Source organism: Mesorhizobium sp. M4B.F.Ca.ET.017.02.2.1, assembly GCF_003998955.1.
Taxonomy (GTDB): Bacteria; Pseudomonadota; Alphaproteobacteria; order Rhizobiales; family Rhizobiaceae; genus Mesorhizobium; species Mesorhizobium abyssinicae.
This window is the reverse complement of the sequence record NZ_RZOF01000013.1, coordinates 1-41,208: the sequence shown is the minus strand read 5'-3', so window position 1 is coordinate 41,208 and position 41,208 is coordinate 1. Positions and strand designations below refer to the sequence as shown.

Genomic DNA, 41,208 nt, shown 5'->3' with positions numbered 1-41,208 from the left:
GCAGATCTTGACGTATTCAGCCGGTTCCGGCTCGGCGACGACAACGGCGTCGGCGGCGCGCGCACCGGAAACTGCGATCAGGGCCGCAGCTGAGCCGAGAAGAAGGCTCTTGATGTTCATTTTCTGATCTCCAGACAAAAGTTAAACGGGTTTGATATCTTTGCTGAAGGGCAAGCGTTGCCGCCCCGTCCCCACTGTTGAAAATGACGCGCATCGCGCCGCCCTTTTCGTCCCCGACATGGCGCAAGCGGGAGCGCTATTCAACAGAGATCATGTTTGAAAAAGGGATTTTGGATTCTTCGAAAAGTATTGTTGCGCAAATACCACGAATATCTCAACGAATTTGGCACAAACGGAACAAACAGTACAAATGCAACGTTGAGATAGATTTGAACAACCTAGAGTAAACTTAAATATGACTATCTGATGAGAGGAATTTAGTCGATTAACGAACGAGGCATCAACAATTGGCCAACCGTTTGATTTGAAGGCCGAAAATCAGACTGAAGCGCCGCTGAGACTGTCTGCCGATGTAAACTCGCGTGCGGCCTGCACCACCTCGCGCACCATGTCGTGCTTGAGCATTTCAATGGGAGTGCGACCACCGAGATCGGGCGAAGGGCGGATCAGCCAGAACCAGGCCAGCCTTGGATTGGCAATTAGCGAAAGCACCTCGCTGATCCCTGGCGCCGGCCTGCCGTCGACGAACTGGGCGAGCGGGAAGACATGCTTGCGGCCACCCTTGCGCAAGGCAATGACCTCGTTTCGCCGTTGCCAGCGATGCAGGGTCGAGCGCGGTATGCGGAAATTCTCTTCCAGATAGGTCGACCCTGCGACCTCGCCGGCCCAATCCTCGATCAGCACCGATTGGAGATCGTTGGTTCGCTCGCGCGGGTCGGGGGAAGCGGGTTTCCGGCTGTCGCCTGGCGATGCCAAAGCAGCGATGTCATCCGAGGTATTCGCCATGTCGCGCTGTGCGGCCGTTACTGCATGGACCAACTCCGAGGCCAAGGCGCTCCATTCGCCCTTGAAAGAGCCAATCGCGAGCCGCTGTGCCTGCGGAAGGAAAGGCAGGCTTGCGGCAACATTGCCGGCGAAGGCGCTGGTTGAACCTAGGGTCTGTGCGTCAAGAACGACCCCATGCTGGATTAGTGCCTGTTGCACCGCCTCGGCCACGAGGCCCGCCAGGGCATCCTGCGATATCGCATCCGTCGGATTTTGAAATCTGGTCATGTATCTGTCTTGCAGGCCACGAGCGCTCCTCCCCAGCTGCGGCCGATTGAAATGGCTACAGCAGGAAGCGAAAATGGCAGCAACGACAAACACAGCGACCCGACAGGTTGCTGTCTTGCATTTCTTGCACCCCAACTGGACATCCCGAAATGTCAGTCACGGGACGCCTCAGTCTGCGTGTAGGTGTGCTCTATGACAGACGTGCGACAAATCGCGTTCTTCCTTCTCCCCTGTTGGAGAAGGTGGTTCGGCGCGCAGCGTCGAGACGGTTGAGGGGTGTTCCAGCTTGGCGCCAGCATACCCCTCACCCGGATTGCCAGCCGATTTGTGAAGGACAAATCGGGGCAATCCGACTTCTTCCACAAGGGGAGAGCTAAGAGGCCTAAAGCAACCCCGCCAGCTGGGCCGCGCTGCGCAAATTCTGCCGCGGCCGCGGCCCGATCTGCTGGATCACCAGCCCGGCCGCCAGCGAACCGAGGTTGCCGCAATCCTTCAGGCTGCGTCCAGCAGTGTAACCGTAGAGGAAGCCGGCGGCGTAGAGGTCGCCGGCGCCGGTGGTGTCGACCAGTTCGCGGATCGTCGTCGCCTCGATGGTGACGGTCTCGTCGCCGCGCACGATCACCGAGCCCTTCTCCGAGCGGGTGACGGCTGCGATCTTGCAATCCTTGCGGATCGCCGCCAGCGCGTCCTCGAAAGACGAGGTCTGGTAGAGCGATTTGATCTCGTGGCTGTTGGCGAAGACGATGTCGACGGTGCCCGAGCGCATCAGGTCCAGGAACTCGTCGCGGTAGCGGTCGACGCAGAACGAGTCCGACAGCGTCATCGACACTTCGCGTCCGGCTTCATGCGCCAGTTTCGCCGTCTGCCTGATCGCTTCCTTGGCGCGCGGCGGATCCCACAGATAGCCCTCGAAATAGGTAACCTTGGCGCCGGAGGCCTTGTCGGCCTCGACATCCTCGGGACCGAGCTCGACGCAGGCGCCGAGATAGGTGTTCATCGAGCGCTCGCCGTCCGGCGTGACGAAGATCATCGACCGCGCCGTCGGCGGCTGGCCCTGGAGTGGCTTGGTGTCGAAGGCGACGCCCTGGGCCTGGATGTCGTGGGTGTAGATTTCGCCGAGCGGGTCGTTCGAGACCTTGCCGAAGAAGGCGGCGCGGCCGCCGAAGCTGGCGATGCCGGCCGCCGTGTTGCCGGCGCTGCCGCCGGAAGCCTCGATCGCCGGGCCCATGCGGCTGTAGAGCAGCTCGGCGCGCCTGGTGTCGATCAGGTTCATCGCGCCCTTGATGATGCCGTTGGTCTCGAGGAAGGCGTCGTCGCACTGGGCGATGATATCGACAATGGCATTGCCGATGCAAAGCACGTCATAATCCGGCATCAATCTCTCCGCCTGGGAACCTGCCGGCTTTCTGCCATGCCGGCCGGGCGCGGGTCTAGCGAGTTGCCGTCCTTTTGCCTACCCCGAAAATCGGCATCGGGTTCCGCCATGCCGGCCAATGGCTGCGCTTATTCGCCGGCTGCTTCAGCCATCGCATCAAACTGGACCATATCGGCCGTGACGATGGCGGCTATGGTTGCATCGGGATCGAAACATTTCCGCCTGGCCGTCGGCTAGAAGCGATCCGATCGAAGTTTCTGAAAAGCGCGAACCGGCAATGCCCGCAAAGACCGACATGACCACCGAACTGGCTCTTCTTGGCGTGCTGGCCGTGCTGTGGGGCGCGTCCTATAGCTTCATCAAGGTCGGCGTCGAGACGATCCCGCCGGTCACCTTCATCGCCGCGCGCACCCTGATCGCCGGCGCCATCCTGCTCGCCATCATCCGCTGGCGCGGTCTCGCCATGCCGAGGGACGCCGCAACCTGGCGTCGCTTCGCCTTCCAGGCCTGCCTGAACAGCGTCGTACCCTTCACCCTGATCGCCGCCGCCGAGCGCTCCATCGATGCCGGCCTCGCCACCATCCTCAACGCCACATCGCCGATCTTCACTTTCCTTCTGACGGCGCTGATCACCCGCCACGAGCCGGTTACGCTGCGCAAGCTGGTCGGCGTCGGCGCCGGTATTGCCGGCATCTGCCTGATCGTCGGCACGGAGGCGCTCGGCGGCCTCGGCCATCAGCTATGGGCGCAGCTTGCCGTCATCGCCGCCACCGTCAGCTATGCGGGCGCCGCAATTTTCGGGCGCAACTTCAGGGGGCTCGACCCGATGCTGCCGGCCGCCGGCTCGATGATCTGCGGCGCCGCGATTTTGATCCCGCTGAGCCTTGTTTTCGACCGGCCGTGGACGCTCTCGCCATCGACGGCATCGATCCTTGCGCTGATTGGACTTTCGGTCTTCTCCACCGCGCTCGCCTTCTCGATCTTCTTCCGCCTCATCCACACGCTTGGCTCGGTCGGCACCACGTCGCAGGCCTATCTGCGCGTGCCGATCGGCGTCGGCATCGGCGCGCTCTTCCTGGGCGAGAGCCTCGGTCCGACGGCCTGGTTCGGCATGGGTTTCGTCGTCGTCGGCGTCGCGGCGATGACCATCCCCGCGCGGCAGAGGAAGCTTGCGCAATAGTTGCGCCGCTCGACAAGGGTGCCTATCTCGGAAGCGTCTTTGTCGATGAGAGGTTGGAGACGCCGTGATCCTCGACGCTGCCCGCGCCGCCGCCAGCCGGCTGTTCTCGCCCGAATTCCGCTCCGTCTTCCTTAAGACATTGGGGCTGACCCTGCTGGCGCTGGTGGCCTTTTGGTTCGGCATCGAGAGCCTGCTCGAATGGCTGGCTTGGCCGTGGCTGCAGGGGCCCGGCCTGCCGTCCTGGGCCGGATGGCTGGGCGCCATTGTCGCCGGCATCCTTCTGGCGATGGGGATGGCTCTTCTTGTCGCGCCGGTGACGGCCGTGATCGCCGGCCTGTTCCTCGACGACATCGCCGAAGTGGTCGAGCGTATCGACTATCCGGATGATCCGCCGGGCCGTCCCGTGCCAGCGCTGCACGCGCTGGTGCTGGCGATAAAATTCTTCGGCGTCGTTGTCCTCGGCAACATAGTCGCCCTGCTGCTGCTCCTGGTGCCGGGCATCAACATCGCCGCCTTCTTCATCGTCAACGGCTACTTGCTCGGGCGCGAGTTCTTCGAATTCGCCGCCATGCGCTTCCGCCCGGAGGCAGAGGCCAAGGCGCTGCGCAGGAAACATGCCGGCACGGTGTTCCTGGCCGGCCTGGTCATTGCCGCCTTCCTCGCCGTGCCGTTGCTCAATCTTTTGACCCCGCTCTTCGCCGCCGCCATGATGGTCAACCTGCACAAGGCGGTATCGGCACGGGAAAAGGCGTAACTCTATCCGGCCGTCAGTCGCCCGGCTTGCCAAACAGCGATTGCAATTTGCCGAACGGCATCGCGGAGCGGGTGAAGCCGAACGTGCCGTCCTGCTGGATCTCGCGCGCCGCCGTCTCCAGCATGCCGAAGGCGAAGTTGGTCAGCCACGGTCCGAGCGAGATGCGCTTGACGCCCGCCTGGGCAAGGTCGGCGGTGGTGAAGCCTGGCCGCGCCATGACGTTGACCGGCTTGTTCACCGACGAGCAGACGATCCGCACCGTCTCGACGTCGCTCAACCCTGGCGCATAGAGCACGTCGGCGCCGGCCTGCTCGAAGGCTTGCAGCCGCTTGATCGTATCGTCGATATCGGTCCGGCCCCACAGGAAATTCTCGGCCCGCGCGGTGAAGACGAAGTCATGCTTCAGCGCCCGCGCCGCCTCGACAGCGGCGGCGACGCGTTCGACCGCGTGCGAAAATTCATAGATGGGCTTTTCCGGATCGCCGGTGTGGTCCTCGATCGAGCAGCCGGCAAGCCCGGCCGCCTCAGCTGCGAAAATGGTCTCGGCGGCCTGTTCCGGGCTGTCGCCCTTGCCGCGCTCGAGGTCGGCCGAGACCGGCAGGCTGGTCGCCGCCGTCACTTCGCGGCAATGATGGATCATCTGGTCGAACGTCACCGCGCCGTCGGGCAGGCCGCGCGAGAAGGCAAAGCCGGCGCTCGTCGTCGCCAGCGCCTTGAAGCCGAAGGAGGCGAGAAGCTTCGTCGTGCCGATATCCCAGGGATTGGGCATGACGAAGGTCGAGGCGTGCAGGTCGCGAAAGATCTTGCCCTTGTCCATGGATGCTTCCCTCCAGACATCGAATTGCCGGGAAAGTCTATCGCGCCGATTTTCGCCGGGCAAACGAATGCGTTTGGCTCAGAAGCGTTTCTCGTTCTCTGCTGACAAACGCTCGAACGCCTTGGAGCCAGGCACGTAGCGCGACGCTTTCTTGCTCCAGCGGTAGGTCACGGAGATCTTGTGCGACGAGGCCTTGGGCTGCCCGCCCTCGCAGTCCTCCCCCGGCACGGTGGCGTCTGTGACCGTCGCCTTGATCGCCGCATAGCGCCGGCCGTCCGCGAGCGTCTTGAAGGCAAGATCCTGCGTCCGCTTGTAGCAGTAGTGTTCATCGAACGTATTGATGGTGTCGACCAGCTCGAAGCGGTCGTTGCGGACCATGAGCAGCAACGTGCTGACATAGCCCTGGTTCGAATTGAAATGCGTGCTGGTGATGACGACGGCGTCATCGCCGGCGCTGATCGAAAGCCTGGCCGGTTCGCGAAAAAACGTGCTCCGATCGGTGGCGACATTGACCGCATCGAGCAGTTTCGGCTTGCTGCCGAGGTCGTAGAGAGCCAGCACAGCGAAACCCTGGGCGCTGTCGGAGGCTTGCCCGAGGTCGAACAGCATCGTCAGCCGCTCCCCGCCGCCGGCTTTGATGTCGAGCACGGCGGCGCTCGACAGGTCGCCGGTCGAAGGTGGCGCCTCGTCATCGGCCTCGCCGCTGATGGGGCGGATCTTGATCGGCGAAGTGCCGGCGAGAACCGGAGCGACCATGTTGGCTAGGTCGAGATAGGTGATGCCGTTATGGCCAGGGACGGCGCTGCTCAGTTCCGGGAAGCTGGCGCTTTGTGCGCCTGCCGCTGCCCACAGCCAGGGCAAGAACAGGCAAGCGAGAATGAAGCGATACAAAATGGAAATCATATGTGCGGGTGCCCCTCGAAAGAGCGCACGCTAGCACGGAGTTTTGCAGCGCACAGCCGGGGGCAAGGTCGAACATAGGCTCAGGGGATCGGCACCAGCCCGGCCAGTTCGCGCATGTCGTCGAACAGGATGCCGCCGGCCTCTTCCAGGCCGTGCGGATCGGAATAGGGGTCCGCGTGATAGGAGAAGACGCGCATGCCGGCGGCGATGCCGGCCTCGGTGCCTGCGACACTGTCCTCGATGACGATGCAGTCGGCCGGCGCGAAGCCCATGGTCTTTGCCGCGTAGAGGAACAGGTCCGGAAACGGCTTGCCGCGCCCGACCATGGTCGAAGAGAACATGGCGTGCTCGAACAGCGGCAACAGCCCGGTCTGGCCGAGGGTGATGTGCATCTTCGACACCCGAGCCGAGGAGGCGACGCAATAGGCGATGCCGGCGGCCCGCACCTTCCCGACGAAGTCGCGCACATAAGGGATCGCCTCGACGCCATGCGCGAACAGGTCCGGCAGGCCGGCGTTCCAACGGTCGACGAAATCGACGCCGAGCCTGACCTCGGTCGCCGCTTCGATCTCTTTCTGCACCGAGGCCATGCTGCGGCCGGAGAAGTTCTTGCGGCAATATTCGAAGGTGGTGGCGAAGCCGGCGCCGCTCAGCCACTCGGCGAGGCGCCGGTTGGCAAGGTTCTCGGTGTCGACCAGGACCCCGTCGCAGTCGAAGATGACCAGCTTTGGAAAGGGCCCACGCATCAAGCGGTGCCGGTAGACCCGAAACCGCCGCCGCCGCGCGTCGTGCTCCCGGCCAGGGAACGTTCTTCCACCGCCACCTGAGTCACCGCGGCAAAGACGATCTGGGCGATGCGCATGCCGCGCGTCACCGCGAAGTCCTCGTCGCCGAGATTGACCAGCAGCACCTTCACCTCGCCGCGATAATCGCTGTCGATGGTGCCGGGTGAATTGAGAACGGTAAGGCCGTGTTTGAAAGCGAGGCCGGAGCGCGGCCGGACCTGGCCTTCCATGCCTTCGGGAATTTCCACGATCAGCCCGGTCGGCACCAGCGCGCGTTTACCGGGCAGGATCAGCAAAGGCCGGTCTTCCGGCACCGCGGCGCGCAAATCCATGCCGGCGGCGCCTGAGCTTTCATAGGCCGGCAGCGGCAGGCTTTCGCCATGCGGAAGCCGGACGAAACCGACGGAGGGGCCGATGACGGAGGAGGGATAGACAGCTGTGCGCATGAGCCCATTCCTATCGGCGCGAGTGCCGGAAAGGTCAACCCGGCCGCAACGCTATCAACGCCTTTCTTTCGAGGCGGTTCCTGCTCAGCGCAGCTCCACGGGTACGACGGTCGTCTCCTTGATCTCCTCCATGACGAAGGAGGCCGAGACATCCGACAGCGCCACCTTGGCGATCAGCCGCTGGTAGAGCCGGTCATAGGCCTTCACGTCGGCGACGCGGGCTCTCAGCACATAGTCGAGATCGCCCGACATGCGGTAGACGCCGGTGATCTCGGCAAAGCCGGTCACCGCCGCGCGGAATTTCTGCAGCCAGTCCGGATCGTGGTTGGAGGTGCGGACCAGGATGAACACGGAGAGGCCGAGGCCGAGCTTGTCGGCATCGACCAGCGCCACGCGCCCGGTGATGACGCCGTCCTCCTCCAGCCGCTTGACCCGCCGCCAGCAGGCGTTGCGCGACAGCGCCACCCGCTCCGACAGCTGATCGACCGACAACGTGCCGTCGCGCTGCAGCTCGGCCAGCAATCTTCGATCGATTTCATCGATTTCTATGTTCATCTTGGGATGATTGTCCCAAATTGCCGCTCATCGCAAGGACAATTTGGGATCGATGAACCTTTGATCCGTGGCACGATACCCAGCATCGGGGCTCATCCCGGCAGGAGGGATCACCATGACGACGTTTTCGAAGCTGTTCACCTCTCACCCGGCCAAGGTGGGCGAGACCTATTTCAGCCACATGGCCTTCGCCGCCTGGTTCTGCTCGCGCCTGTCGCTGGCCGCGGGCGCAGCGCTCGTTCACGCTTTCTTGCCATTTCTGTTCGAGACTACCGCCAGCCGAATCGTCCGCGAGCTCTATGAGCGGACGCACAACAGAGGCTCACACGCGGTCAAGGAGCCCAAGGCTCTGATGGACCGCGCCTAGCAACGGTGGAATGCGATGTGCCGGTGGGCGGCCTATTTTGGTGAAGCGGTCTTCCTCGAAGACATCATCACCGCGCCCTGCCATTCGCTGATCGCCCAGAGCCACTGCGCCCAGGAAGCCAAGTCGCCGACCAATGGCGACGGTTTCGGGCTTGCCTGGTATGGCGACCGGCCCGAGCCCGGCCTCTATCGCGACATCCTGCCGGCCTGGTCGGACCCCAATCTGAAGAGCCTGTGCCGGCAGATCAAGTCCGGCCTGTTCCTCGCCCATGTGCGCGCCTCGACCGGCGGCGCCACCAGCCGCATGAACTGCCATCCCTTCATCTCCGGCCGCTGGTCGTTCATGCACAACGGCCAGATCGGTGGTTTCGAGAAGATCCGTCGCGCGCTGGAGAATTCGCTCTGCGACGCCGTCTTCGACCAGCGCGAGGGCACCACAGATTCCGAGCTCTTTTTTCTCCTGATGATCGACGAGGGTCTGTCCGAAGACCCGCAAGGCGCGGTGTCGCGCGCCACCAGTCGCGTGCTGGAAGCCTCGCGTCGCGCTGGCCTCGAGCCGGCGCTGAAGCTGACGGCTGCTTTCTCCGACGGCCAGGCGCTCCATGCCGTGCGCTACGCCACCGATGATCATGCGCCGACGCTCTACACCTCCGTCTTCCGCAACGGCGCGGGCCGCTGCATCGTTTCCGAACCCTTCGACCGCGACGGCGGCGAGTGGCAGGCGATCCCGCCGTCGAGCTTCGTCACCATGACGGCGGACGGCATGGGCATTCGGCCTTTTGCACCTGCAGCGAACAAGCTGGCGCTGGTCGGCTAAACACGATCTCGATCCGTCGAGACCGGTGCGGTCCGGGCCGGAATCGCCCGGCGATCGCCGCCATCTTTCCGGCCTGCCTTGGGCAAAGGATCAGCAAAACATCAGCGCGACGTAAGGACGCCAAACCGTCCTCCTGTCATCTCTGGCGCCTCACCGGCGGCGAATGGTTTTCATTCGCGGCCCCGGTTGGATGGGCAAAAGAGGATGACGCGACAATGTGCAGATGGGCCGCCTATCTCGGCGAAGCGATATTCCTTGAAGAGATCGTCACCGCACCTTCCCACTCGCTGATCGTTCAGAGCCGCGACGCGCGGGAGGCGAAATCGCCGACCAATGCCGACGGCTTCGGTCTCGCCTGGTATGGCGGGCGGCCCGAGCCTGGGCTCTATCGCGATATTCTGCCGGCCTGGTCAGACCCCAATCTGAAAAGCCTGTGCCAGCAGATCAGATCCGGCCTTTTCCTGGCCCACGTCCGCGCCTCGACCGGTGGCGGCACCAGCCGCATGAACTGCCACCCGTTCATTTCCGGCCGCTGGTCGTTCATGCATAACGGCCAGATCCACAGCTTCGAAAGGATACGCCGCGGACTGGAGAACTCGCTTTCGGACGCCGTCTACGACCGGCGCTCGGGCAGCACCGATTCCGAGCTGTTCTTCCTGCTGATGATCGACGAGGGCCTGTCGCGTGATCCGCATGGCGCGGCAACGCGCGCCGCCAATCGCGTGCTCGACGCCTCGCGCCGCGCCGGTCTGGACCCGGCGCTGAAGCTCACCGCCGCCTTCTCGGACGGCAAGGCACTGCACGCCGTGCGCTACGCCACCGACGATCATGCGCCGACGCTTTACACCTCGGCCTTTGGAAGGGGCCGCTGCATCGTCTCGGAGCCCTTCGACCGCGAAGGCGGCGAGTGGCAGGCGATCCCGCCATCGAGCTTCGTCACCATCACACGCGATGGCATGGTCGTTCGGCCCTTTACTCCGGCTCTGGCGGAGTTGGCGCTCGCGAGCTGAACCATCTGGCCGCGCATACCAGCGCAATCCCGATCAAGCGAGGCCGATCCTCGGATGCTGAACTCGGCTTGAAGCCGCGCCACAGTCCGCCATCTTGATCAGCGGGCGCGGCCAGCAAGCCGGAGCATTCGTCATGGACATCGCCTTCGCCTCGACCATCGATCTCGCCACCGCGATCGCCGCGCGAAGAATCTCGGCCGTGGTGGCGCTGGATGCGCATCTTGCGCAGATCGACAGGGGCAACGGGGCGGTCAACGCCATCGTCACCCTCGACAGGGAAGGGGCTCGCGAGCGCGCCAGGCAGGCGGACGTTGCGCTGGCGCGCGGCGATGCGCTGGGTCCGCTGCACGGCGTGCCCTTCACCCTGAAGGATACGCACGACACGGCCGGCATGAAGACCACGGTCGGCTTCCCGCCGTTTGCCGACTATGTGGCGAAAAAGGACAGCCCGGTCGTGGCGCGGCTGAAGGCGGCTGGCGCAATACTGATCGGCAAGACCAATGTCGCGACCATGCTCAGCGACTGGCAATCGGACAATCCACTGTTCGGCCACACCGGCAACCCCTGGAATCTGTCGCGCACCGCAGGCGGCTCCAGCGGCGGCGCGGCGGCGGCTGTTGCAGCGGGCATGACGCCGTTCGAGGTCGGCACCGACATGCAGGATTCCATCCGGCTGCCGGCTGCCTTCTGCGGTGTCTACGGCCTGAAGCCGACCGAGCACCGCGTTTCGCTGGCCGGCGCTTTTCCCGATCCGGGCGGGATGGCGCGCAGCGTCCGGCTGATGTCGTGCCTCGGCCCGCTGGCGCGCAGCGCCGAGGACCTGGCACTGATCTACCGGATCATCGCCGGACCGGATGGAGGCGACACCGACCTTGCGCCGGTGCCGGTCGAGGCTACGGATACGCCGGACGTCGGCACGCTGCGCTTCGCCGTCGCCACGACCTTCCCTGGCTTCCCGGTGGCTGGCGAGATCAGCGCCGCCGTCGAGAAGCTTGGCGAGAAGCTCGGATCGGCAGGCGCCATGGTCGATGAGGCAAAATTGCCCCGGCTCGATCTGCACGACGATCTCGCCGAGGGCGGCGCGCTGATCGGCATGATGCTGGAGGCCGCGCAGCCGGACCCGCCGGAGCAGCCGACGCCCGTCTCGCGCTGGTTCACGGCGCTCGCCCGCCGTGACCGCTCGATTCTCGGCTGGGACCGGTTCTTCGAAAGCTGCGATGCGCTGCTCTGCCCAGTCGCCATGACCACCGCCTTCCCGCATTGCGCGCCGGGGACGGCGATCGAGGTCAACGGCAGAGAGGAGAACTATTGGATGCTGCCGGCCTATGGCGCGGTGTTCAATTATTCCGGCCATCCGGCGCTGACGATACCCGGCGGGTACGATAGAGAGGGCCTGCCCATCGGCCTGCAGTTGGTCGGCAGGCGATGGTCCGAGACGCGGCTGCTCGGCATCGCGTCAGCGATCGCGCCACTCACTGGCGGCTATCGCAGGCCGACCGGCTATTGAGAGAAATGGCCAAGCCCGTAAGGCTGAAGCAATGGATCGCGCTCGCCGTCGAGGATTTCGCGGGCCGCAAAAAGACCGACCGCCGGCGCCAGCGTGATGCCGGAATGCATGACGGCGACATAGAGCCCGTCCATCCCCTCGGCGCGGCCGATGATCGGGAAGCCGTCGACCGGGGTCGGCCGGTAGCCGACCGTGTGGAAATCGAGCTCCAGCCCCTCGGCGCCGCCCAGCATCGCCTTCGTCGCCTTGAACAGCTCGCGCGCCGTGTCCTCCGCATTCTCGCCCGGATCGGCGCCGCCGAAATCCGAGCCGGCGATGATGCGGCCCTCGGCCGTCTGGCGCATGTGCAGCCGCTCGGCCAGCACCAGCCCGTTGAGCAGCTTCTTGTAAGGGCGCGAATGAACGATCAGGCCGGGCGGTGTTTCGATCGGCAGCTTGACCCCGACTGTTTCGGCGATCCCCGGAGCTCCGGCGCCGGCCGCGATCACCACCTCGTCGGCGGTAAGCTGCTCGCCGGACATCTCCACGCCCGTGACCTTGCCATTGGATCGCACCAGGGCGGTGACGGTTCCGGTTGCCAACTTCGCGCCGCGCCGCTCGGCATCGGCCAGCAGCGCCCTGGTAGCGGCAACCGGCTCGGCGACGCCTTCCTCCGCCACATAGAGCGCAAGCTCCGGAAGCTCGGTGAGATTGGGCTCGATGCGGGCCACCCGGTCGCGGTCGACGCGCTCGATGCCATAGCCCCAGGAGGAATGCTCGGCCGCATAGGCCTCCAGCTCGTCCGCCGGCATGTCCCAGCACAGGCCGCCGCACCAGGCGAGCGGCAGGCCGGGCAGATCCTTCGCCAGCCTTGTCCATTCGGCCATGGCGCGCCGGCGCAGCCGGAAATAGGTCTCGGGGTTGCCCCAGCTGGCATTGATCCAGGCAAACGAATTGGGTGTCGCGACGCCACCCGCGCCGCTATCCGAAATCACCGTCACCCGCGCCCCGGCTCCCGTCAGATGCCAGGCGATCGAGGCACCGATGATGCCGGCGCCGATGACGATGACTTCTTTCGCGCTGCTCATGCCGGGCTCCATCGGGGTTTCCCGTCATGCCATCGCACCGAGCCGACCTCAAGCGAGAAGGCGTCCATGCGCTACCCAAGCGCCTCTTGCTTGGTGCCGGCGAGCAGCCCTTTCAACTCGTCGTACCGCCGCATGAGGCGCGGCGAGTCGACTTTCTTCGCGACCGCGAGCACCGTGCCGAGCTCCAGCTCCGCGCCGGTGCGGTCACCCAGCCGGATGAGCAGCGCCGCGAGCGAAAGCCTGGCATCCGCGCAGCTGGTCGGCGAGCCGATCTCGGCCCAGCGCGAGCATGCGGTCTGCAGCTCCCACGCCGCTTCCACGAGGCGATCTTCCCGCATGAACAGTTCCGCCTTGGCCTCGGCAGTCAGCGCCCGGATCGAGGCCATCGGCCAACGTTGCGGCTCGCTTTCCAGTTCGGCGATCACCTGCTTCGCGCGCTCCAGCCGATCGGTCCGCGCCGCCACCTTGGCGAGCGTGGCAAGGACCATGCCGCGCCGCTGCAGGGTTGGCCAGCGGTTCCCAACCAGGGACCGCTCGAGCGCGCTGAAAGCGGCCTCCGCCTGTCCCTGCTCGAGCTGCAGCAGCGCAAGGCCGGGCTGCGGGTCCCAGCCCGCGGCGTGGGACGCGCGATAGGCTGTTTCTGCCTCGACGAAATCGCCGGCGGCAAGATGAATGTCACCCAGGACGCGCAGCGCATCGCCAGTGGCCCAAGGCGCGTCGAGCGCAAGCTGGTCGAGCGCGGCACGCACCAGGGTCTCCGCCTCTTTCAGCGTGCCATGGACGCCGAGCACCTCGGCCCGATGCAGCCGGCACGAGCCCGTGAGTTCCTCCAGCCCGTGTCCTCTGCACCAGCCCTCGTAGCTGAGGGTCCATTGGTTGGCTCTCGCCCAGTCGCCGAAATTTCGGCAGGCCCAGAGAATGTTGCAGTAGAGGATACCGCCGACGATCGGGTCGACATCGCTGGAGAGACCAAGCGCTGCGGCAAAATCCTGGTCTTCCTGCCCGGACCTTGTTTCCCCAAGGCAAAGCTTGAAGAAGCCGCGATAGATGAGACCGAGCGACTCGACGACCGGATCCTCGAGCTGCTTACCGACCTCGAAAGCCTGCTCGGCGAGCGCGAGCGCGTGCTCCGGCTCGGCTTCCGCGCCCTTGATGCGCGCGCCCATCCAGCACCAGAGGCCATGCTCCCTGCTCTCGGTGGCGCCATCGATCAACTGCGCGGCACGCTTATGCCAGCCATTGGCGGCGGCAAGCTCTCCTCTCTCCAGATGGATCATGGCAAGGGTGATTGCCGGAGAAGCCGCGCGCAGGCGTTCGCCGGCGACGCCGTACTCCGTCACCGCGCGCGCCAGGAGCGGAATGGCTTCCGCCGGCCGTCCCATGCACTCCAGTGCCAATGCCCATTCTTCGAGATCGGCCGTCAACAACTCGTCGGTGGCGTCTGCTTCGGCGAAGGAGGCCGCGGCCTCACGCCATTTTCTGGCCGCAACGGCCGCGCGTGCCAAAAGGATTGGCGAGCCGGGGCTCGAAGGCTTGCTCATCTCGCCGGCCGGAACGATCTTGTTTTCCGGAGCGGCAGGTGAATCCAGGTAGATCCGGTAGCCAAACCGGGGCAGGTTGCGCAGCGCCGTTTCAATTCCGCCCTGGCGAAGGATGCTGCGAGCGAGACTCGCCACGCGCTGCAGCGAGGCCTCCGTCACCGTGACGCCCGGCCACAGCGTTTCGAGCAGTTCGTCCTTGCTCAGCGCCCGCTCCTGATTTCGCAGCAGCATGGCGAGGAAGTCGAAGACCAGCGGCTGCGCCTCGACCTCCCTGCCGGCGAGGCGAAGGGCGCGGGATTCCTCGTTCAGCTCGAAGTCGCCGAAGCAATAGACCCCCATCGGCAGCATTCCCTCCAACGACAATGGGCAAAGGATCAGGAGAAGATAAGCGCGGCGTAAGGACTGTCGGCCGCCCCTCCTGTCATTCTTCCCGTGCCTGGCGAGCCAAGCGGCACTTTAGCCCAGCAACCCCAGGCATGTCACCGGCAGCGACCTGGTCGGGCCGCCAGCCGGCTTTTGAAGCCAAGATGAGGAGACTACGAAAATGCAGAAGTACATCATCGAACGGGACATTCCCAAGGTCGGCACCTTTGAGCGCGAGCAGCTCCGCGACGCGTCCAAGGCCTCGAACGCCGTCCTCGCCGAACTTGGTCCCGAAATCCAGTGGGTGGAGTCGTTCGTCACCGACGACAAGACCTTCTGCGTCTATCTCGCCAAGGACGAGGCGATCATCCAGCGCCACGCCAAGATGAGCGGCTTCCCGGCCACCAAGATCACGCAGGTGAAGCGCCTGTTCGATCCGACGACGGCGCACGCCAGCGCCTGACGGGGAGGGACCGGTGGTGAAACTCTTCGCAAATCTCGTCCTCGGCACGGCGTTGTCCGGCGCCATCTGGGCCTCCGCGCTCGCCTGCGGCACCGCGGATGCCCATGATACGCCGGACCCGGTGCTCAACCGGTCTCGGGAAATGGCGGCCAGGTACGTCAACATCGAGGTCGCCAAGGCCGAAGGCTACCAGCAGCTCTTCGAATGCACGACGCATGACGAGCACGGCACGATGGGGGTCCACTTCATCCATCCGGGCCGTGCCGGCGATGGCAAGCTCGTTCTCGCCGAGCCGGACGTGCTGACCTACGAGCCGGAGCCGGACGGCTCCATGCAGCTCGTCGGCATGGAGTACATCGTCTTCGAGAAGGACTGGAAGGACAAGGGCGTTCCCGAGTTCCTCGGCCGCACCCTGCAGCGCAAGACGACCGTGGGCGTCCATCCGGTGGACCCCTACTACGAGCTGCATGTCTGGCACTGGCGGCACAATCCGGCCGGCATGTTCGCCGACTGGAACCCCTATGTGAGCTGCGCCAACGATCAGTCCTGACGCAGCCAAGACCGGTACCGCATCGGGAGGGTCATTGTATGGCCCTCCCGATCTCCCATCGTTCAAACAGAAGGAAATACGACAATGTCATCCCTTGAAGAACTGGAATTCACCATCGATCGGCCCTTCGGCTGGCGCTTCTTCGTGACGGCCATCGATCGTTTCGGCGTCGGCGCCTTCGCCCGCATAATCCGCATTCGCAGGGACCGGGCGCGGCTTCACGAATTTCCGGACCACCTGCTGCGCGACATCGGCATTGATCGCTCCGAGATCGCGTTGGTCACCCGCTACGGCAGCAAGGATGGTCGCGGCTGGCTGTGGAACTGATCTGCGCGGCCGATTTCCGGTCGCCTCGGACCGATCGGCCCGAAACTGTCGACAGGCCGGAAAAGCGCTGCTAGAAGCCCGCGCCACAGACAGGATTCCACGACTTGGCAGAAGACATCGAAAACGCGGTATCGCGCCGTCGCACCTTCGCGATCATCGCCCACCCCGACGCCGGCAAGACCACGCTCACCGAAAAGCTGCTTTTGTTCGGCGGCGCGATCCAGCTTGCCGGCGAGGTCAAGGCCAAGAAGGACCGCATCCAGACCCGGTCCGACTGGATGAAGATCGAGCGCGAGCGCGGCATTTCGGTCGTCACCTCGGTGATGACCTTCGAGTATGACGACAATGTCTTCAACCTGCTCGACACGCCCGGCCACGAGGATTTCGCCGACGACACCTATCGCACGCTCTCGGCGGTCGACTCGGCCGTCATGGTCATCGATGCCGCCAAGGGCATCGAACCGCGCACGCTGAAGCTGTTCGAAGTCTGCCGGCTGCGCGACATCCCGATCATCACCTTCGTCAACAAGATGGACCGCGAGAGCCGCGATCCCTTCGAGATCCTTGACGAGATCGAGCAGAAGCTGGCGCTGGACACCGCGCCTGTCACCTGGCCGATCGGCCGCGGCAAGACCTTTTCGGGCACCTACCATCTGGCGCTGAACGCCGTGCGCAAGAGCGATGACGAGAAGGAGCGCACGCCGGTCAACGGTCCCGATTCCAACCGCGTTGCCGGGCTGCTGCCCGACAATGAGCGGGAAGCCTTCATCGAGGAGCTGGAACTCGCGCGGGAAGCGTGCAGACCCCTTGATATCGACGCCTTCCGCGAGGGCCATCTGACGCCGGTCTATTTCGGCTCGGCGCTGCGCAATTTCGGCGTGCGCGACCTGATCGAGGCGCTCGGCGCCTTCGGGCCGCCGCCGCGCGCGCAGGAGGCCGACAGCCGCAAGGTCGAGGCGACCGAGGAGAAGATGACCTCCTTCGTCTTCAAGATCCAGGCCAACATGGACCCCAACCACCGCGACCGCATCGCCTTCGTGCGCGTCTGTTCCGGCAAGCTCGAGCGCGGCATGAAGGCCAAGCTGGTGCGCACCGGCAAGCCGATGAGCCTGTCGGCGCCGCAGTTCTTCTTCGCCCGCACCCGCGTCACCGCCGACGAGGCCTTCGCCGGCGACGTCGTCGGCATCCCCAACCACGGCACGCTGCGCATCGGCGACACGCTGACCGAGGGCGAGGAGATCTTGTTCCGCGGTGTGCCGAACTTCGCTCCGGAAATCCTGCGCCGCGTCCGCCTCGGCGATGCCATGAAGGCCAAGAAGCTGAAGGAAGCCCTGCACCAGATGGCCGAGGAAGGCGTGGTGCAGCTGTTCTCACCCGAGGACGGCTCGCCAGCCATCGTCGGTGTCGTCGGCGCTCTGCAACTCGACGTGCTCAAGGAACGGCTGAACATCGAGTACACGCTGCCGGTCGACTTCGAAATGTCGCGCTTTTCCGTCTGCCGCTGGATCTCGGCCGACGACAGGGCGGAGGTGCAGCGCTTCATCGAAGCGCATCGCGGCGACATCGCCCGCGATCTCGACAACGATCCGGTGTTCCTCGCCCAGCACGCCTTTTCGCTCAACTACGAAGCCGAGCGCTGGAAGGCGATCCGCTTCGCCGCGGTGAAGGACTACCAGGTCCGCGACAAGGCGGCGTAGTGTCACTCCTTTTTCCTTCTCCCCGTTCACGGGGAGAAGGTGCCCGAAGGGCGGTTGAGGGGCGGCGCCGGCGTTTGAGATTTCACTCAGCCACGGGCCGCTTCTTCGATCTTGGCGATGTCGATCTTGCTCATCTCCATCATCGCCGACATCACGCGGCCGGCCTTGGCCCTGTCCGGGTCGAGAAGCAGCCGCGGCAACTGCTCCGGCACGACCTGCCAGGACACTCCGAACTTGTCCTTGAGCCAGCTGCATTGCGACGGTTCGCCTCCGCCTTCGATGAGCCTGTCCCAGAAATAGTCCACCTCTTCCTGCGTCTTGCAGTCGATCGACTGTGACATCGCCTCGTTGAACTTGAATTGCGGTCCGCCGTTGAGCGCCTGGAACTGCACGCCGTCGAGTTCGAACGTGGTCACCAGCGCCTTGCCTTCATCGGCGTGGCCTTCGGGCCAACGCATCACGCTCAGCACCTTCGAATTCTTGAAGATGGACACGTAGAAATTCATCGCCTCTTCGGCCTGATCGTCGAACCATAGGCAGGTGGTGATCTTTTGCATCTCGTGCTCCTCGGGTTGCTTCTTACGATGAAACGGCTGACTCCGGGAATGGTGCCATTCCGTGCCGTCTGTCCAAGGACGGCCGCGGGGCGCGCGATCCGACAATGGCATCGAATTTTCCTGGAAAATCTGGCGCACCGCAAAATTGTGGCCAGACCAGGCTTCGGCGTCTATAACGCCTGCGACCTGAATTCAGCGCCGCCGCGCACCGCACCGGGCGCAGCCAGCCAGCTAAGGAAAATTGCATGCCCGCCTATCGTTCCCGCACCACCACCCATGGCCGCAACATGGCCGGCGCCCGCGGCCTGTGGCGCGCCACCGGCATGAAGGATTCGGATTTCGGCAAGCCGATCATCGCGGTCGTCAACTCCTTCACCCAGTTCGTGCCCGGCCATGTCCATCTGAAGGATCTCGGCCAGCTGGTGGCGCGCGAGATCGAGAAGGCGGGCGGCGTCGCCAAGGAATTCAACACCATCGCCGTCGATGACGGCATCGCCATGGGCCATGACGGCATGCTCTATTCGTTGCCGTCGCGCGAGCTGATCGCCGACTCCGTCGAATACATGGTCAACGCCCATTGCGCCGACGCCATGGTCTGCATCTCCAATTGCGACAAGATCACCCCCGGCATGCTGATGGCCTCGCTGCGCCTCAACATCCCGACCGTCTTCGTCTCCGGCGGACCGATGGAGGCCGGCAAGGTGGTGCTGGCCGGCAAGACGCAGGCGCTCGACCTCGTCGACGCCATGGTCGCAGCCGCCGACGACAAGATCTCCGACGAGGACGTCAAGGTCATCGAGCGCTCGGCCTGCCCGACCTGCGGCTCGTGCTCGGGCATGTTCACCGCCAATTCGATGAACTGCCTGACCGAGGCGCTCGGCCTGTCGCTGCCCGGCAATGGCTCGACGCTTGCCACCCATGCCGACCGCAAGCGCCTGTTCGTCGAGGCCGGCCATCTCGTCGTCGACCTCGCCCAGCGCTACTACGAGCAGGAGGACGAAAGCGCCCTGCCGCGCAGCATCGCCTCCAAGGGCGCCTTCGAGAACGCCATGGCGCTCGACATCGCCATGGGCGGCTCGACCAACACGGTTCTGCATATCCTGGCCGCCGCCCACGAGGGCGAGGTCGACTTCACCATGGAAGACATCGACCGGCTGTCGCGCAAGGTGCCGGTGCTTTGCAAGGTGGCGCCGGCCAAGTCCGACGTGCACATGGAGGACGTCCACCGCGCCGGCGGCATCATGGCCATCCTCGGCCAGTTGGACAATGCCGGGCTGATCAACCGTGACCTGCCAACGGTGCACACGGCGACGCTTGGCGAGGCGCTAGACCATTGGGACATTTCCCGCACCTCCAGCCAGAATGTGCGCGACTTCTTCCTCGCCGCCCCCGGCGGCGTGCCGACGCAGGTCGCCTTCAGCCAGGACCGCCGCTGGGACGACCTCGACACGAACCGTGAAACGGGCGTCATCCGCTCGGCCCAGACGCCGTTCTCCAAGGATGGCGGCCTTGCCGTGCTGAAAGGCAACCTGGCGCTCGACGGCTGCATCGTGAAGACCGCCGGCGTCGACGAGTCGATCCTGAAGTTCACCGGTCCGGCCAGGGTGTTCGAAAGCCAGGACGCTTCGGTCAAGGCGATCCTCGGCAATGAGATCAAGGCCGGCGATGTCGTCGTCATCCGCTATGAGGGTCCGCGCGGCGGCCCCGGCATGCAGGAGATGCTCTATCCGACCAGCTATCTGAAGTCGAAAGGCCTCGGCAAGGCCTGCGCGCTGATCACCGACGGCCGCTTCTCCGGCGGCACGTCGGGTCTGTCGATCGGCCATGTCTCACCGGAAGCCGCCGAAGGCGGGCTGATCGGCCTGGTCCGGGAAGGCGACACGATCGAGATCGATATCCCGAACCGCAAGATCCATCTGGCGGTCAGCGAGGCCGAGCTCGATTCCCGCCGCTCGGCCATGGCGGTCAAGGGCGCGGATGCCTGGAAGCCGGAGGAAAAGCGCAAGCGCAAGGTCACGACCGCGCTGCGCGCCTACGCCGCCTTCGCCACCAGCGCCGACAAGGGTGCGGTGCGGAAAGTGCCGGAGTAGGGTTAAGCTGCGACCCCTACCTCCCCCTTGTGGGGAGGTCGGACCGAAGGTCCGGGTGGGGGGCGGCGCCGACCCCCGCCCCGCTGCTTCGCCGCGACCCTTCCCACAAGGGGGAGGGTAAGCTCACGGCATCAGCTGATATTCATAAAGCTTCTGATACAGCCCGCCCTGCTTGAGCAGGGTCTTGTGCGGGCCGCTTTCCTGCACCTTGCCGTTCTCCAGCACCACGATCGTGTCGGCCTGATGCACGGTCGACAGCCGGTGCGCGATGACGATGGTTGTGCGCCCGACCGTGAGCTGCTGCAGCGCGTCGCGGAACAGCGCTTCCGACTCGGCATCGAGCGCGCTGGTCGCCTCGTCGAGCAGCAGGATTTCGGCATTGCGCAGCATGGCGCGCGCGATCGAGATGCGCTGGCGCTGGCCGCCGGACAGTAGCGAGCCGTTCTCACCGACCTCTGTCTCGTAGCCCTTGGCCATGGCGCTGATGAAGTCATGGGCGTTGGCGGCCTTGGCGGCGGCGATCACCTCCGCTTCGGTCGCATCCTGACGGCCGAGGCGGATGTTGTGCATGACGGTGCCGGCGAACAGGAACGTGTCCTGGCTGACATAGGCGATCTTCTGCCTGAGCGAGGCGAGCGTGGCATGCGAGATATCCTGGCCGTCGAACGCCACCTTGCCGCTCTGCGGGTCGTACATGCGCATGATCAGATTGAGGATCGTCGACTTGCCGCCGCCCGACGGCCCGACCAGCGCCGTCATCTTGCCGGGCGCCAGGGTGAGGTTCAAGTCTTTGAAGACCGGCGCGCTCTCGGGATAGGCGAAAGTTACGTCTTCGAACCTGATCTCGCCGGGCCCCGGTCGCAGCGGTGTGGCGTCCGGCTTTTCGGAAAGGGTCAGCGGCCGATCGGCGAGTTGGAACATCATGCGCACGCCGACGATGCCGGTCTCAAGCGAGATGCGCACGCGTGCCAGGCGCTTGGCCGGCTCATAGGCCAGCAGCAGCGCTCCGATGAAAGCCATGATGTTGCCCGGCATCTGACCGCCCTGCAAAACCAGGAAACCGCTCACAAAGATCGCACCGGCGATCGCCAGCCCGGCAAGCGTTTCCATCACCGGACTGGTGGCGGCTTCCAGTGTGGCGATGTTGTTGGCGCGGTTCTCGACGTCGGAGACCGCCTTGTACATGCGCTTGCGCATCGCGCCTTCGAGGTTGAAGGATTTGACGACACGCACCCCGATCGCCGTCTCCTGCATCACATGCACGATCTGGCCGAGCGAGCGGAATTCCATCGACGCAATCTTGCGGATGCGCTTCAGGATGCGGTTGACGCCGTAGATCGCGACCGGCCCGACGACGAAGCAGATCAGGGACAACGCCGGTTGCTTCCAGACCATGACGGCCACCAAGGCAATCAAGGTCACCAGGTCCCGCACATAGGATGTGACGACGAGGTCGAGGACGCTGCGTGCGGCCTGCGCGTTGTTGGTCATGCGCGTGATCAGGTCGGATGACGAGGTCGAATGGTAGAACTCGATGCCTTGCGCCAGGATCCGGTCATAGATCTTGCGCTGCCGGTCGGCGATGATGGCGTTGCCGACCCGGCTCATGAAATAGGCCTGGACGAAATTGGCGATGCCCTTGGCGATGAAGATTGCGGCGACCGCAAAGGCAATCCAGTTGACGCGTTCGACTCTCTTGTAGATCACGAATTCATTGGTGATTACGCTGAGGATCCAGGCGCTGGCGGCGGTCGTGGCGGCCACCACCAGCATCGACACTATGGCTGCGCCATAGCCGAACTTGTGTTGGTGAAAGGATTCCCTCACCAACCTCGCGATGAGGCTCTGGTTTTCCGACGAACGGAAGAAACGAAACAAACGGCTGATCCCGTGCCTGGCTGGAGTCTCTGAGCGAATTTCGGATTCGCCACGAGGGCGAGAGGCGGCTTATAGAGCGAGTTGCCGCCGGATGGAACCTTTCGCACTTGCGGAACGAAACGACTGCGGCAGACCGCCTTTTGCGCCGCGATGGCGCTGATTCTACCAAGGGGATGACGGAAGATGGATTTCGACCTGATCGTGCGCGGCGGCACGCTGCCGGACGGAAGGGTTGCCGACATCGGCATCGCCGGCGAGACGATCGCCGCGATCGAGCCCGAACTGACCGCCGCCGCAGGCACGGTGATCGACGCGCGTGGCAATCTGGTCTCGCCGCCCTTCGTCGATCCGCATTTCCATATGGACGCCACGCTCTCCTACGGCATTCCGCGCATCAATGCCTCCGGCACGCTGCTCGAAGGCATCGCGCTGTGGGGCGAACTGAAGCCGCTGCTGACGCATGAGGCGGTGCGCGAGCGGGCGCTCGCCTATTGCGACTGGGCGGTGTCGATGGGGCTGCTTGCCATCCGCACCCATGTCGATGTCTGCGACGACCGGCTGCTGGCGGTCGAGGCGCTGCTCGAGGTCAAGAAGACCGTCGCGCCCTATATCGACCTGCAGCTCGTCGCCTTCCCGCAGGACGGGCTCTACCGCTCGCCGACGGCGCGTCAAAACACCATCCGCGCGCTCGACCTCGGCGTCGACATTGTCGGCGGCATCCCGCATTTCGAGCGCACCATGGCCGACGGCACGCGCTCAGTAACCGAGCTCTGCGAAATCGCCGCCAAACGCGGCCTCATGGTCGACCTGCACTGCGACGAGACCGACGATCCGCTGTCGCGCCACATCGAGCAGCTTGCCTATGAGACCGAGCGGCTCGGCCTGCAGGGCAGGGTGGCCGGCTCGCACCTCACCTCCATGCATTCGATGGACAATTACTACGTCTCCAAGCTGTTGCCGCTGATCGCCGAGGCCGGCGTGGCGGCGATCCCCAATCCGCTGATCAACATCATGCTGCAGGGCCGCCACGACACGTTCCCCAAGCGACGCGGCCTGACCCGGGTGAAGGAGATGCTGGCGCTCGGCATCCTCGTCGGCTGGGGCCAGGACTGCGTGCTCGACCCCTGGTATTCGCTGGGCACCACCGACATGCTCGACGTCGCCTTCATGGGCCTGCATGTCGCCCAGATGTCGAGCCCGGCCGACATGGCGCGCTGTTTCGACATGGTCACCAACGTCAACGCCGCCATCATGGGCCTCGACCACCTCGGGCTGGCCGTCGGCAAGCGCGCCAGCCTCGTCGTCCTCGATGCCGGCAATCCGATCGAGGCGGTGCGCCTGCGCGCCGAACGGCTCTGCGTCATCGCCCGGGGCAAGGTGGTGGCGGAGCGGACAAAGCAGGAAACGCGCCTGTCGATCGCGGGCAGGCCGCAAAATGTCAACCGAAGGCATAAATCGAGCTAGAACCAGCCGATTTTCGTCGCTGGTCTTACGGATTGCCGGGATTTTGCTCGTCAAATCCCCGGCTTGAAGCTAGGACGCCCGCCATGGCTCAGTCTTTCGCCCGTGGCTTTACGATCAAGAACATGCTTCTCGCCGGCATCCTCCTGATGCTGGCCGGCGATTTCATGTTCGCGCTGAACGACGCGATGGGCAAATGGCTGGTCGCCTCCTTCTCGGTCGGTCAGGTGGTGCTGATCCGCTCGATCGGCGCCTTCATCGTGCTCGGTCCGATGATCGCCAACCAGGGCGCGGGCAAGCTGTTCAGTCTCGACCGGCCGATGCTGCAGGTCCTGCGCGTCGTGGCGACCACGCTCGATACCGGGTTCTTCTACGCCGCGGTCGTCTATTTGCCGCTCGCCGACGTGATGAGCTTCTACATGGCCGGCCCGATCTATGTCGCGGCGCTGTCGCACCTGCTGCTCGGCGAGAAGGTCGGCTGGCGGCGATGGCTGGCGATCCTGGTCGGCTTCTGCGGCGTGCTCATCATCCTGAAGCCGTCCTCTGCCGCCTTCTCAATGTCTTCCGGCTTTGCGCTGGTCGGCAGCATCGCTTTCGGCTTCGCCATCATCCTTGGCCGTCGTCTGCGCGGCACCAGCGACACAACGCTCGTCACCTGGCAGACCATCGGCACGCTGATTGTCGGCGGGGTCTTGACCATCGGCGCCTGGCGCACACCGTCCGCGCTCGATTTCGGCGCCATGCTGTTGCTCGGCGTCGTCTCCTGCGCCGCCCATCTGATGATCACCAGGGCGCTGAAGCTGGCTCCGGCCTCGACGCTGGCGCCGCTGCACTACAGCCTGCTTCTGTGGGCGATCGTCTTTGGTCTGGCCTTCTTCGGCGACGTGCCAAGCCTTCGCATCCTGGTCGGCTCGGCGATCGTCGTGCTCGCCGGCATCTTCATCTTCCATCGCCAGAAGGTGGTGGAGACGGTGGTTCCCCCCGAGAACGTGCCGAAGGGCGTGAACTAGGGCTCGCAGTTCGGGCGGCTAACCCTTGCGTATCGCCGCAAGATGCCGCGAGAACTCCGCCGTCTCCATCAACGCCTTGCAGCGGACGAAACGGCCGTCGGCATAGGCGCGGAAATCGTCGACCGGATTGTTGTTGGCGAGCTGGATCAGCCCCCACAGCGTCCACAGAAGGTCGCACATCGCCTTGTAGATGACGACGCGGCCGCGCTCGGCGGGCTTCGGCGCGCGGCCGAAATAGGCGAGCATCAATTCTTCGTCCTGCGCGGCGTCGAATTTGCCTTCGACGGAGAGATCGCCGAGGTCCCAGAGCGGATCGTTCATGCCCGAATATTCCCAGTCGACGATCCACATCCTGTCACCGGTATCGAGAAAATTCTCGCACAGCGGATCGCAGTGGCAGGCGACAATTGGAATGGGGTGGGCGGCAAGCGCCGCGCGCACGCTGTCGGCCTCGCGCACCACGTCGTGATAGCCGGCGGGCAGCGCCACATCCTTGGTCGACAGCACCCTGAGATAGTCGTCGATCATCGCAAACAGCTCGAAGCGGAACGGAAACACCGCGCCGGATGAATGCAGCTTGCGGAAGGCCTCGCCGGCGCGCGCCGGACTGCCGAGCCGCGTCTTGAACTTCTCCGGCGACATCGTCTCGGCACCGGCGACGTAGCGGCTCACCAGCACGCCCGTCGCGGCGTCGGCATGCAGCACCTCGGGGCTGACCCCGGCCTTGGCCGCCTCGCGCGCCGCCACCGCCTCATTGGCGCGGTTGATATACTCCTCGGTGCCCTTGCCGGGGATGCGCAGGCAAAGATCGCCGGCCCTGTAGACGAGATTGGTCAGGCCGCCGAGCCGTTCCAGCGGTCCCTGGTAGCCCGCCAGCACCGGAATCGCGGCCAATGCCGCGCGTGCCTCGTCCGTCATTATGCCCCCGTGTTTACCTTCTCACCTTGTTTATGGAGGAACGGTTCCACAATTTTCGCCATTTGGCTATCATCCGATCAAAGTCGACTCGATCAGGCGGCGGCAACAGAAAGATGGCAGACAGCAAGCATCTTGGACCGCTCACCGCGGCCTACGCGGCGAAGCGGCCGGAAGAGGTGGCAGCGCTTTACGACCGCTGGTCCGAGACCTACGACGCCGACATGTCGGCGGCCGGTTATCGCCATCCGACGATCTGCCTGGCGCTGATCGCCCGCCATCTGGCGCGCGGCGCCGCGCCGCTGCTGGATGCCGGCGCCGGCACCGGCCTGATCGGCGAATGGCTTGCCATCACCGGCTATCCCAAGGTCGAGGCGCTCGATATTTCGCAAGGCATGCTGGACAAGGCTGCCGCCAAAGGCGTCTACACGGCGCTTCACTGCCTGGCGATGGGTGGGCCATTGCCCTTCGCGGACAATGCCTATGCCGGCATCGTCTCGGCAGGCGTCTTCACTTCAGGCCATGTCGGCGCCGAGGGTCTGGACGAGTTGATCCGCATCTGCCGGCCGGGCGGGGTTATCGTGCTCACGGTCAAGAACACGCTGTGGGAGGCCGGCTTTGCTAAGCGCGTCGCCGCGCTCGAGGCAGGGCGCACGGTCGTCCGCGTCGAAGAAACCGCGCCCTATGTCTCAATGCCCGGCGAGGCCGACACGGTGCCCAGCCGCGGCCTGGTCCTGCGCGTGATCTGAAGCCCTAGGCTTTGATTTTTTCCCCGGCCGGATCGTACATCGGCTCGAGATGGATCTTTGCCGGCGTCCGCTCCATCGCCACCACCAGCTCATAGTCGCCGGATGCGAGAAAATCGTCGCCGACGCCGGCGGCGTTGCGCACATAGCCGTAGCCGATGTTCTTGCCCAGCGTGTAGCCATAGCCGCCGCTGGTGAGATAGCCGACCGGCTCGCCATTGCGCAGGATGGTCTCGCGCCCGACCAGGACGATCGCGGGGTCGTCGACAGTAAAGCCGGCAAAGCGTTTCTTCAGCGCCTCGCCGGCGGCGTCCTCTAGTGCCCTTCGGCCGACGAAGTCGGTGTTCTTGCGAAGCTTCACCGCCCAGCCGAGGCCAGCCTCCTGCGGCGTGTCGTTGGGCGTGATGTCGGAACCCCAGGCGCGGTAGCCTTTCTCCAGCCGCAGCGATTCCAGCGCCCGGTAGCCGATCGGGCGGATGCCGTGCGCCTCGCCCGCCGCCATGAGCGCGTCGAACACCTCGCCGGTCGCCGCGATCGGCACATGCAGTTCCCAGCCGAGCTCGCCGACATAGGTGACGCGCAGCGCCTTGACCGTATGGCCGGCGATCTGGATCTCGCGCGCATGGCCGAACGGGAAGGCGGTGTTGGAGGCATCCGCGTCCGTCACCGCCGACAGCACGTCGCGGGCGCGCGGCCCCATCAGCGTCAGCGTGCCGAAATCCTCCGTGACATCCTTGAGCGCCACGTCGAGCCCCTTGCCGACATGGTCCTCGATCCACGACAGATCATGGGTGCGGAAGCCGGTGCCGGTGACGATGTAGAACCTATCCTCGCCGAGCCGCGACACGGTCAGGTCAGCCTCGATGCCGCCGCGCGTGTTGAGAAGCTGCGTATAGGTCAGCCGGCCGACCGGCTTGGCGACGTCGTTGGAGCAGATCCAGTCGAGCGCTTTCAAGGCATCCGCGCCGGTCATCTCGTATTTGGCGAAGGACGACTGGTCGAAGATGCCGACCTTCTCACGAACATGCCGATGTTCCTCGCCGACCGCCTCGAACCAGTTCTGCCGGCCCATCGAATAGACGTCCTCCGGCTCGACGCCGTCGGGCGCGAACCAGTTCGGCCGCTCCCAGCCGAGCTTCGAACCGAACACGGCGCGGTGCCCGCCCAGCCGTTCATAGAGCGGCGAGACGATGCGCGGCCGGCCGGAGAGATATTCCTCATGCGGGAAGCCGATCGTGTAGTGCTTGCCATAGGCCTCCAGCGTGCGGTCGCAGACCCATTGCCGGTCGCGGTGCAGGTTGGAAAAACGCCTGATGTCGACGACCCAGAGGTCGAGCGGCGCCTCGCCGTCGACCACCCATTGCGCCAGCACCCAGCCGGCGCCGCCGCCAGACGCGATGCCGAAGGCGTTGAAGCCGGCGCCGACGAACATGTTGGCGCATTCGGGTGCCACGCCTAGGATGAAATTGCCGTCCGGCGTAAAACTTTCCGGCCCGTTGATCATCTGCTTGACGCCGGCATGGGCCAACGCCGGCACGCGCTCGATCGCCTGCGCCATATGCTGCTCGAAATGATCGTAGTCGTCGTCGAACAGCCGGAATTCCCAGTCGTTGGGAACGTCGCCCGTCGTCCAGGCCTGCGGGTTCGGCTCATAGCCGCCCATCACCAGCCCGCCGACCTCTTCCTTGAAGTAGGTGCGGCGGTCGGGGTCGCGGATCGTCGGCGCGTCGGTCGCCAGCCCGTCGATCTTCTCGGTGATGATGTACTGGTGCTTGACCGGCTGCAGCGGCACGTTGATGCCGGCCATCGCGCCAACCTGGCGGGCCCATTGCCCGGCGCAGTTCACCACCTTGTCGCAGGCGATGTCGCCCTTGTCGGTCTTCACCGTGGTGATGCGGCCGTCCTTCATCGCGAAGCCGGTGACGCGCACCTCCTCGAACAGTTTCGCGCCATGCATGCGCGCGCCCTTGGCCAGCGACTGGGTGATGTCGGAGGGGCTCGCCTGCCCGTCGGTCGGCAGCCAGGAGGCGCCGACGAGGTCGCCGGTCTCCATCAGCGGCCACATCTTTTTCACCTCGTCCGGCGACAGCAATTGCATGTCCATGCCGAAGCTTTTCGCCGTCGTCGCCAGCCGCCTGAACTCAGTCCAGCGGTCGGCATTGGTGGCCAGCCTGAGGCACCCGGTCATCTTCCAGCCGGTGGCGAGCCCGGTCTCGGCCTCCAGCCCCTTGTAGAGCTCGACTGAGTATTTCAGCACGCGCGTGATCGAGGCCGACGAACGCAGCTGGCCGACCAGCCCGGCCGCATGCCAGGTCGAGCCCGAGGTCAGTCTGCCCTGCTCCAGGAGCACGACATCGGCCTTGTGGTCGCGCGCCAGATGATAGGCCGTCGAGCAGCCGATGATGCCGCCGCCGATGACGACGATCCCGGCCTGGCTGGGCAAAGTCATGGGCTCAGCCTTCCGTATTTGGTCTGGTAGTGGTCCAGCGCCGCGTCGAGCCGCGTCAGATTCTCCTCGGTGTAGGCGACGTAGTCGATGCCGGGCGCGTCAAGATAGAGTTCGGAGACCATGCTCCACATCGCCTCGCGCAGCAGCGAGGCGCATTGCATCGCCGCATGCGAGCGGCGGATGGCATCGTCGGGCTCCTTCATGAAATAGGCGGTGAGCAGGGCGAAGGATTCCTCGTCGCTCAGGCCGGCGTTGGAGGCCGAGCCGGCAAGGTCGAACATCGCCGTGTTGAAGCCCGCATATTCGAAGTCGATCAGCCACAGCCTGTTGCCGTCGTCGAGAATATTGGCCGGCAAAAGATCGTTGTGGCCGAAGACGATAGGCAGCAGTTTTTGCGCGCGTTCCAGTTCATCGGCGAGCGTCAGGTAGCGGGGCAATTCGTCCCGCTTGCGGCTGCCGCCTTCATCCAGCGTGCGCGCATAGTCGCGGATGACGTGGAACACCCAGAACATGAAACCGGCGCCGGAGACGTGATTGGGCATTTCGCGGTGGAAGCCGCGCATCAGGGCGGCGACGCGGCCGATGTTGGCGCGCACGTCCTCGGCGGTATAGGTCCTGGCGCCGAGATACTGCGTCACCATGATGCCCGGCTCGGCATAGCGGACGGCCGGCGCGAAGCCCGCGGCATGCGCCGCGCGCGAGGTCATCACCTCGCGCTCGCGAAAGACGTGGTGGAACGGAAAATCCTGGCCGAAGCGCACCACATGCCGTCCGGCCGCGTCCTGGACCAGGTAGTTGGCGTTGCTCAGGCCGCCCGGCAGCGGCTCAATCTCGATCGTGCCGGTCCAGCAGGGCAGGGCGCGGATGCGGTCTTCGACGGTCACGGTCTATCCCTGGTTAGGCTGAGCTTCGACAAAGCGCCACGGACAGGGCGGCGACGGCGGAGGGGAATGGGAAAATCTCGTCGGTGCGGGACGCCAGGACCGGTATCCCGCACCGCACCGACGAGCCCCTTGGCCAGGTTTGTGATCCCGGCATCCGCCCCCGCGGATCTGAAAATGCCTTGCACCAGGCCCGTTCCGGGTGATCTGGTCCGTGAATTGCGGCTCTGCCATCACCCTCCCGTGGCGCTTTCGAGCCTGTCACCTTTCTTCGATCTCACGCCAGTGTTGGTCGGCTGTCAATCAAAAGCCGTGACTTTTTTTGGGTGTTTTGCCCGAAAGTATAAGCACTTCCTTTAAAAACGGCAGGATTGCCTTAGAATCGGTCAAAATCCTGGAAGCCCGTATGATCCATTCGAAACGGCATGGCGAGATTTTGCGGCTCCTCAACGAGGAGGGCACCATCACCATCGCCAGCCTGGCCGACCGGCTGGGAGTCTCGCTGGAGACCGTGCGCCGCGACGTCAAGCCACTCACCAATGACGGCTCGATCCTGAAGATGCACGGCGCCGTCAGTCTGCCGGCAATGGCGGGCGAAGCGCCGTTCGAGCGGCGCATGCGCGAGAATGCCGACGCCAAGCGCGCCATTGCCCGCATGGTCGCCGCCACCATACGCGATGGCGAGTCGGTCATGCTCGATACCGGCACGACCACTTCGTTCCTTGCCCGCGAGCTGCTCGGCCACCGGCGGCTCACCGTCGTCACCAATTCGTCGGACATCGCCCGCACGCTGGCCACCGTCAACGGCAACAAGGTCTACATGGCCGGCGGCGAGTTGCGCAGCGATTCCGGCGCCGCCTTCGGCGTCTCGGCCATCGACTTCGTCAGCCGCTTCTCCGTCAGCCACGCGGTGATCTCCATCGGCGCGGTCGACGCCGTCGCCGGCCTGATGGACTACGATCTGGAAGAGGCGGAGTTCGCCCGCATGGTGCTGTCGCGCGGCCAGCGCTCTGTGGTGGTCACCGATCAAAGCAAGTTCGGCCGCCAGGGTCTGGTCCGGGTCTGCGGCTTCGACGGCTTTTCCGAACTCGCCACCGACCTGCCACCGCCGCGCGACATCGCCGCGGCGCTCGCCGCGGCCGGCGGGCGGATCAGCATAGCCGGTGGCGACGGCAGCTAAGACCGGGACAGCGATGTTGTGGGCCGCCAAGTGGCCCGCTTTCCTTCCGCCCTGCGCCAGTGTTTAGTCCCGCCATGGCTTTCACCATCCGCCAGCTGCAGTTCTTCGTCGCCGTCGCCGAGCAGGGCACCGTGTCCGGCGCCGCGCAGAACCTCTCCATCTCGCAATCCTCGGTCACCGAGGCGATCAAGGAACTGGAAAGCGACCTCGGCGTCGAACTGTTCGAGCGCCATCCGCGCGGCCTCAACATCACCCACAAAGGCCACCAGTTCCTGCGCCACGCGACCAAGATCCTCGCCGATGTGTCGGACGCCCGCCGCGCCTTCTTCGGCGACCAGCTGGTGGCCGGCGGCCGCCTCCAGCTCGGCGTCACCTCGCTGGTCGCCGGCTATGTGCTGTCCGATCTTCTCGCCCGCTACCGTCGCGCCTATCCCGGTGTCGAGGTCTCGGCCATCGAGGACAATGGCGACTATCTCGAGCACCTTTTGATCGGCGGCAAGCTCGATATCGCCGTCATGGTCACCTCGAACCTGCGCGACCGCACCGCGCTGCAGTCGGAAATCCTCGAGGTCTCGGCCTATCGCCTGTGGGTGCCGCTCAGCCACAAACTCGCCAGCGCCGACATTATCGATCTCAGCGACATCGTCTCGGAGCCGCTGATCATGCTGACCGTCGACGAGATCGAGGAGAACACCGGCAAGCTGCTCGCGGCGCTCGGCGCCAGGCCGCATGTCGCCTTCCGCACCCGCTCGGTCGAGGCGGTGCGCAGCCTCGTCGCCACCGGCGCCGGCGTGGCGCTGCTGCCCGACCTCGTCTACCGGCCATGGTCGCTGGAAGGCGACCGCATCGAATCGCGCGATATTTCCGGCGCCTTGCCGGTGGTCCAGGTAGGCATGGTCTGGCGCCGCGGCTCCAGCCTGCCGCAGGCCGCGCGCGACTTCATCGGCCTTGCCCAGTCGCAGCGCATGGTCCGCCAGCGCCCCTGAAAGCTCGCGCATTTATCTATCGGAAAAACCGATATCGGCTTTCTGATAAATGAATTTGCGAAACCGGGAATTTCGCAGCAACCTCCGGTTAGGGAACCAAAAGCCGCCGCAGAGTGCGGCCCCTTGGAGCGCCGCCCATTTTCCTGGTCGGCGGACGCTTCAATGTTTTGAGGGTGCGCGTGATCTTATCGGAGACATGCGCCAAAATGGGAGATCGATGATGAATTCATTCCTGAAGTCGTGCACTGCATTGACGGTCGCGCTGACCTTCTCCGGCCAGGCCGTCGCCCAGGTCAAGGAACTCGGCAAGGGCGAGGGCGAGGTCAACATCGTCGCCTGGCCGGGCTATATCGAGCGCGGCGAAACCGACAAGGGCTATGACTGGGTCACCTCCTTCGAGAAGGAGAGCGGCTGCAAGGTCAACGTCAAGACCGCCAACACGTCGGACGAGATGGTCTCGTTGATGAACGAGGGCGGCTTCGACCTCGTCACCGCGTCGGGCGATGCTTCGTTGCGCCTCGTCGCCGGCAAGCGCGTGCAGCCGATCAACACCGATCTCGTCCCGAGCTGGAAGAGCGTCGACGACCGGCTGAAGGACGCCCCCTGGTTCACGGTCGACAAGGTGCATTACGGCGTTCCCTATCAGTGGGGCCCGAACGTGCTGATGTACAACACCGACGTCTTCAAGGAAGCGCCCAAGAGCTGGAATGTCGTCTTCGAGGAGATGAACCTGCCTGACGGCAAATCGAACAAGGGCCGCGTTCAGGCCTATGACGGTCCGATCCACATCGCCGACGCCGCCAACTACCTGATGTTCCACAAGCCGGAGCTCGGCATCAAGGATCCCTACGAACTGACCGAGGACCAGTACAAGGCTGCGCTCGACCTGCTGCGCGTCCAGCGCACGCTTGTCGGCCGCTACTGGCACGATGCCGCGATCCAGGTCGACGATTTCCAGAACGAGGGCGTCGTCGCCTCGGGCTCGTGGCCGTACCAGGTCAACACGCTGGTCGCCGCCAAGAAGCCGGTCTCCTCGACCGTGCCGGAGGAAGGCGTCACCGGCTGGGCCGACACCACCATGATGGAGGCCGACGCCGCCCATCCGAACTGCGCCTATATGTGGCTCGAGCACTCGCTGTCGCCCAAGGTTCAGGGCGATGTCTCGGCCTGGTTCGGCTCGCTGCCGGTGGTGCCCGCCGCCTGCAAGGGCAATGAACTGCTAGGCGACGAAGGCTGCAAGACCAACGGGTACGACAATTTCGACAAGATCAAGTTCTGGAAGACGCCGGTGTCGAAATGCGCCAGCGAGAACAACCAGTGCGTCCCCTATTACCGCTGGGTGTCTGACTATATCGGCGTCATCGGCGGACGGTGATCCATTACCCTCCCCCTTGTGGGGAGGGTCGACGCGCAGCGTCGGGGTGGGGGTCCGTGCCAGCCACCCCCACCCGCGGCTTCGCCGCGACCTCCCCCCATCGAGGGGGAGGTGAAGCAGCGCGCTATCGCGATCCGACAGAACCAAACCGGCAACTGACTGACAGCCCATGACCTCGGCCGTATCCTTTCAAAAAGTCTCCCGCCATTTCGGCAGCGTTCGCGCCGTCGACGCCGTCGATCTCGACATCGCGCCCGGCGAGTTCTTCGCCATGCTCGGCCCGTCGGGCTCCGGCAAGACCACCTGCCTGCGCCTGATCGCCGGCTTCGAGCAGCCGACCTCGGGCTCGATCTCCATTTTCGGCGAGCGCGCCGAGGGCGTCCCGCCCTACCGCCGCAACGTCAACACCGTCTTCCAGGACTACGCGCTCTTTCCGCATCTGAATGTCCTCGACAATGTCGCCTATGGGCTGATGGTCAAGGGCGTCGGCAAGCCGGAGCGCCATAAGGCGGCGGAAGAGGCGCTGTCGCTGGTCAGGCTTCCTGGCTATGGCGCCCGCCGTCCCGGCCAGCTATCCGGCGGCCAGCGCCAGCGCGTCGCGCTCGCCCGCGCGCTGGTCAACCAGCCCAAGGTGCTCCTGCTCGACGAACCGCTCGGCGCGCTCGACCTCAAGCTGCGCGAGAACATGCAGGAGGAGTTGAAGTCGCTGCAGAAGGCGCTCGGCATCACCTTCGTCTTCGTCACCCACGACCAGGGCGAGGCGCTGTCGATGGCCGACCGCGTCGCCGTCTTCAACGACGGCAGGATCATGCAGATCGGCACGCCTGAAGACATCTACCAGCGCCCGAGGACACGCTTCGTCGCCGACTTCGTCGGCTCGTCCAACGTGCTGCCGCCGGATTTCGTCCAGCGCTATTGCGGCCAGCATCGCTGGGGCAGTCTGCGCCCCGAATCCATCCGTGTTGCGCGCGAGGCGAGCGGCGACGGCGTTGCCGCCCGCCTGGTCTCGACCAACTATCTCGGCGCGACGACGAGGCTGGCGCTCGACGCCGACGGCTTGCGACTGCACGCCGTGGTGCCCGCCGGCGCGGCAGTGCCTGAGGAAGGCGAGGCGGTCTTGCTCACCTTCAACCGTGACCACCTGCATCTAATGGACGAGCCGGCATGATGACGGTTGGCGCGAGGCCCCCCTCTCTGTCCTGCCGGACATCTCCCCCTCTGGGGGGGAGATCAGCAGTTTCTCGGCCCCGCCAATTCTACCGCGTTGGAGATTGGCGAAACCCGAAGGGACAGCCAATCTCCCCCCTTGAGGGGGAGATGTCCGGCAGGACAGAGAGGGGGGCGAAGGATCTCGGCCTCTCCCATAATCCCGTTCAACACACGGTGGCCCCATGACCATCGCCGCGCTCAACTCCAACCCCGCCGCGCCTGCCATCCTGCCGGGCAGCGGCGGCCTGCGCGGCGCGCTCTCCGACCTGTTCTGGCGCCGGCCGAAGCTGTTGCTGCTGTTGATGCTGCTGCCGCCGGTGCTGTGGCTCGGCGTTGTCTATATCGGCTCGCTGTTCGCCCTGCTGGCGCAGAGTTTTTTCTCCATCGACGAGTTCTCGGGCCTCATCAACCGCGAGTTCACGCTCAAGACCTATGGCGACCTGCTCCAGGCCGCCAATCTCGACATCATCCTGCGCACGGTGACGATGGCCGCGCTCGTCACGCTGGCCTCGGCGATCATCGCCTTCCCGATCGCCTACTACGCGGCGCGCTATGCGCGCGGCCGCTGGAAGGCGCTGTTCTACCTTGGCGTCATGCTGCCGCTGTGGTCGAGCTACCTGGTCAAGGTCTATGCCTGGAAGCTCATCCTCGCCAAGGAGGGCATCCTCACCTGGCTGCTCGGCAAGCTGAACCTTTTGTGGCTGCTCGACGCCTGGCTGTCGCTGCCGATCGTCGGCGGCAACTCGCTGTCGGTGTCCTTCACCGGCACCTTCATCGCCTTCGTCTATGTCTGGCTGCCGTTCATGATCCTGCCCGTCCAGGCGGCGCTCGAGCGCGTGCCGGGCAATCTGGTCGAGGCCTCGTCCGATCTCGGCGCCTCGCCCGGCCAGACCTTCCGCAACGTGCTGTTCCCGCTGGCGCTGCCCGGCATCGTCGCCGGCTCGATCTTCACCTTCTCGCTGACATTGGGCGACTACATCATCCCGCAGATCATCGGCACCTCGCGCCTGTTCATCGGCCAGGCCGTCTATTCGCAGCAGGGCACGGCCGGCAACATCCCGCTCGCCGCCGCCTTCACCGTGGTGCCCATCGTCATCATGGGCTTCTACCTCTGGGGCGCCAAGCGCATGGGGGCCTTCGATGCGCTCTGACGGCTCGCCTTCCGCCCCGCTCGGCCTGAAGATCGCCGCCGCCTGCGGCCTGCTCTTCCTGCACCTGCCGATCCTGCTGATCTTCGTCTACGCCTTCACGACGGAGGAAAAGAGCTTCGTCTGGCCGCCGCCGGGGCTGACCACGCAATGGTTCGCCGTCACCTGGAACCGCCCGGATGTGTGGGAGGCGCTGTCGCTGTCGATCCGCGTCGCCGCCATCTCGACGGCGATCGCGCTGGTGCTCGGCACGCTGTGCGCCGCCGCCGTCTCGCGCACGCGCTTCTTCGGCCGCGAGACCATCTCCTTGCTGGTCATCCTGCCGATCGCGCTGCCCGGCATCATCACCGGCATCGCGCTGCGCTCGGCCTTCGCGCTCGCCGACATCCCCTTCTCGTTCTGGACGATCGTGCTCGGCCACGCCACCTTCTGCGTCGTCGTCGTCTACAACAATGCCGTCGCCCGCTTCCGCCGCACCTCCGGCTCGATGATCGAGGCCTCGATGGACCTCGGCGCCGATGGTTTCCAGACCTTCAGGCATGTCGTGCTGCCCAACATCGCCACCGCGCTACTTGCAGGCGGCATGCTCGCCTTCGCGCTGTCCTTCGACGAGGTCATCGTCACCACCTTCACCGCCGGCCAGCAGCAGACCGTGCCGATCTGGATGCTCGAAGAGCTGATCCGCCCGCGCCAGCGTCCGGTCACCAATGTCGTGGCCATGGTCGTGGTTCTGGTGACGCTGCTGCCGATCCTCTTTGCGTATTACCTGACCCGCGACGGCGACCAGATCGCTGGTTCGGGCAAATGAAGAACAGCGAATAGGGAATAGCCAATAGCGAATAAGGGAAAAGTCGACCGCCAACCTATTCGCTACTCGCTATTCGCTACTCGCTGATCAAGGAGAAATCTTATGGACACCCAGATGCTGATCGGCTCGACCTTCGAGAAGGGCACCGAGACCGAGGAGCCGATCCTCAATCCAAAGACGGGGGCGACCATTCTAAGCCTGCCTGAAGCCAGCCCGGCGCAGATCGAGGCTGCTGTCAGTGCCGCCGAACAAGCGTTCCTCAGTTGGTCGCGCACCACGCCGGCGCAGCGCTCCGGCTATCTGCTGAAGATCGCCGACCGCATCGAGGCCGAGGCCAAGGAATTCGCTGCGCTCGAGGCGCTGAACTGCGGCAAGCCGATCAACTCCGTGCTCAATGACGAGATTCCGGCGATCGTCGACTGCTACCGCTTCTTTGCCGGCGCCGTCCGTTCGATGCCCGGCCAGGTCGCCGGTGAATACCTGCCCGGACACACCTCGATGGTCCGGCGCGACCCGATCGGCATCGTCGCCTCGATCGCGCCCTGGAACTATCCGCTGATGATGATGGCCTGGAAACTGGCGCCGGCGATCGGCGGCGGCAACACCGTCGTCTTCAAGCCGTCCGAGCAGACGCCGCTGACGGCGCTGAAGCTGGCCAGGATCCTGGCCGAGATCCTGCCGGAAGGTGTCGTCAATGTCGTGCTCGGCCGTGGCGAAAGCGTCGGCAACGCGCTGATCAACCATGCCAAGGTCAACATGATCTCGATTACTGGCGATGTCGCCACCGGCAAGAAGGTGCTGCAGGCGGCCGCCAAGTCGGTCAAGCGCACGCATCTCGAGCTCGGCGGCAAGGCGCCGGTCATCGTCTTCGACGACGCCGATCTCGGCGCCGTGGTCAGCGGCCTGCGCGCCTTCGGCTACTACAATGCCGGCCAGGACTGCACCGCCGCCTGCCGCATCTATGCCGGCAAGAAGGTCTACGACAAGCTGGTCGCCGACCTCTCCTCCGCCGTCTCGACCATCAAGTACAACCGGCCGGACGACACCGAGAACGAGATTGGCCCGCTGATCTCGCGCCGCCAGCGCGACCGCGTGTCGAGCTTCGTCGAGCGCGCCTCGGAACTGAAGCACATCGAGATCACCACCGGCGGCAAGCCGGGCGAGGGCTCGGGCTTCTACTACCAGCCGACGGTCGTTGCCGGCGCGCTGCAGGAGGACGAGATCGTGCGCCGCGAGGTGTTCGGCCCGGTTGTCTCGGTCACGCGCTTCTCGGAGGTCGACGAAGCAGTGAACTGGGCAAACGACAGCGATTATGGGCTGGCCTCGTCGGTGTGGACCAGGGACGTGTCGCGCGCCATGGCGACGGCTGCCCGCCTGCAATATGGCTGCACCTGGATCAACACCCACTTCATGCTGACCAACGAGATGCCGCATGGCGGATTGAAGCAGTCCGGCTACGGCAAGGACATGTCGCTCTACGCGCTGGAGGACTACACCGCCGTCCGCCATGTCATGGTGGCCCACGGCTAGCGCCATTCGCAGGGAACCTACCATTCAAAACCAGGGAGGAAGAAGATGCATCGCCGCCAGTTTCTGACATCAGCAGCCATTGCCGCCACGCTCCTTGCCGTCGCGCCGGCCTTTGCCGACGACAGCGCGAAGTCGGTTATCGAAGCATACCTCGCCGCGTGGAACGCTCATGATTCCGCCAAGGCCGCCGGCTATTTCGCCGACGACGTCACCTACTACGACGCGTCGGTCGGCACCCCCGTCAAGGGCAAGGAAGCGGCCAAGACCGGCGTCATCGACAATTTCCTCAAGGCCGTCCCCGACGCCGTCTGGACGATGAAGGGCGCGCCTGTGATCGAGGGCGACCGCGCCTCCTTCGAATGGGAGTTTTCCGGCACCAACACCGGCCCCTGGGCCGACGGCACCGCCGCAACCGGCAAGAAGTTCTCCTTCACCGGGGCCTCGATGTTTTCACTCAAGGACGGCAAGATCGCAACCCAGAGCGACTATTACGATGCGCTCGGTTTCTACAAGCAGCTAGGCCTGATGTAGGTTGCGGCTTCGGGCAAAAAAGGATGGCGGCGGGACTGCCATCCTTAAAGTATTCAGTTCACCGGTTGTCATCCGTTAAGTCTGTTGAACTGCCGCCGCGTGGCGACGGTTGCCGATTTACTGAATATTCAACCTGTGCGAGCAGCTTCGCTGACGGGAAACCACGCAGCGAGGGGGTTCGCGCATGACTGTCTCGAAGATCAAGCTGACAATGATCGGCGGCTTCTGCCTGCTGGTCGCCTTCTTCTGTGCCAAGGACATCATCGCCAAGAGCGGCTGGCCGCAGGTGCCGGCCGAAATCACGGCGGTCACGGTCGAATGCCTGATGGAATCGACCCAGCACAGGATCGTCTACAAGACAGTCAGCAGCGCCTCGATCCCATGCGAATTGGTGGAAGCATTCAAGTCGGTCCATGCCGACAAGGAATGGACGGTGAAACAGAAATTCACCGGCATCTTGCGCGTCGGCGCCGGCGCGGACGCCGTCGAGGCGACCATGGACCTGAACAAGAGCGGAGGCCGTGAGCCGCAGGTTGGCGACAAGCTCGTGGTTGTTCAGAATCCCGCGAAGGCGACACAGATCGAGCGGGCCGGAATGACCGGCACGCGTGTCATGCTGGCCGCCGGCGCGGCGGCGCTCGGCACCCTGCTCCTGTTCCTCGCGTTCAGGCGCCTGCGGCCGTCGTCCGCCAATGCCGCGGCCGCAGGCTTGCCGGGAGGCAATGCCGCCGAGCGCGCCCGCCAGGCGGACGCCGTGATCGCTGCGGCGTTGGCCAAGCAGGCCACCCTGCCCAATCAGGGCCCGGCCGGCCGCCAGGCGGCAGCGGGGCTGGCCAGGGAGGCGCGCTTTTCGGGGCAGCGCAGCAGTTTCGGCCGCAAGGGCTGACGGCCGGACCAACGTCTGTCGCCCCGGAGCGGTTGCGGGCGACAGGCATGCCGATTGGGGCCGCCGCTATTCGACGATCCGGAAGATCTGCCAGACATTGGTGCCCGACACGACATAGGGCTCCAGCGCCTTGCCCCATTTGGCGTGCGCTTCGATCTTGCCGAGCTTGGCGAAGAACGCTTCCAGCTGGGCCAGGCTTTCGACTTGGTGGTGCGACTCGATCCTCGATTCATGCGCGCCGATCGATCCGGTCATGATCTGGAAGTTCAGATCTGAGATGCCGACCTGCGAGCCGACGTCGCGTTCCCATTGCCGCATCATGTCGAGCACGGTCTGCTTGTGGCCGAACTTGGCGTCGATCTGCCATCTGGCGCTGAACATTGTCGTTCTCCTGCGAGTTTGCGGCCCAGCCGCTGTTGATCTGCTTGCTTACTCGTCCCAGGCTTGCACCACGGTCTGCCGCGCGATCCTGCCGGCCTTGAGCTCCAGCATCGCCGCGCAGAACACCTTGGTGCCGTCGGGATAGGCGCAGGCCTGGGTGAAGGCGAGGTTGTCGCCATCGGCGATGGTGGTGTCGACCTTATGGGTCATCGCCCGGCTGCAGATGTCGTCCCAGAAGGTGGTGATCGCCGCGCGGCCGCGGATTTCGCGCGGCTTGCTCGGCGGATTGTTGCGGTCGATCACCCGCACCAGCGCGTCGTCGGTGTAGAAGCTCGCCAGCAGCTTGCCGTCACGGCCCTCGATTGCCTTCTTGATGGCAGCGCCGTCCACCAGTTGAGTCTTGGTCAACATTTTCTCCTCCATGGCCCGCCGTAAGGCGGGACGTTCGATTGATCGGGGGCGCTGCCCGGCTCAAGCGCCGGGCAGACGCATTCCTCACTGCGACTTCGCCTTGACGGCGGCGAATACGTCGTCGGTCTGCTTCTTGAAGGTGGCGAGATCGACCTGGCTGCCATTGAGCATCGTCGACCAGTGGCGCACGATGGCCGCCATCGCGATCGCCTCCTTGATCTCCTCGTCGCTCGCGCCGTTTAGCCTGGCCGCCTCGGTGTGGAAATAGATGCAGTATTGGCAGGGGATCTGCGCCGCCACCGCAAGCCCCATCAGCTCCTTGGTCTTGCCGTCGAGAGCGGTGTTGGGATTGAGCTGCACGCCCTTGATCTCGGCCCAGGCGCCGGCGACCGCCACGTCAGGCAGCGTCTTGAACATGTCGGGCACTGAACCGAGCGTCGCCTGGATGTCTTTGTAGGCAGCGGTGGCCGAGGCGTCTTCGGCTTTGGCGGGAGCAAGCGTGAAGATCGCGCCAATGCCTGCCGCGATCACCAGCGATTTGAGTGTCCGGTTCGACTTCTCCATCTCATCCTCCATTGGCAGGTGCTTCGCGGCGAAATCCGCCTGGCCTGCATGAAGAAAATCCTAGCGCTCTGCCGCGCCGCGCCGCTTCGCCCAAAAGCGCCATGGCTCTCATGGCCCGTCCGGGCCAGTGTGCCTGGCCGAAAACGCCGCCGCCGCCGCCCGCGACGGCAGGTCGAGCTTGAGCAGGATGTTGGCGACGTGACGCTTGACCGTGTGTTCGCTGAGGCTGAGCTCTGCGGCGATCGCAGCGTTGCTCTTTCCGTCGGCGATCAGGTTCACCACCTCGCTTTCCCGCGCCGTCAGCGTCGCCGGCTCGGCTGGCCTGGCCTTCGGCCGGCAGGCTGGTTCCAGATGCTGTTCCGAGGTCGCGTGCACCACCGGCAGCGGCTCGTCCAGCTCGTCGAGGCTGATGCGGCCGGCCTCAGTGAAATGCAGCCCCGAGCCGACGGTGAGGTC

The 41,208-nt window shown here is 64.9% G+C and carries 41 protein-coding genes; 23 read left to right on the top strand and 18 right to left on the bottom strand.

Annotated elements, in window-relative coordinates:
• Nucleotides 1-498 precede the first annotated feature (498 nt).
• Together EN738_RS03570 and EN738_RS03565 are read right to left on the bottom strand one after the other, a co-directional pair.
• Nucleotides 499-1,233, bottom strand: coding sequence for an antitoxin Xre/MbcA/ParS toxin-binding domain-containing protein (locus EN738_RS03570; protein ID WP_127282485.1), 735 nt, complete (start codon nt 1,231-1,233; stop codon nt 499-501).
• A gap of 382 nt (nt 1,234-1,615) precedes the next feature.
• Nucleotides 1,616-2,608: an adenosine kinase gene (locus EN738_RS03565; protein ID WP_127282484.1), complete on the bottom strand. Its 993-nt coding sequence runs from the start codon at nt 2,606-2,608 to the stop codon at nt 1,616-1,618.
• A 277-nt stretch (nt 2,609-2,885) separates the two neighbouring features.
• Here EN738_RS03565 and EN738_RS03560 point away from each other — a divergent pair, with 277 nt between their 5' ends.
• Entirely contained in the window at nt 2,886-3,788 is a 903-nt protein-coding gene (locus tag EN738_RS03560; protein ID WP_127282483.1) for an EamA family transporter, read from the top strand.
• 64 nt (nt 3,789-3,852) lie between these two features.
• Nucleotides 3,853-4,542: a sulfate transporter family protein gene (locus EN738_RS03555; protein WP_127282482.1), complete on the top strand. Its 690-nt coding sequence runs from the start codon at nt 3,853-3,855 to the stop codon at nt 4,540-4,542.
• Nucleotides 4,543-4,555: 13 nt separating this feature from the next.
• Here the strand turns inward: EN738_RS03555 and EN738_RS03550 are convergent, their stop codons facing one another.
• From EN738_RS03550 to EN738_RS03530, 5 genes are all read right to left on the bottom strand, one after another.
• A complete protein-coding gene (locus EN738_RS03550; protein ID WP_127282481.1) occupies nt 4,556-5,359 on the bottom strand; it encodes an oxaloacetate decarboxylase in 804 nt (267 codons plus the stop codon).
• Nucleotides 5,360-5,437: 78 nt separating this feature from the next.
• A complete protein-coding gene (locus EN738_RS03545; RefSeq protein WP_127282480.1) occupies nt 5,438-6,262 on the bottom strand; it encodes a hypothetical protein in 825 nt (274 codons plus the stop codon).
• A gap of 80 nt (nt 6,263-6,342) precedes the next feature.
• Nucleotides 6,343-7,008: an HAD family phosphatase gene (locus EN738_RS03540; protein WP_127282479.1), complete on the bottom strand. Its 666-nt coding sequence runs from the start codon at nt 7,006-7,008 to the stop codon at nt 6,343-6,345.
• Entirely contained in the window at nt 7,008-7,493 is a 486-nt protein-coding gene (gene dut, locus EN738_RS03535) for a dUTP diphosphatase (RefSeq protein ID WP_127282478.1), read from the bottom strand. Before dut ends, EN738_RS03540 begins: the two co-directional genes overlap by 1 nt.
• Before the next feature lie 84 nt (nt 7,494-7,577).
• Nucleotides 7,578-8,048 (bottom strand): Lrp/AsnC family transcriptional regulator, encoded by a 471-nt coding sequence (locus EN738_RS03530; RefSeq protein WP_127282477.1) that lies wholly within the window; start codon nt 8,046-8,048, stop codon nt 7,578-7,580.
• Between the two features lie 115 nt (nt 8,049-8,163).
• Here EN738_RS03530 and EN738_RS03525 point away from each other — a divergent pair, with 115 nt between their 5' ends.
• The 4 genes from EN738_RS03525 (at nt 8,164) to EN738_RS03510 (ending at nt 11,748) form a co-directional block, all read left to right on the top strand.
• Nucleotides 8,164-8,415: a DUF6356 family protein gene (locus EN738_RS03525; protein ID WP_126056793.1), complete on the top strand. Its 252-nt coding sequence runs from the start codon at nt 8,164-8,166 to the stop codon at nt 8,413-8,415.
• 15 nt (nt 8,416-8,430) lie between these two features.
• Complete coding sequence (locus tag EN738_RS03520; protein WP_127282476.1) at nt 8,431-9,231, top strand: class II glutamine amidotransferase; 801 nt, start codon at nt 8,431-8,433, stop codon at nt 9,229-9,231.
• A 215-nt stretch (nt 9,232-9,446) separates the two neighbouring features.
• Complete coding sequence (locus EN738_RS03515; RefSeq protein ID WP_127282475.1) at nt 9,447-10,241, top strand: class II glutamine amidotransferase; 795 nt, start codon at nt 9,447-9,449, stop codon at nt 10,239-10,241.
• Between the two features lie 133 nt (nt 10,242-10,374).
• On the top strand, nt 10,375-11,748 hold the full coding sequence (locus tag EN738_RS03510; protein WP_127282474.1) for an amidase: 1,374 nt from the start codon (nt 10,375-10,377) through the stop codon (nt 11,746-11,748).
• On the opposite strand, the gene EN738_RS03505 is transcribed toward EN738_RS03510, so the two are convergent.
• On the bottom strand, nt 11,742-12,815 hold the full coding sequence (locus EN738_RS03505) for an FAD-binding oxidoreductase (RefSeq protein ID WP_127282473.1): 1,074 nt from the start codon (nt 12,813-12,815) through the stop codon (nt 11,742-11,744). The two genes, EN738_RS03510 and EN738_RS03505, sit on opposite strands and share 7 nt — an antisense overlap.
• 71 nt (nt 12,816-12,886) lie before the next feature.
• Nucleotides 12,887-14,695: a winged helix-turn-helix domain-containing protein gene (locus tag EN738_RS03500; RefSeq protein WP_189605734.1), complete on the bottom strand. Its 1,809-nt coding sequence runs from the start codon at nt 14,693-14,695 to the stop codon at nt 12,887-12,889.
• Nucleotides 14,696-14,900: 205 nt separating this feature from the next.
• Between EN738_RS03500 and EN738_RS03495 the strand changes: the two genes are divergently transcribed.
• From EN738_RS03495 to EN738_RS03480, 4 genes are all read left to right on the top strand, one after another.
• Nucleotides 14,901-15,182 (top strand): DUF4242 domain-containing protein, encoded by a 282-nt coding sequence (locus tag EN738_RS03495; RefSeq protein ID WP_127282471.1) that lies wholly within the window; start codon nt 14,901-14,903, stop codon nt 15,180-15,182.
• A 16-nt stretch (nt 15,183-15,198) separates the two neighbouring features.
• Nucleotides 15,199-15,732: a hypothetical protein gene (locus EN738_RS03490; protein ID WP_127282470.1), complete on the top strand. Its 534-nt coding sequence runs from the start codon at nt 15,199-15,201 to the stop codon at nt 15,730-15,732.
• Between the two features lie 84 nt (nt 15,733-15,816).
• Nucleotides 15,817-16,059: a DUF1127 domain-containing protein gene (locus EN738_RS03485; RefSeq protein ID WP_127282469.1), complete on the top strand. Its 243-nt coding sequence runs from the start codon at nt 15,817-15,819 to the stop codon at nt 16,057-16,059.
• A 104-nt stretch (nt 16,060-16,163) separates the two neighbouring features.
• On the top strand, nt 16,164-17,756 hold the full coding sequence (locus EN738_RS03480) for a peptide chain release factor 3 (RefSeq protein ID WP_127282468.1): 1,593 nt from the start codon (nt 16,164-16,166) through the stop codon (nt 17,754-17,756).
• 86 nt (nt 17,757-17,842) lie between these two features.
• Here the strand turns inward: EN738_RS03480 and EN738_RS03475 are convergent, their stop codons facing one another.
• Entirely contained in the window at nt 17,843-18,313 is a 471-nt protein-coding gene (locus tag EN738_RS03475) for a VOC family protein (RefSeq protein WP_127282467.1), read from the bottom strand.
• A gap of 245 nt (nt 18,314-18,558) precedes the next feature.
• Here EN738_RS03475 and ilvD point away from each other — a divergent pair, with 245 nt between their 5' ends.
• Nucleotides 18,559-20,403: a dihydroxy-acid dehydratase gene (gene ilvD / locus EN738_RS03470; protein ID WP_127282466.1), complete on the top strand. Its 1,845-nt coding sequence runs from the start codon at nt 18,559-18,561 to the stop codon at nt 20,401-20,403.
• Between the two features lie 123 nt (nt 20,404-20,526).
• Here the strand turns inward: ilvD and EN738_RS03465 are convergent, their stop codons facing one another.
• Nucleotides 20,527-22,281: an ABC transporter ATP-binding protein gene (locus tag EN738_RS03465; RefSeq protein WP_127282465.1), complete on the bottom strand. Its 1,755-nt coding sequence runs from the start codon at nt 22,279-22,281 to the stop codon at nt 20,527-20,529.
• 183 nt (nt 22,282-22,464) lie between these two features.
• On the opposite strand from EN738_RS03465, the gene EN738_RS03460 reads away from it, so the two are divergent.
• Both EN738_RS03460 and EN738_RS03455 read left to right on the top strand, forming a co-directional pair.
• A complete protein-coding gene (locus EN738_RS03460; RefSeq protein ID WP_127282464.1) occupies nt 22,465-23,745 on the top strand; it encodes an amidohydrolase family protein in 1,281 nt (426 codons plus the stop codon).
• Nucleotides 23,746-23,828: 83 nt separating this feature from the next.
• On the top strand, nt 23,829-24,752 hold the full coding sequence (locus tag EN738_RS03455) for a DMT family transporter (RefSeq protein ID WP_127282463.1): 924 nt from the start codon (nt 23,829-23,831) through the stop codon (nt 24,750-24,752).
• An 18-nt stretch (nt 24,753-24,770) separates the two neighbouring features.
• Here the strand turns inward: EN738_RS03455 and EN738_RS03450 are convergent, their stop codons facing one another.
• Nucleotides 24,771-25,673 (bottom strand): phosphotransferase family protein, encoded by a 903-nt coding sequence (locus tag EN738_RS03450; RefSeq protein WP_127282462.1) that lies wholly within the window; start codon nt 25,671-25,673, stop codon nt 24,771-24,773.
• A 110-nt stretch (nt 25,674-25,783) separates the two neighbouring features.
• Between EN738_RS03450 and EN738_RS03445 the strand changes: the two genes are divergently transcribed.
• Nucleotides 25,784-26,416, top strand: a complete 633-nt coding sequence (locus EN738_RS03445; protein WP_127282461.1) for a class I SAM-dependent methyltransferase — start codon at nt 25,784-25,786, stop codon at nt 26,414-26,416.
• Between the two features lie 4 nt (nt 26,417-26,420).
• Here the strand turns inward: EN738_RS03445 and EN738_RS03440 are convergent, their stop codons facing one another.
• The gene (locus tag EN738_RS03440) at nt 26,421-28,862 is read right to left on the bottom strand and encodes an FAD-dependent oxidoreductase (protein ID WP_127282460.1); all 2,442 of its coding nucleotides are present in this window, start codon (nt 28,860-28,862) and stop codon (nt 26,421-26,423) included.
• The gene (locus EN738_RS03435; RefSeq protein ID WP_127282459.1) at nt 28,859-29,746 is read right to left on the bottom strand and encodes a phosphotransferase family protein; all 888 of its coding nucleotides are present in this window, start codon (nt 29,744-29,746) and stop codon (nt 28,859-28,861) included. Before EN738_RS03435 ends, EN738_RS03440 begins: the two co-directional genes overlap by 4 nt.
• Nucleotides 29,747-30,149: 403 nt before the next feature.
• On the opposite strand from EN738_RS03435, the gene EN738_RS03430 reads away from it, so the two are divergent.
• The 9 genes from EN738_RS03430 (at nt 30,150) to EN738_RS03385 (ending at nt 39,396) form a co-directional block, all read left to right on the top strand.
• The gene (locus EN738_RS03430; RefSeq protein ID WP_127282458.1) at nt 30,150-30,923 is read left to right on the top strand and encodes a DeoR/GlpR family DNA-binding transcription regulator; all 774 of its coding nucleotides are present in this window, start codon (nt 30,150-30,152) and stop codon (nt 30,921-30,923) included.
• Nucleotides 30,924-30,997: 74 nt separating this feature from the next.
• Nucleotides 30,998-31,909, top strand: coding sequence for a LysR substrate-binding domain-containing protein (locus tag EN738_RS03425; protein WP_127282457.1), 912 nt, complete (start codon nt 30,998-31,000; stop codon nt 31,907-31,909).
• A gap of 220 nt (nt 31,910-32,129) precedes the next feature.
• Nucleotides 32,130-33,284, top strand: a complete 1,155-nt coding sequence (locus tag EN738_RS03420; RefSeq protein WP_127282456.1) for an ABC transporter substrate-binding protein — start codon at nt 32,130-32,132, stop codon at nt 33,282-33,284.
• A gap of 169 nt (nt 33,285-33,453) precedes the next feature.
• On the top strand, nt 33,454-34,452 hold the full coding sequence (locus EN738_RS03415; RefSeq protein ID WP_127282455.1) for an ABC transporter ATP-binding protein: 999 nt from the start codon (nt 33,454-33,456) through the stop codon (nt 34,450-34,452).
• Nucleotides 34,453-34,675: 223 nt separating this feature from the next.
• Entirely contained in the window at nt 34,676-35,644 is a 969-nt protein-coding gene (locus tag EN738_RS03405) for an ABC transporter permease (protein ID WP_127282454.1), read from the top strand.
• Nucleotides 35,634-36,449 carry an ABC transporter permease gene (locus EN738_RS03400; protein ID WP_127282453.1) on the top strand — a complete coding sequence of 272 codons (816 nt, stop codon included), beginning with the start codon at nt 35,634-35,636 and terminating at the stop codon, nt 36,447-36,449. Before EN738_RS03405 ends, EN738_RS03400 begins: the two co-directional genes overlap by 11 nt.
• 102 nt (nt 36,450-36,551) lie before the next feature.
• Nucleotides 36,552-37,979 (top strand): gamma-aminobutyraldehyde dehydrogenase, encoded by a 1,428-nt coding sequence (locus EN738_RS03395; RefSeq protein WP_127282452.1) that lies wholly within the window; start codon nt 36,552-36,554, stop codon nt 37,977-37,979.
• Nucleotides 37,980-38,024: 45 nt separating this feature from the next.
• The gene (locus tag EN738_RS03390) at nt 38,025-38,510 is read left to right on the top strand and encodes a nuclear transport factor 2 family protein (protein WP_127282451.1); all 486 of its coding nucleotides are present in this window, start codon (nt 38,025-38,027) and stop codon (nt 38,508-38,510) included.
• A 184-nt stretch (nt 38,511-38,694) separates the two neighbouring features.
• Complete coding sequence (locus EN738_RS03385) at nt 38,695-39,396, top strand: hypothetical protein (protein WP_127282450.1); 702 nt, start codon at nt 38,695-38,697, stop codon at nt 39,394-39,396.
• A gap of 66 nt (nt 39,397-39,462) precedes the next feature.
• Here EN738_RS03385 and EN738_RS03380 read toward each other — a convergent pair whose 3' ends face one another.
• From EN738_RS03380 to EN738_RS03365, 4 genes are all read right to left on the bottom strand, one after another.
• Entirely contained in the window at nt 39,463-39,777 is a 315-nt protein-coding gene (locus tag EN738_RS03380) for a hypothetical protein (RefSeq protein WP_127282449.1), read from the bottom strand.
• 48 nt (nt 39,778-39,825) lie between these two features.
• On the bottom strand, nt 39,826-40,188 hold the full coding sequence (locus EN738_RS03375; protein ID WP_127282448.1) for a nuclear transport factor 2 family protein: 363 nt from the start codon (nt 40,186-40,188) through the stop codon (nt 39,826-39,828).
• Between the two features lie 84 nt (nt 40,189-40,272).
• A complete protein-coding gene (locus tag EN738_RS03370) occupies nt 40,273-40,752 on the bottom strand; it encodes a carboxymuconolactone decarboxylase family protein (RefSeq protein WP_127282447.1) in 480 nt (159 codons plus the stop codon).
• A 108-nt stretch (nt 40,753-40,860) separates the two neighbouring features.
• Nucleotides 40,861-41,208 (bottom strand): helix-turn-helix transcriptional regulator (locus EN738_RS03365; protein WP_145966824.1); only part of this gene is annotated, 348 nt, incomplete at its 5' end.

Excerpts from the sequence above, each read along its gene's own strand:
- EN738_RS03385 (WP_127282450.1), top strand. The coding sequence starts at position 38,695 with ATGACTGTCTCGAAGATCAAGCTGACAATGATCGGCGGCTTCTGCCTG.
- EN738_RS03505 (WP_127282473.1), bottom strand. The coding sequence starts at position 12,815 with ATGAGCAGCGCGAAAGAAGTCATCGTCATCGGCGCCGGCATCATCGGT.
- EN738_RS03510 (WP_127282474.1), top strand. The coding sequence starts at position 10,375 with ATGGACATCGCCTTCGCCTCGACCATCGATCTCGCCACCGCGATCGCC.
- EN738_RS03530 (WP_127282477.1), bottom strand. The coding sequence starts at position 8,048 with ATGAACATAGAAATCGATGAAATCGATCGAAGATTGCTGGCCGAGCTG.
- EN738_RS03520 (WP_127282476.1), top strand. The coding sequence starts at position 8,431 with ATGTGCCGGTGGGCGGCCTATTTTGGTGAAGCGGTCTTCCTCGAAGAC.
- EN738_RS03430 (WP_127282458.1), top strand. The coding sequence starts at position 30,150 with ATGATCCATTCGAAACGGCATGGCGAGATTTTGCGGCTCCTCAACGAG.
- EN738_RS03395 (WP_127282452.1), top strand. The coding sequence starts at position 36,552 with ATGGACACCCAGATGCTGATCGGCTCGACCTTCGAGAAGGGCACCGAG.
- EN738_RS03380 (WP_127282449.1), bottom strand. The coding sequence starts at position 39,777 with ATGTTCAGCGCCAGATGGCAGATCGACGCCAAGTTCGGCCACAAGCAG.
- EN738_RS03400 (WP_127282453.1), top strand. The coding sequence starts at position 35,634 with ATGCGCTCTGACGGCTCGCCTTCCGCCCCGCTCGGCCTGAAGATCGCC.
- EN738_RS03495 (WP_127282471.1), top strand. The coding sequence starts at position 14,901 with ATGCAGAAGTACATCATCGAACGGGACATTCCCAAGGTCGGCACCTTT.
- EN738_RS03440 (WP_127282460.1), bottom strand. The coding sequence starts at position 28,862 with ATGACTTTGCCCAGCCAGGCCGGGATCGTCGTCATCGGCGGCGGCATC.
- EN738_RS03475 (WP_127282467.1), bottom strand. The coding sequence starts at position 18,313 with ATGCAAAAGATCACCACCTGCCTATGGTTCGACGATCAGGCCGAAGAG.
- EN738_RS03540 (WP_127282479.1), bottom strand. The coding sequence starts at position 7,008 with ATGCGTGGGCCCTTTCCAAAGCTGGTCATCTTCGACTGCGACGGGGTC.
- EN738_RS03370 (WP_127282447.1), bottom strand. The coding sequence starts at position 40,752 with ATGGAGAAGTCGAACCGGACACTCAAATCGCTGGTGATCGCGGCAGGC.
- EN738_RS03550 (WP_127282481.1), bottom strand. The coding sequence starts at position 5,359 with ATGGACAAGGGCAAGATCTTTCGCGACCTGCACGCCTCGACCTTCGTC.
- EN738_RS03425 (WP_127282457.1), top strand. The coding sequence starts at position 30,998 with ATGGCTTTCACCATCCGCCAGCTGCAGTTCTTCGTCGCCGTCGCCGAG.
- EN738_RS03565 (WP_127282484.1), bottom strand. The coding sequence starts at position 2,608 with ATGCCGGATTATGACGTGCTTTGCATCGGCAATGCCATTGTCGATATC.
- EN738_RS03515 (WP_127282475.1), top strand. The coding sequence starts at position 9,447 with ATGTGCAGATGGGCCGCCTATCTCGGCGAAGCGATATTCCTTGAAGAG.
- EN738_RS03570 (WP_127282485.1), bottom strand. The coding sequence starts at position 1,233 with ATGACCAGATTTCAAAATCCGACGGATGCGATATCGCAGGATGCCCTG.
- EN738_RS03485 (WP_127282469.1), top strand. The coding sequence starts at position 15,817 with ATGTCATCCCTTGAAGAACTGGAATTCACCATCGATCGGCCCTTCGGC.
- ilvD (WP_127282466.1), top strand. The coding sequence starts at position 18,559 with ATGCCCGCCTATCGTTCCCGCACCACCACCCATGGCCGCAACATGGCC.
- EN738_RS03560 (WP_127282483.1), top strand. The coding sequence starts at position 2,886 with ATGCCCGCAAAGACCGACATGACCACCGAACTGGCTCTTCTTGGCGTG.
- EN738_RS03545 (WP_127282480.1), bottom strand. The coding sequence starts at position 6,262 with ATGATTTCCATTTTGTATCGCTTCATTCTCGCTTGCCTGTTCTTGCCC.
- EN738_RS03445 (WP_127282461.1), top strand. The coding sequence starts at position 25,784 with ATGGCAGACAGCAAGCATCTTGGACCGCTCACCGCGGCCTACGCGGCG.
- EN738_RS03525 (WP_126056793.1), top strand. The coding sequence starts at position 8,164 with ATGACGACGTTTTCGAAGCTGTTCACCTCTCACCCGGCCAAGGTGGGC.
- EN738_RS03460 (WP_127282464.1), top strand. The coding sequence starts at position 22,465 with ATGGATTTCGACCTGATCGTGCGCGGCGGCACGCTGCCGGACGGAAGG.
- EN738_RS03390 (WP_127282451.1), top strand. The coding sequence starts at position 38,025 with ATGCATCGCCGCCAGTTTCTGACATCAGCAGCCATTGCCGCCACGCTC.
- EN738_RS03455 (WP_127282463.1), top strand. The coding sequence starts at position 23,829 with ATGGCTCAGTCTTTCGCCCGTGGCTTTACGATCAAGAACATGCTTCTC.
- dut (WP_127282478.1), bottom strand. The coding sequence starts at position 7,493 with ATGCGCACAGCTGTCTATCCCTCCTCCGTCATCGGCCCCTCCGTCGGT.
- EN738_RS03405 (WP_127282454.1), top strand. The coding sequence starts at position 34,676 with ATGACCATCGCCGCGCTCAACTCCAACCCCGCCGCGCCTGCCATCCTG.
- EN738_RS03420 (WP_127282456.1), top strand. The coding sequence starts at position 32,130 with ATGAATTCATTCCTGAAGTCGTGCACTGCATTGACGGTCGCGCTGACC.
- EN738_RS03415 (WP_127282455.1), top strand. The coding sequence starts at position 33,454 with ATGACCTCGGCCGTATCCTTTCAAAAAGTCTCCCGCCATTTCGGCAGC.
- EN738_RS03500 (WP_189605734.1), bottom strand. The coding sequence starts at position 14,695 with ATGGGGGTCTATTGCTTCGGCGACTTCGAGCTGAACGAGGAATCCCGC.
- EN738_RS03375 (WP_127282448.1), bottom strand. The coding sequence starts at position 40,188 with ATGTTGACCAAGACTCAACTGGTGGACGGCGCTGCCATCAAGAAGGCA.